Source organism: Tunturiibacter lichenicola, assembly GCF_051013355.1.
Lineage (GTDB): Bacteria > Acidobacteriota > Terriglobia > Terriglobales > Acidobacteriaceae > Edaphobacter > Edaphobacter lichenicola_F.
The window spans coordinates 3,398,421-3,456,091 of the sequence record NZ_CP132944.1; the positions used below are offsets into that span (position 1 = coordinate 3,398,421).

Below are 57,671 nucleotides of genomic sequence, written 5' to 3' on the forward strand. Positions count from 1 at the left end.
CGCCCCAAGCAAGAGTTGTAGGAACACCTGGGTTCAGTTTCTCCAGCAGTAGGAGTGTATGGATCCACACGTCACCTTCGGGATGGAACTGCGGTGGCTGCTCCACGCCCTTCATCCGCAGGGCTTCCGGCAACACGTACGCCAGGAGCCCCGAAGCATCGAGCAACTCCATCGCTCTGCGCGCATGTCCTTCGGTCAGCATCAGGGTAAGTTCATCGCGAATCCGCTCACTGCTTACCTGGCCGATCTCCGAGGCAGCTGCTTGAATTGCAGTCATCGTCCGTGGCTCGATCTCGAACTCAAGCCGAGCCGCAAACCGCACCGCTCGGAGCATTCGCAGCTTGTCTTCCTCGAATCGCAGTGAGGGGTCTCCGATTGCCCGCACGATCCCCAACTTCAAATCGTCGCGGCCACCAACATAATCTAGCGTTGCAGCTTCGGCATCTGCGGTCTCTTCAAGGACCACGGGATCAAGCAACATCCCATTGATCGAGAAGTCGCGACGCAGCACGTCTTCTCGCGGATCAATCGAAAAGCGTACGGCATCCGGTCTTCGACCATCGCTGTATGCGCCGTCATGGCGGAACGTCGCGACTTCAGTGGCGATCTCTGCACCGTCCGCACCAATCGAGCAAACCAGTACTACACCAAAATGCGCTCCTACCGAGTAGGTCTTCGCAAACATCCCCATCACGACGTCGGGCGTCGCACTTGTCGCTACGTCGAAGTCCTTAGCCTCCACTCCCAGAAGCAGATCGCGCACGCACCCACCGGCAAAGTAAGCCTTGTGCCCTGCGCGACTCAGTGCTAACACGATCTCTCGCGCTGCTGAGTACCTCGGCTTGTCCTTCCGTTGGTTCATCGTCGTCTCCCCTATGATAGAGAGATGCGTGAAAGCAGCGAAACTGGCTCCAGCCGAGGGTTGATTCTCGGCATCGAAAGCTCCTGCGACGAGACTGCGGCCGCGGTTGTCCGTTCAGGCACTACTGCGCTTTCGAACGTCGTTGCTTCGCAGATGTCCCTGCACGCCAATTACGGTGGCGTCGTTCCGGAACTGGCCTCCCGCGAACACCTGCGGAACATCGTTCCGGTGGTTCGTGAGGCTATGCAGCGTGCGAATGTAACCTTTGCGGATCTCGACGCTGTCGCCGTAACCGAAGGCCCCGGTCTTGCCGGTGCGTTGCTCGTGGGCATCACCTATGCGAAGGCCCTCACCTTTGGCCTCGACAAGCCACTCATCAGCGTCAACCACCTCGAAGGCCACATTCACGCTGTACTGATGGAGGCGCGCGAGCGTTCGGACGTTCCTGTGGAACTACCTTTGCTCGCCCTCGTGGTCTCAGGCGGCCACACCCACCTGTATCTCGCGCAGCAGCAAGGAGCCGGCGCCACTTGGACCTATCGCAACGTTGGTCGTACGGTCGACGATGCGGCTGGTGAAGCCTATGACAAGGTTGCCAAGCTCCTTGGTCTCGGCTACCCCGGTGGTCCGTGGATTGACGCGCTTGCGCCCCACGGCAACCCTCGTGCCGTACCCTTTACGTTTGGCGAGATCAAACACCGCGCCCCTCGCGAAGGCGTCACGAATAAGAAGGCGCCAACCAACACAGAAGGTCCGCGCTTTGACTTCTCTTTTAGTGGTATAAAGACGGCCGTTCTCCGCTACGTCGAGACGCATCACCTTCGCGAAGATATCGAAGTTCGCCGCGCTGCTCTGGCCGCTAACCCCTTAATTACGCCGAAAGACGAAACGGTCGTCAAGCTTTGTGACCAGCAGACCCTCGACCTCATTGCCTCTTTCCAGTACGCGGTGGTCGGCAATCTCCTGCGCCAGACCTTTGCCGCCGCCGAATCACTCGGCGCACGCAGCATCGTCGTCTCCGGCGGAGTCGCCGCTAATAGCGAACTCCGAAGCCGCCTTCAGGCGGAAGCCGACCGCCGTGGCGTCCCCATTGCCTTTCCTTCGCTGGCTCTGTCGACCGACAACGCCGCCATGATCGCTGCAGCGGCGTGGCCGAAGCTGCTGGCCCAGAACTTCGCCACGGAGGGCCTCGGCGCCACCCCCCAACTCCGTCTTGGCCAGCCCTGAACCCGGCCCCAACAAAGGACTTACATATATCAGCTAAAATCATCAAGGAATATCTAAAGTGAGAGCAGTCTGCACCGCGCCACGCGCCCGGCTGCGGCAGGACAGAGAGCACGTGGCAACGATCGAACTCTTCAACACACTGGGCGGAAAGATCGAAGCCCTCGCCCCCGTCGGTGGACCTGCCCTGCGAATGTATTGTTGCGGCCCTACAGTCTATGACTACGGCCACATCGGAAACTTCCGCACCTTCCTCCACGTCGACGTTCTGCGCCGAGTCGTCCGCCAGCAAGGAATTCCCGTTGAACACGTGATGAATATCACCGACGTCGACGACAAGATCATCCGCAACGCCGCAGCCGCTGGTGTCCCAATCGCCCAGTACACGGAGAAGTTCGAGCGCGCCTTCTTTGAGGACCTCGACGCCTTGGGTATCGAACGCCCCGAGTACATCTCCCACGCTACCGCCTGCATTCCAGACATGGTCGATCTCATCGAAAAGCTCGCCGCGAAAGATATCGCCTATCAGGCTGAGGATGGTAGCTGGTACTTCCGCATTGCCCGCTTTCCCGAGTACGGCAAGCTCTCGAAAAAAGACTTCGACGGCATCGAAGACGGCGCTCGCGTCGACATTGATGAGTACGAAAAAGACGCGGCCCGCGACTTCGCCCTCTGGAAGGCGGTAAAACCGGGTGAGCAGTCCTGGGACACCGCCCTCGGCACCGGTCGCCCCGGCTGGCATATTGAGTGCTCCGCCATGGCTACAAAGTTTCTCGGCGAAGACATCGACCTTCATGCCGGTGGGGAAGATCTGATGTTCCCTCACCATGAGAATGAGATTGCCCAGTCGGAATCAGCCTCGGGCAAACCTTTTGTTCGCCACTGGATGCACGTCCGCTTCCTGCTCGTCGAAGGCAAGAAGATGTCCAAGTCGGAGGGCAACTTCTACACGCTTCGCGACCTGCTGCTCAAAGGCTACCGGGCTTCGGCTATTCGTTTTCTGTTGATCTCTGTGCCCTACCGGCACCAGATGAACTTCACCTTCGACAGCCTGGTCGAGTCGACCAACGCCATTGATCGCCTGCGCACCTTTCATCAGCGGATGTTGAAGGGCGGCTTCGCCGACGGCCTCGATCCAGACATCGCCGCAGCAACTGCTAAGGCGGAGAACGACTATACCGCCGCGCTCGCCAATGATCTCAATACTGCTGAGGCTCGCGCTGCCATCTTCGACCTGGTTCGTGCCGCCAACTCTGCGGCTGACGCAGGAACTCTTCGTGCAGACAACGTTGCAGAGATTCTGAAGGTGCTCGCGCTCTTTGACGGCGTCTTCGCCGTGCTTGAAGACAAAGACGCTGCGATCACCCGCGCCGCGCTCGTCTGGGCCGAGGCTGAAGGCCGCATCGACGAAGCTGACCCCTCGCTCGTCGCCACCTTATCTTTCTCTGACACTGACATCGACGCCCTGGTCGCCGAACGCACCCAGGCCAAAAAGAGCCGCAACTTCGCCCGTGCCGATGCGATTCGCAACGACCTTCTTGCCAAAGGCATCCTAATTGAGGACTCCAAAGATGGCGTCCGCTGGAAGAGAAAGTAGCGCGCCGGGAGCGCGAACACCATGGCCTTATCCTTTTCCACTCGCATCTTTGCAACAGCAATTCTGGCTGCAGCTTTGCCGGTAGCGGCCATTGCGCAAACTCCCGCGCCGAACACCACAGAGTGGGAGAACGAAGGTCTCGCTCTGCGCCTCTTCTACCCGTCCGATCTGGTGAAGGCCGACCCGGAGAAGGTTATGCACAATGGCCGCCTTACTCTCTTGGGCGTCTCAGGCGCGCCCGACCCCAAGCTTGCAGAGGCGACTCGCTGCCTTCGCCCTCGACTTGTCCTTGACCTCTCGCAGTCGGGCCAGGCGCAAACCAGCAAAACACAGCCGACCGCTGACGGTGGCACACAAGTCACCATCACGCCCGCGGTCACCGCGACGATCCTGCTCGCCGAACTGGACATTGATTGCATGAACTCCGAACACCCAAACACCAGCACCACGCTGTTGCCGGACATGGCTGAACTCGTGAACAAAGTTCCCGGCATGAAGTCCATCGTTCAGCCTGCCTGGTACAACGTGGGTTGGCAGAAGGTGCACATGGCCGCCGCTCAAGGCCAGCCCTCAAACTCCGACCCGGCAAGCGCGCAACCCGCCATGCCGCAAACGCTTTACACGATGGGCCTTTCTACCAACTGGAACAACCACCTTCTGGTCTGGTACTTTTCTTCGAACAATATCGATACGTTGAACCGCATCACCAAAACAACGGTGCGCTTTGGCCGGGCTCAGGCCGCTCCGCTCTATCCGAATCCCATGGGCACCGCTGCTCCGTAACAGAAGTATTCGAAACTCTTCATCTCACAGCTGAGGCATATGAACAAAGATCTGCTCCCCATCGAAGCCATCGTCGAAAAGCTCAATCTGCCCGAAAAATATGTGGAACGTCTCGGCCGCTACGGCGCCAAGCTCTCACTCGACCTGCTGAACGACGCTGCCTTTCCACCTCGCGGCAAATTCATCCTCGTCACCGCGACTACCCCAACCGTCTCTGGAGAGGGCAAGACTGTCACCTCGATCGGTTTGGTGCAGGGGCTCGAAAAGATCGGCAAGAAGGCCATCATCACCTCTCGCGAGCCGTCGCTCGGACCGGTCTTTGGTATGAAGGGGGGAGCCGCCGGCGGTGGCCGTTCTCAGGTTGAGCCTGCGGAGAAGATAAACCTCCACTTCCACGGAGACTTCCATGCCATCACCTCGGCTCACAACCTCCTCGCCGCGTTAATTGACTCACATCTCTTCCACGGCAATGAATTGGATCTCGATCCCCACGCCATCACCTGGCCACGCGCGCTCGATATGAACGACCGTGCTCTGCGCCACATCGTTGTCTCTGCAGGCGGCAAGCGTGACGGAGCGAATCGTCACACCGGCTTTCTTATCACTGCAGCCTCAGAGATCATGGCCATCATGACGCTGGCTGCAAGCAGGGAAGACCTTCGCCTACGCCTCGGCCGCATCGTCATCGGGGCAACGCGCTCTGGCAAGCCTGTTCTTGCGAAGGATCTCAATGCAACCGGCCCCATGTTGGCACTGCTCTCCGAGGCCATCCAGCCCAACCTCGTCCAGACCACCGAAGGCACGCCTGCGCTCGTCCATTGCGGTCCCTTCGCCAACATCGCACACGGCACCAGCTCTGTCCTCTCGCAGCAGATGGGCCTTCGTCTGGCCGACTACGTCGTCAACGAGACCGGCTTCGCCTCCGACCTCGGTTTTGAAAAGTACATGGACATTGTGATGCCGTCCTCTGGCATCAAACCATCGGCAGCCGTGCTCGTCACAACGGTGCAATCTGTTCGTAACCAGGGCGGTGGCGATCTCGAAGCTGGCTTCGCCAATCTGAAAAAGCACATTGCCATCGTCCGCGGTTTCAATCTCCCCGCGATCGTTGCGATCAACCGCTTCCCCAAAGACACCGACGAAGAGTTGCAGTTCCTCGAAAGATACTGCGAGGCGCAGGGTGCAGCCTTTGCCTTATCGGAGGCATTCAGCAAAGGTGGCGCGGGTGCAACCGCACTCGCCGAAAAGGTAGTGAGCGTCATCGCCGCGAATCCGAATGTTGCGCCTACCAGTACCTATGCACCACAGGGTTCGCCTCTCGAAAAAATTACGGCCGTCGCGCAGAAGATTTACGGAGCGGCCAAGGTCGAACTCACACCACAGGCCGAGGAGAAGCTCGCTCGATTTACGGAATGGGGTTACGGCGAACTACTTGTCTGCATTGCCAAGACGCAGTATTCGTTAACCGATGATCCCAAGGTGATGGGCGCTCCCACCGGCTGGACGCTTCACATCACCGACGTCGTTCTCTCCGCGGGCGCGGGCTTTCTCGTCGTAATCTCAGGCAGCATGATGCTGATGCCCGGCCTCCCCAAGGTCTCTCGCGCCATGAGTATCGACGTCGACGCAGCAGGCGAGATCACCGGCATGTCCTAACCTCTGAGATTCTTGGAGCATCGGGTCGGGCGAGTACTTTCTGCGGGCATTAACATCCCCTCATCTTCGCCCTGTTGCTCATGGCCCTCCGGTTGCACTCCTCCTTATATGAGGAGTGCACCACGATGGCAGCTGTAGGCGAACGGCCATGACCCGAGTAAAAACCCCCTTCACACGAGACGCCCTGGCAAAGTGCGGGGCAGCCATTGGAGAGTACAGCTACGGCGTACCGGTTCTTCGCTGGTGGGGCGAAGCCGTTGGACTTCGAATCGGAAACTACTGCTCCTTCGCGGATCGGGTGGAGATCTTTCTTGGCGGTAATCATCGCCCCGACTTTGTCACCACCTATCCTTTCGCCTCCTTCACGGATTGGCCGGAGGTCCCCGGAGTGCGCATCGTACCCGAGACGAGAGGTGATGTCGTGATCGGCAATGATGTATGGGTTGGTTCCGGTGCCGTGATTCTTTCGGGAATCACCATTGGGGATGGCGCGATCATTGGAGCCCGGGCTGTTGTCTCTCGCAACGTCCCGCCCTACAGCGTTGTTGTTGGGAATCCAGCGAGAGTCGTGAGAAAGCGTTTCACTGACGACGTAATTCAACAGTTGTTGCGAATCCGCTGGTGGGACTGGTCTCGACAGCGGATTGAACAGAATCTACCCTTGCTTCTTTCAAGCGATTTGAGTAAATTCCTCGCGGGCGCTGCCGAAGAATAGCGCTTCACTTCACCCAGTTCGGCCCGATGAACTCCCGCAGCCTCTCCGGTGTCGCCCATGGCGCGGCGCCGGCAAATCGCTTTACCCACGCGGAATTCTCACCAATCTTTACGCGATCAGGCGTGAACTCCGGCGACAGCGTGTTCACCATCAATGCGTAGTTCGCGCCCTCACGCAGCCGTAGTGCCTTCCAACAACCACCCGGCACCGATACCACGGGGCGCTCACCAGCGGCGTAGTTGAATCCCAAGGTTACCTCCTCCGCTCGTCCATCCGGATGAAAGATGAAGTAGTCCACCGGCCCACCCTCCACCAGAATGTGCGTATCGTCCGACGCCAGCCAATGCAGATAGTTGATTGGCCGTTCCCGGGTCAGCATGTAGTAGTTCTGGCTCTGTACCGCCAGCATCTTGCCGTTGACGTTGATCTTCTGCGCCGACACTCCGATGATCCCGAGATACCCAGACTCTTTCGGTAACACCGTCAGCTTCAGCGTGCGGATTATCTCTTTCGCCCGAGCATCTGTTGCCGCTGGAGTCGCAGCCTGCACCACACTCATTGCCATTACGCACATTCCGGCAAGCCAAAAGCGTCTCATGCCCGCCAGACTAGCAGATGGCTCGCGACTAACTAAGCCTCTTGCCCCAGCTTAAGCTGCTCATCCACCACCGTCGGTTTTTCATTCTTCATCTTGGAGCCGGTCACAAGAAACACTGCGATCAAAATTGACCCCATCCCGACGTATTCGACCGCGACAAAGTGCTCCTTCAAGAAGATCGCCCCGAGGATAACCGCAATCACCGGATTTACATACGCATAGGTTGCTACCTTCGACACAGCAACGTTATCGAGCAGATAGATATATGCGCTATATGTCAGGATTGATCCGAAGGTCACTAGATAGAGCGTCGAGGCCCATGCCTGCAGTCCCCAGTGACCACCGTGGTATCCCTTGGTCACAACCATCAGGAATACGTTGAAGACCCCGCCAAACAGCATCTCCCAACCTGCCACAGCGAAGCCGTTGAGTCGAAACGTCGACCGCCGCGAGAAGATGGAAGCACTCGTCCAGCACAGCGTTCCGCACAGCGTCACTCCCGCTGCGATGATCTGTCGCGAGTCCCCGTGCAAACCTTCGCGCAGACCCGGCCAAAGTAAAAACACGAGCCCGGCAAATCCTACGCAGACGCCGATCCACCCACGTACCGCCAAGCCTTCGCCATTGGGCAGAACCATCTCGATCAACGCAGCATAGAGTGGAATCGATGCCACCAGCAGCGACGCCAGTCCCGTCGGAATATATTGCTCTGCCCAGAGCACCGAAGTGTTCCCACAGCCAATCATCAGCACGCCGATGATGACGAGACGCACTAACTCCTGTCGGTTCGGCCACATCTTCATCCGCAGCACGGAGGAGGCGCCCAACATCAACACACCCGCCAGCAAAAATCGAGCACTCCCCAGTACGAACGGCGGCAGCACCTCGACGCCAAATCGCATCGCAAGATAGGTCGATCCCCAGAACAGATAAACGCAGGCGAAGGCCAGCAGAATTCGCGTGCGCTTGGATGAGGAATTGGCAGGCATTCCTAATGGTATCGCGGCTCTGGTGCTGGCTGGCGCCGCCGCCCGCAAGCCTGTCCCGGTGCTACGATAAGGAGATGATGTTCCGTTCTGCTGCCTTATTTTCTCTTCTCCTCGTCTCTGCGGCGGCTCTCCCGCAATCCGCCGACTCATCGCAAGCTCCGGCAAATCCCAATGCGCCAAAGAGCTTTCACGACGCATTGCTGAACGTCACCTACTTCTATCCTGGTCGCTTCGTCGCCGACCCCGCGGTCTCCTCTGAAAGTACTTCCACCGCTGCGGACGGGAAACCTAAGTGTGCCCACTCGACTTTCTTCGCCAACTCGAACGCCCCCACTGGCACCTCCTCCTTCGTCCTCTCCACAATCGACGGCACCTGCCCCAACGTTCTACGTGGCGCCACTCAGCTAGGGCCTTTCATTCGAGAGCAGATCATCCGCCAGCTCAAGCAGTACGGCGAGCCGACTGTCACGCAGGAGGCTACCAAATACACCATCGACGGCCACCCCGCTGCAATCGTCCTCGCATCGGTGCCCATGCCCGTGACGCCGACCAACAAGCTCCCCACGACTACCTACGCCGCCAAGGCCTGCGTTCTCGGTAATATTCCCGTCAAGCCCCGCAAAAAGTCCGATACCGTCGAGCCCACCCGCCACGTCCTCTGCTACGACTTCACCACGCCGCACAGTGACCTGCTCACGCTCATGTTCGCCTTCAGCATGCAGTTCGACAACGACTCTCCTCAGCCGATTGTCCCCGGCACCGTCATTCGGTGATCGTTTGTGGATTGAGTGGCTGATTCAGTTTTAGGGGGTGGTGATGCGTCCTGAGATAGAGCCAGTCCTGTCCACCGACCCAGGCATCCTCGAAGAGCTCAAGCGCCGCGAACCAATCTTTCATCGCCCCGAGTTCGGCACCACGCGAACAGATTTCGATGGAATGATGCACCCCGACTTCTGGGAGATCGGAGCCTCTGGCCGCCGCTATTCCAGAGAATATGTTCTGAACGAACTGGAAAATCGTCATCAGCATCCCCAGAACGACATATGGGAGACGAGCGAGTTCCACTGCCGTCTTCTGGCACCCGACCTGTACCTGCTCACCTACACGTTGATTCAAGACAAGATACGTAAAACCCGCCGCTCCACCATCTGGCAACACACGCATTTGGGCTGGAAGATCGTGTTTCATCAAGGAATTGACGTAAAAGACGAGTGATTATCGTTACCACGGTGGGGTATACTCGGCGGCATGCGCAGAGGCTCGATGAAACAGTCTGTCGACCTAATTCGGACGCACAGAATTACCGGTTCAGTGTGCCGCTCCAAGCGTCACCAGATGCCGCGTCGGCACCCTCGCGTCCTGCCTGGCCTGACGCGACCTAGTCTCACGCGACCTAGTCTCTTCGCCGGCGACTAACGCTCCACCCCCTAGCCGGCGAAGTCCTCGCCACCAGCGCAAACCGTTCTCTCTGCAACCACAGAGCGTCCCCGGACCTTATCTGGAACGGACCGGACACGAACGGCGAGACCAAACGCACCGCTGCCCAAGGAGAGATTCGTATGACAACACTGACTGAAAAGACCCTCGAAGACCTGAAGCAAAACTCCGCTCAGGGCGTCACTCATTCCGCTGGCGAAGCCATTCGCTCGAAGCACTATAGCGAGTTTGGCCCCAAGCTAAAGACCGCCCTTCCCGGCCCCAAGGCTCAGAAGATCGTCGCCGACGACGACCGTCTCATCTCCCCCAGCTACACACGCAGCTATCCCATGGTGGCCAAATCCGGCCGTGGCATTCGCGTTACCGACGTCGACGGCAACGAGTTCCTCGACTTCGCCGCCGGCATCGCCGTCAACTCGACCGGTCACTGTCATCCTGAAGTCGTGAAGGCCATTCAAGATCAGGCCGCCGAGCTCATCCACATGTCCGGCACCGACTTCTACTACGAAAACATGACCACCTTCGCCGAGCGCCTGTCCGCCATTGCGCCCATGCCCGGCCCGCACAAGTTCTACTATGGCAACTCCGGCGCCGAGGCCGTCGAGTGCGCCATGAAGCTCGCCCGCTATCACACTGGCCGCCAGAACATCATCAGCTTCTTCGGAGCTTTCCATGGCCGCACCATGGGCGCGCTCTCCCTCACCGGCTCCAAGCCACAACAGAAACGCCGCTTTGCCCCCTTCGTTCCTGGCGTTCATCACATCCGCTATCCCTACGCGTACCGTGGCTGTCCGAACGGAACGCCGGAAGAGCAAGAGGCCTTCGCCCTTGAATGCGCCCGTTACATCGAAGACCGCCTCTTCAAGACCATCCTTCCCCCCGAAGAGGTTGCAGCGATCATCCTCGAACCCATCCAGGGCGAAGGCGGCTACGTCGTAGCTCCCGATAACTTCCTCCAGGAGATCCGCCGCATCTGCGATCGCCACGGCATCCTCCTCATCGCCGACGAGGTCCAGTCTGGCGCCGCACGAACAGGGAAGTGGTGGGCGATCGAACACTCCGGCGTCCAGCCTGACATCGTCTGCATCGCCAAAGGCATCGCGAGCGGCATGCCTCTCGGCATCTGCATGGCCAAGGCCGACATTATGAATTGGGTTCCCGGCTCTCACGCGAGCACCTTCGGCGGCAATCCAATCTGCATCGCCGCTGCACTCGCCACCGTGGACATCCTCGAGCGCGAAGGCCTCAAGAATGCCGCGACGGTCGGCGAAAAGATGCTCGAACGCCTCCGCACCTGGGTTGCGAAGCATCCCACTGTCGGCGATGTTCGCGGACGCGGCCTGATGATCGGCATCGAACTGGTTAAAGACAAGCAGTCTCGCACACCTGTCGGCCCGATGCGTGACAAAGTCGTAGACCTTGCCTTCGAGCGCGGCCTCCTCATCCTCGGCTGCGGCGAAACCAGCATCCGGCTCTGCCCACCGCTCATCGTCAACCAGCACGAGGCCGAGATCGCCCTCGACATCCTCGAAGAGTGCATCACGCTCGCCGCAAAGTAGTTGCAGGCAGACAAAGAGGGCCTCGACTCATAAGGTCGAGGCCTTTTTGCATTTGGCAACGGAACTTGCCCTCACTCATCTGCATCCAATACAAGCCTATGCACGTCATCGGGTCTGACTCACAGTTTGCTTTTGGGCTTCAACGAAGGTATCGGCCAGCACCTTCGTCCCAATAGAGTCGGATACCATCTTCTGGCTTGACGGCAGCTGTGTCCTTGGGGCGGTATAACAGGTTTATGCAAGAAACCGCAGCGAACGAATGGTGGTAAGTTCTTGATATGACATCGCGTCATCAGACAAAAAACGCTCCGTCAGGAACAGTCGCATCCAGACTACTTGCGATAGCCGTTGCGATGACATCGTATCTATCGGTTGCACTGGGCCAAAAAGCTCCGACCACGGCGAATCAGCCTTGGCTTCCCGACCATCACACATTGGAGCGTCACTCTACTGCAGTTCCTGTGCATGAAGCGGCGCTCAATGACGACCACGTCTACAGCCTGGGCGAATTAATCGACATTGCTGAGTCGAACAGTCCTGCGACACAAGCGGCGTGGAACCGAGCCAAGCTGACTGCCGCTTCCGTTGGAATCGCGAAGAGCGAACTGTATCCGACAATCATTGCGATAGCCGGTGGCAGAACGTATGTCAACGCACAGCTCTACAGCAATACCTGGGCTGTACAGGACATAGGCTACTTTGATGCCGCTGTTCATCTGGCCTACACTCTCGTGGACTTCGGTGCACGTCGCACAGAAATTACGGCGGCTCAAGCGCGACTCGTCGCTGCTAACCTTTCCTTCAACAACGAGCATCTGGTCCTTATCCAACGAGTCAGTCAATCGTACTTCGGTTTACTCGAAGCGAAGGGACTGCGGGAAGCGGCTGAGGTCTCCCTCAACGACGCCAAGACGTCAGAGGCCGCGGCTCAGGAACGACGTAATAACGGACTCGCTACAGTGCCAGAGGTGCTGGAGGCTAAGGCCGCGACCGCAAAAGCAAACTACCAATTGCAGAGTGCGCTTGGGGCTGAGCAAGTGGAAATCGGAGATCTAGCCACGGCAATCACCGCCAGTCCACTGAAGCCGCTGAAGGTAGAAGCGCTGGATCAGTTGAGAATTCCAGACAAACTGGATCAATCCGTGCAACAAGCAGTCAACACGGCGTTCACGGTTCGGCCCGACCTGCAGGCCGACGAAGCGCACGTGAGTACCGCGCATGCTGAGGTCAAGCATGCTACCTCGGCCTACTACCCATCGCTCACCTTTGAAGGTTCGAAAGGCTGGCTTCGTGCCTTCGGAGAGCAACAAGGCTCGCCCGGCTTCTATGCCCAGGCCCCCGTCTATGACGCCACGCTCGAGCTGAAGTGGACGGTATTTGACGGGCTCCTCCGCGAGAATCGGATCAGGGAGGCGAAGGCAGAAGAGAAAGTAGCGACAGAGGAAGTTCGCGACCGTCAGGACGAAATTACAAATCAAGTCTGGACCACCTACTCGAATGCAACAACAGCCCTGCAACAAAGGCAGGCTGCGACGGCTTTATTGACTGCTTCTCAAGAGTCCTATTCCGCGGTGTTGGAATCATACAAAGACGGCGTCCGAAATTTCCTCGATGTGGTGGCGGCAGAAGATGCCTTGGCACAGGCCCGCGCTATCGACGTTACGGCTCGCACTCAAGTGCTCAGGACGTTCACTGATCTTGACTTCCGAACAGGAGATCTCCTGGCAAATCATCCGAAAGGCCACAATCCATGACCCCGAGTCACCAGTTTCTTTGGCGCTGTACGAACAAACGTCAGAGCTGGATAAGCTTTGCAATCACTCCGCTTTTGCTGGCAACTGCCGGATGCTCCGGATCTCCAGAGTTCAACATCCTGGGATCGTACTTCCCGTCATGGCTTGTATGTCTCGCGATTGCGATTGCTTTGACGTTTTTGGCTCACGTGTATGCCACAAAGAAAAAGCTTACGGAGCAACTTTGGCCGCTACCGATTGTTTATCCGGCACTTCTTTGTCTTTTAAGTTGCACACTCTGGCTGATCTTGTTCCGGTAGAGAGGAAAAAAACACTTTGCAGACAATAACAAACTCACAATCGGCGATATCACGCAAAGGATCAATCATCAGCGTATGCATCGTCGCAGGTGCCATTGTTTCGGCAGGTTTGGTAGTTCGCGAGGTGGTGTTGTATCCGCGCACGGATGATGCGGAGGTGACAGCAAACTTCATCGGCATTGCTCCGGTGGTTGAAGGCCCGGTCATGCAGTTGCCGATTCATGATAACGAACTCATCCAAAAAGGCGCACTGCTCTACAAAATCGATGATCGACCTTACCTCTATGCCTTGCAGAGCGCACTCGCCGCCCAGGCGGCGCTGGAGGGCGAGATTGAAAATGAATCCCGCCGAATTTCCTCCCAGGTCAACGGAGTCGATGTAGCGCATGCGGGCGAGCAGAACGCACTGGCGAACGAGACGAGAGCGACTGACGAAATCGAGATTGCTAAAGCGGCGGTTGCGCGATCGGAAGCCGCACTAAAACAGGCGCAGGCGGACGAAAATTACGCTACAGCGAACTTTCATCGCATCCAGCCTCTTCTGGCAAAGGGCTTCGTTACCGAGGATGATGTTCATAAAGCTCGCTCCACATCTGACGCGAAGGCTGCTGCAGTAGAGCAGGCGCAGTCTCAATTACTATTGGCGAAAGCGAGTTTGCTCTCTGCTTCGGCTCAACAACAGCAATCCGTTGCACAGATGTCATTGAGTCAGGCCCAGGTCAAAGAGTCCGCCCACTCTGTTCTGGTTCTGGCACCCTTGCTTGCGCAGCGTGCGAGCCGCGCTTCCGCAGTTCGGCTGGCTCAATACAACTATGAACAATGCAGCGTGCTGGCGCCATTCGATGCTCGCATTACAAACCTCACGATATCCGAAGGCCAATACGCTAAGGTGGGCGAGCGGCTGTTCACCCTGATCGACAATAGAAATTGGTGGGTGCTCGCGAACTTCAGAGAGACGCAAATCGACCATGTTCAACCGGGAACGCCCGTAGACGTCTTTCTTATGTCCGATAGAACTAAAAAATATCGCGGCGTCGTCGAAAGTGCGAGCTTTGGCGTGACTCCCGATCCAGATGTTGTGGGAAAGCTTTCAGAAGGTCTGCCGGAGGTGCAGCGCACGCTCAATTGGGTGCGTCTGGCGTCGCGATACCCGGTACGTATCAAGATCATCGATCCGCCGCCAGCGACATTTCGTGTGGGTCAGGTCGCAGTCGTCGTGATGCGATCACCCCATCGTGAGGGTTGAGGTCAGTCATGACAATATACGGGGAGTACAAGCCACCGGTCTGGAACCCCGTTGAGATGCTGCGCGCGGAACTGGCATGGTATCCCGGGCGGGCTGCGTTGGTGGGAAGAATCGTACTCGCGTGCACGAGTGTCATGTTGCTGGCGTTTATCTTTCGAATTCCCGGTGCGGCACTGGGCGCCGGCTTCCCGATATTGATCTCGCGGGAAAGCCCCAAGGCGACCAAGGTATCTGCGTTTCAGATCGCCCTGTCGTGCTCCATCGCAACTACGGCAATCATTCTCGGGGGAGTGCTGACGAGTGGCTCTGCATTCCTCCATGTGTTGTGGGTGATCGCAGTTCTCTTCGCTGCATTTTTTACAATCAGTTGTTTGAACTTTATCAATCCGGCTCTTACCGCGAGCGTTCTGATTGCGGTCGCGATTCAACTATGGGACCTTCCCATCCGTACTGAAGTTCGCGTTGAACGAACGCTCTACACGCTGTTAGCGATTCTGATTGCGTGCGTAGTCACAGTGCTGATTGAGACCGTCTTCGCGAAAAAGCAATCGCCGGACGCAATTCTGGAAGGAATAAATCACCGCCTAGGATTGATAGAGACACTTCTGAGTCAAGCGCAAGCGGAAGAGTTTCCTCCTCCGGCGTTGACGATGCAACTCAGCCGTTCCGCCGCCAAAAGTGTGGACGATTTGTCGGAGCTACTCGCGCACTCTCGCTACGAACCGAGCTATCACGATCTGCTTGCCACGGTGATCGCTCTCACTAGACAACTGGTGGAACTCGGGTCCAATCTCGCCGAATCTACGCGAATCTTGTCCTTGGATGACCAGGAGCGCTGCATGGCAATTGCGCGCAATCTGTCTTCTATTCGCAACTGTCTCTTATGCAAGAGCCTTGCGGATTGGACCGATCTGCCACCGGCAACACGCAACGCGAATCCAGTATTGGTAGAAATTGAACGCACGATGCACCTGATCGCTCAGAGTTTTTCTGATGAGGATCTTCCGATCTATCAGCTCTTACCTGCAGCGATTCCAACGCGGTCGATAGGTATATTCGTTGTTGATGCTCTTCGCCAAAACGAGCATTATAAATTTGCGATCCGGGGCACTCTCTCTGCTCTACTTTGCTACGTGTTCTATATGAGCACGGGCTGGACCGGTCTGGGCGCATCGATCATAACGTGTACTCTTACGGCTCGGCGATTCACCGGTGCGAGCCGCCATCGACAAAGTCTCCGTTTTGCCGGGTTCATCCTGGGCGCTGGTGTCATTGGGTTAGGGACTGAGGCGTTGATTCTTCCTGGAGTAGACAGTCTCGTGCAGTACGCGATTCTCTTCGCGTCGGTTGTTGCGCTGGGGTCATGGATAGCGACCTCCGGTCCGCGGATTGCCTACGCCGGGTTTCAAATTGTGCTGGCCTACAATCTGGTTAACCTCAACAGGTTCACGATCAATACCTCCCTCGTGCCCTCTCGCGATGCGATTCTGGGGATCATACTAGGCGTTGTGGCGATGTGGCTCGTGTTCGATCATCTCTGGGCAGAGAACTCCAGTTCCTCTGTCCGGGCGTTGCTCCTGGGCACGCTTCGGAGCTTGGCGGACTTCAAGACAACCCCTACGGAAACTCCTCTCCAAGCCAATCAACGACTGGCCGCGACAAGTTCCAACATTAATCGTGACTTCGACAAACTGCGGGATCTGGCTGATATGTACGCTTTTGAGTCTTTTCCCAAAAAGCCGTACGAAAGCCTTGTGAACCGGAGCATTCGGACGCTCTCGCCGGAATTGCGCGCCTTCCTCTTCGTGAAGACTGGGCTCCTACAGCACAGAAACCTGGCAGCGGCGGAACCGGATGTGCTTGTTCGCGAAGTAGAAGAGCAAGCTTCCAGCGTGCTTCGTGGGTTGGCGAATGCGATCGAGGGGGAAACGGCTGAACAACTCTCCGCGTGGGATTTGCATGCTGTAGAACTCCGTGCCAGAGTGCAGATTGAAGAAGAGAAGTCGAGAGACGAGAAGGATCGACAGAAGCACATCGAAATGCGGTTGTGTGGATCACTGTTGAGCCTGGCGTCTTATCTCGAATGGCGAACTCGATTGAATTTAGAGCTGGAAGCTGCAGATCAGGATGTGGTTGGAAACTGGCCTATTGGGACAATCGTCAAGACGGGCGTCGACTGATGACGCTCCCCGATTGCCTAAGATCCTGGCCGTTCGCCTAACTCCTTTGGATTCTCGACGATCGCGGTCAATCTGCTGGAAAGTGTCACGCTCTTCGGGTGTCCCGAAAATTAATCATTCATAATGATTGCGATAGACGAAACCATCGATGAGCCGAAATGATCCAAGACCCGAGGAAAGATCGTGGTGCTCTTTCGAAAAAAGAATTCGACTATGAATACTCGTCCAGAAACACACGCCACTCAGCTTAAGACAGAGAGTTTTGCCTCTTCGAGCGGTGGGATCGTATCAAGGAGGCTCCATGAGTACAGCTTCTGATCTTCGCGACACAAAACTCCCACTGAACCACGGGGCCGGACTTATGCCCGCACTCGGATTCGGAACTTTAATCCCGGATCCAGCCGTGACGTTAAGTGCTACCGCGGACGCGCTCGCGGCTGGATTTCGACACTTCGATTGTGCGGAGCGATATAGGAACGAGCCCGAGGTGGGCGAGGCGTTGCAGGCAGGAATTACCGGCGGGATTAAACGGGAAGACATCTTTGTCACTACAAAGTTGTGGAACTCAAATCATCGGCCCGAGCGCGTCGAACCGGCTTTCCTGGCCAGCCTTGAAAGACTCAGGATCGACTATCTGGATCTCTATCTCATTCACACTCCATTCGCATTTCAACCCGGCGACGAGCAGGACCCGCGGGATCAAAACGGCAACGTCCTCTACGACCGCGGCGTAACTCTGCTCGACACATGGAGAGCGCTGGAGAGTCTTGTGGACCATGGCAAATGCCGGGCCATCGGACTGTCCGACATCACCCTGGACGCACTTTTGTCCATCTATGAATCGGCGAGAATCAAACCAGCCGTGGTCCAGGTAGAATCTCATCCCCATCTTCCGGAGACGGAGCTGTTGGAGTTCTGCAAGGAGAAGGGCATCATCTTGTTAGCCTTTGCACCATTGGGTCACGGAGCGAGACCGGGGCCACTCGAAGATCCCGTCATCGTAAAGATCGCCGCACAAACTGGCATGACACCTGCGCAGGTACTGCTGGCATGGGCAGTGCAGCGCGGGACCGCTTTACTAACCACTCCCAAAAGTGCGGCTCGCGCAAAGGAGAACTTCAACATCTCCGCCCTTCCGGAAGATGCGTTCAACGAGATCAACCGCATTGAGACCAGACAGAGGCTCAATACCGTAGTAACGACCGGCGTCCCGGGTTTTATCCCACGAGGTGAATCAGCATGACAGCCAACCTGCATTCGGAGTCATCAAGCCAAGAGGCGACGATACGTGAAGCCCTCAATACGCATTGGCAGGCGTCAGCCGCCGGTAATGCAGACGCAGAGCATGACATCTACGACGACGCTGCTATCTGTGACTATCCACAATCAGGCGAGCGCATTCTGGGCCGCGCCAATCTTCAGGCTTTGCGTAGTCATCATCCCGGCCATCCGTCAGGCTTCAAAGTAAAGCGGATTCTTGGCAATGCTGAACTCTGGATTACGGAATACTCAATCACCTACGAGGAGCGGACATCCTATACGGTGAGCATTATGGAGTTCCGTAACAACAAGGTCGTGCACGAAACCCAGTATTTTGCAGATTCCTTCGAGGCGCCGGCTTGGCGACGCCAATGGGTTCAGCTCAACGCTTGACACCACGCTCAGACAGCGCTCAGACAAAAGACCTATTTCATGTGTTTCTCGCGATTATCGTCCCGAGTCAACATGTGCGCCCGTGTTCACCCACTGGCCTTCTCTCTTTTGAAATACCTCGGTCGAGCGGCAGTTGAGTGACTCCCGCTTGCCCCCGCTCTCCATCGTGATCCGCACTATGGAGTAAAGGACGGCCACATCTCCGAACTCCTGAATCTCGGTCCTGGGAAAATTCAAAGATACGAGCTTGCCTTGATGCTCTGCGAAACCCTGTGCTCCAGCCAGGAACTCTGCTTTGTCCTGCCAGTGTTCCTCCCCTGGGTTGATCGTGAGGAAGTCTTCGCCGATCAACCTTGTCAATTGGGTTCGATCGTTGTTGAAATAGCTGTCCCACACGAGCCTGCGAACAGTGAGCAACTCCTTGCGCTCGCTCTCGGTCGGCTTTGTGTGCGTTTGTGCGGAGACGGTGAATGGGAGCAGTCCTGACGCCAGGACCGCGACCGCGCAGAAAAGGGCCTTCGTGAGTTTCAAAATGATCATCTCCTATCGGATTGCGCCTACTTTTGCGCCATCTCGAGGTCGATGGTGATCTTCACTTCGTCGCTGACCATCGCGTTCGGATATTTGCTGCCAAAGTTGAAGTCGGTCCGCTTGATCGTAGTGGTGGCCTCGATGCCACTGACCAATCCGCCCTCCATCCCCTTTTGCGGTGCCGCAGGTCCCGTCACGTCCAGCACGACGGATTTGGTGACGCCTGCAAGGGTGAGATCGCCGATGACCTTCAGACCGGTGCCGGAGGGTGCCACTGAGGTCGATTTGAAGGTCAATGTGGGGAACTTTCCGACGTTGAAGAAGTCTCCGCCCTTCAGGTATTGGTCGCGGTAGTCGCTACCTGTATTGATAGTGGCCGGAATCAGAACGGCATTCACGCTGTCCTTCGAAGGATCTTTCGCATCCCAGGTGATAGTGCCTGTCACCTTGCTGATTCCGCCACGAATGTTAGTCATAGAGAGGTGGCGAGCCTCAAACGTAGCCTGGGTATGCATCGGATCTATACTCCAGGTGTTGCTCTCGCCGGCTGCCGAAAGCGCCGAGGCGACGAAGAGAGCGAACATTATTACTAAGAGCTTTTTCTTCATAAGAATCCTCAATCCGAAACTAGAAGTCGACATTTTTGAACCCAAACTCCTGTTCCAGTAATCAACAGTAGATGGTTAACCGACGACTGTCTGTTTCTAGTGACATAAACCAACAGATGTTTGCTATCCAACGGATGATTCTTTTCTTGTGTTGATGAAGAAAGATCGAATGAGAGCACCTCAATGACCGAGTCCGACTCAAAGAACCTCGACCCCCGTATCAAGAGAACCCGGCTTTTGTTGCAGGAAGCGCTGATCCGACTGCTTCAAAAGAAGAACTTCGATGAGATCTCTGTCCAGGATCTGACGGAAGAGGCGACTCTGAACCGCGGCACGTTTTATGCCCACTACGACGATAAGTACGCCCTGCTCGAGTGCATGACCGCTAGCCGCTTCCTCGGTCTGCTTGAAGAGCGCGGCGTCAGCTTTGATGGGACCTGCGGTTCGGCTCTCCGCGCAATCCTGCTCGGTATTTGCGATTACCTGGCCGCAGCAACGGGTGATCCCGCCAGGGAGGGCCGTCCCATGGACCCTCATATGGAGTCCGCCATCATCGCAGTTGTGCAGAAGATGTCTCTGGATGGATTAAAGCAACAAGAGCCGTGGCTCGGTCCGGTCTCTCGGGAGATGGTCGCAACCATTGTGAGCTGGGCTCTCTACGGAGCCGCAAAGGAGTGGGTGTTGAGAACGGACCGTCGTCCTGCCGAAGAGATCGTGGACGACGTTGTTGGGCTGCTTACGCCGCTCGTCCACCCTGTCAATCAATCTGTTTCTGAGCCCATAACAATCTCCTGAGCAACCATGCTTGGGTATTTTGAGGATTTTGAAATGCAAATTGATATCGATAGTCACAGTACCGTGGTCCCCGCTCCTTACATCAACGCCAATGGCGCCGCAATTCCAGCGTTGGGCTATGGCACCTACGGTATGCACGGGACAGGTCTGGTCAGGATGATACAGGCAGCCTTGAAGACGGGATTTCGTCACATCGACACCGCGCAGGTCTATGGCAACGAAGCTGAGGTTGGCGAAGGCGTGGCGCTGTCCGGCATTCCCCGAAGCGAAGTCTTTATCACGACGAAGGTCTGGGTCGCAAATTATCCCCCTTCCAGATTTGCGCTATCTGTCGATGAAAGCCGCCGCTCACTTCGCACCAGCTACATCGACCTGCTTCTCCTGCATTGGCCGACCGACGCGGTTCCATTAGCCGATCAGATAGGCGCCCTGAATGCGGTGGTCCAGTCCGGCAAAGTCCGGCACATCGGGGTGAGCAACTTCAACAAAGCCTTGTTGCAGCAGGCGGTGCAGTTGTCAGAGACTCCATTGGTTACAAATCAGTTCGAGTATCACCCCTACCTGAGTCAATCCGCCATTGTCGCCGCCACACGCAGCGCAGGAATGGCGGTTACGGCATACTGCGGGATGGCCGTTGGCAGGGTCTTCTCCGATCCGACGTTGAAGGAGATCGCCTCGCGCTACGAAAAGGCAATCTCCCAGGTCGTCCTTCGTTGGCTGGTGCAGCAGGACGGAGTGGTCGCTCTGTCGCGAACCACCAATGAAAATCGCCTGGCAGATAACCTGGCGGTCTTCGATTTTGAACTCGCGTCCAAAGACATGGCCGCGATACACAACCTTGCACAACCAAACGGCCGGATAGTGAGTCCTCCCGGGCTTTCACCTCGATGGGACTAAGTCGTTTCCTCATGCTGTGCCACGTTTTCCGCCCCGCTCTGAACTCAAACATTGACCCGATTCTTCAGCCCATGCTAGCGTCAGAGTATGGCGTCTCCCCTGCTTCATTGTTGTCGCTGCGACCAGCCTCTCCTCGGGTGAGCCGCGACATCTTCGGATTCTGAAACGCCCCTCCAAAGCTCATCCAAAACCCTGCATCTTTTGCCCCTGTATCCGTCAAGCCGGCATCCGTGCGCGGGCCTGTTTACGGCGGCTCAGCTTTGGAGAGATATCCCATGCAACTCGCAACAGAGGAAGGACTCGTACGTGAAACCAGCAGCGTACTCATATCAGCGAAGAGCGAATCCGGCGCGATCTTGAGAACACCTGAGGAACTTACCGACATCGTCCTTTCGTTCGCGTCGTCGGAGGGATGGATGGATCGCGTGCGCCTGCGCACCGGACACCGTTGGTATGAGCGTCTGTTCCAAGGTCCGGACTATGACATTTGGGCAATCAGCTGGCTGCCCGGGCAATCCACCGGCTTCCACGACCACGGCGAGTCCTCGGGAGCCTTCGTCGTAGCCACCGGTATCCTTGAGGAGCATCGTCCCGGTGAGCAGACCCTTGTGATCCATCCGGGCAAGCCGCGCGCATTCGGTCCCGACTACGCACATGATGTCCGTAATGCCTCCGTCGCGCCGGCCGTCAGCATTCATGCATATTCTCCTCCACTCACCGATATGAACGAGTATGAACTGGATGGGAATCAACTCGTACCGCGCGAACGCGCGTCTGAGCGAGCTGAGACGCTTCGTCAGGAGTGGCACGTGCAGAGAGGTAAACCTGCAAACCAGACTGGTGCCTTGAGCATTGAACAAGTGCTTGCTGCGGCACGCGCCCGACTGCGGCGGCTATCTCCGGATGAGGCCAATGAGTCGGCGGCCAAAGCAGAGGCGGTACTCGTCGACATTCGTCCTGAGGCCCAGCGCACGATCGAGGGCAGTATTCCTGGCGCTTTGATTGTCGAGCGTAACGTACTCGAGTGGCGGTTCGACCCAGCCTCCAGCACGCGGCTGCCGGTCGCAACCGATCATGATCTCCAGGTAATCGTGTTCTGTTCCGAAGGCTACACCTCAAGCCTCGCGGCAGCCGCTCTGCAGGATCTCGGACTATGGCGCGCGACGGACATAGTCGGTGGATTTCATGCATGGCGCGCAACGGGGCTGCCGATCGAACCGCCAAGCAACGCTTTCAAGGACCGGTCCAGCTGATGAGCTGGCGCTGCGACCAAATGCCATCAATCCACAGAAAACGAATGTCACTAAGTTGTTGATTTATTGGTGGACCTGATCGGGATCGAACCGATGACCTCTTCCATGCCATTCAACTAAACATCAATAGAATGAGAGATGTGCAGTGGAATCGACGGGAACGATAAGGCACGTAGGGAGCACTTCTTAAGAAAGAGATGTGCCCTCAAGTGTGCCCGCGTTCGCGTAAGGTTGAAACCGTCAGCGGACGATGACCATCGAAATAGCGGGTGAACCTGAAACGCTGTTCTAGATGCACTCGTCCGGCTGGCACCGTAAGAGCGCAGACGCAAGCACTAAGAAAAAATGGACCCGAATCATGAAGAAGGCCGATATCGAACACACTTCTATATCCACACCTGCGAAGACTTCGCTCATCTCGGAGTGGAGTGTTGGATTTCAGCTTGCATTTGAATCTAGGTCCATCCATAATTAGCCGCCGTTATTTTCCTTACCCGTTGGCTTGACCGCACAGTCCGCCGCTTTTTGATCAGCTCTTGATGCCTCCAGTGCAATGGACTGTCAGCAGGCAGGAGTTCGACAGAAGGGTTTGCCTTTCTGGTTACGCAAGGCTTGCCGAGGAGCTTTCGACGAGCAAGAGAATCATCGTGACGTTCTGTCGCTTCGATTCAATGCCTGCATTGAGATCGCCGCATATGGGAACGCCAGATTAGGATATTGGGCCCTAAGCACCGAACGATTCGCTGAAGGGGGTACGGTATGTGGCCCAGACTCTTATTGCTCTTCTTGTGCTGCAGTCTAAATTTGGGGGCGCAGTCCGTACGCCAGGCAGTCGGAGTAAATGGTGGTCCTACGGTTACATTCCCAGCGACGGTTGCCGGGAATCTGAACATTGTTATCGCCTTTCCTGGCCATTACACCACGGTATCCAATCTCAGTGTTACGGATTCAAAGGGTCAGGCGTATAAGCTTGATGGGACTTGCGGCACTCCTGATTCAGGCGCGTATGCTTGTGTCTTCTATGTATGCAGTGGAGTCGGTGGAGTTACCAGCGCTATCGTAAACGGGACCGATGGTATTCAGGCTGTAGATTTTCTTGAGGGAGTAGGAACGATCTCCTCAAATTGCGCCGGAGCCGTAAGCACTGCGGCGGCCACAACTGCTCCCAGCCTGATCAGTCTCACTCCAGACCAGCCAAATGAATTAGCTGTTGCGGGCTTTGCGTGCGCTGGAGAGGGGCTTTCGGTTAATGGCAATGTCACCTATGGTCACCAACTAGACTACGGCGGAAACCCTGCAGCGGCAGCCATAACAACTTCGATGGCAACGATAACAGCGGAGACGGATTCCGGAAATTCAAAGTGCAATGCAACCAGTAAAAGTGGTTGGAATGGGGTTTTTGCGTCATTCCGTACACAGCAGCCGTCGAGTGGGGGGTGTCCAACGTTCGCGGCCGTACCGTCTATCGCTGGTTGTTCCTACAACCAGAACTTGGGTTCGCAAGCCGTTGGATCGACGAGTTCGTCACAGGTTTTGAGCGCAAGCATTGCAGCAGGGACGACTGTGGGCAGTATCGGAGTTCTTAGCACCGGTATTACTGGCAAGGATTTCGCCAACGCGGCGGGGAGTACTTGTACGGCATCAACCTATTCTGCGGCTACAAACTGTGTGGTGAACCTTAGCTTCGTGCCACAGGCGACAGGGCTCAGGCGTGGCGCGGTGGTCTTTTATTCGGGCACTAACAATACGGGCACGGTGCTCGCTATGATCCCCATATACGGGATTGGAACCGGCGCACAGGTGGCCTATCGCTTAGGTGGTACGCAGACCAACGTGGGCAGCGGATATTCCAGTCCTGATGGGGTAGCAGTAGATGTGGCCGCCAATGTGTTTGTTGCTGACGCAATCGCCCAGTTGATAGACAAAGTAACCCCAACAGGTACGCAGTCGACGATCGGCGGTGGATTTAGCAAGCCTGCCGGTGTGGCGGTGGATGGCGCCGGCAACGTCTACGTCGCCGACTCAAATGCACCTGCGGTATACCAGATAGCCCAGGGTGGCACGCAGGCAAAGGTGGGCAGCGGTTTTGTAGAGCCCGTGAGCGTAGCGGTGGACGGGGCGGGCAATGTGTACGTTGCTGACCCCGGCCTTCCAGCTATCTACGAGATAACGCCGAGTGGAAGCCAAACCAAGATGGGCAGCGGTTTTATCCAGCCCTCCAGTGTCGCTGTGGATGGAGCGGGTAACGTCTACGTCGCCGATCCAGGCGTTCCAGCTGTTTATAAAATTACTTCCGGTGGAACACAGACTACTGTTGGAAGTGGATTCAGCAAGCCCTCAGAAGTGGCCGTCGATGCTGCGGGCAGTGTCTACGTCTTCGATCAAAACGACAGCACGGTATACGAGGTAACTACCGGCGGCACACAGAGTAGCGTTATTATAGGGTTTGGCAATCAGGCCGGCTTTGCAATGGATGGCTCCGGCAATCTGTACGTCGCCGATACGGGCAATGCCAGGGTGGTAAAGATAGACCGCGCCGATGCGCCATCCTTGAGCTTCACCACTACTCAAGTGGGTTCTACGAGTTCGGACAGCCCGAAAACAGTGCAGGTTCAGAACATCGGCAACCAGGCGCTGACGTTTTCAGCCCTCACCTACCCCATGGACTTTCCCGAGGCGACAGGCGACAGCAATGCCTGCGCCAGCACAACCGCCCTGACGCCGGGGGGGCAGTGCGATCTGCCGATCTACTTCACACCCAAGTCCGCCGCGAATTTGAGCGAAGATGTGACGGTCACCGACAATGCGCTGAATATTGCTGGGGCGATTCAGACGATCGCCGTCGGCGGCATTGGCACGTCAGGTGGTACGACCCAAGCGATCACCTTCACGCCACCTTTATCGCCTGTGATTTACGGAGTGGGTCCCATAGCTCTGTCGGCAGCGGGCGGAGCCTCAGGCAATCCTGTCGTCTTCAGCATTCTCTCCGGCCCTGGAAGCGTTAGCGGCAATACGCTGACCATCACCAGCGCAGGAGTAGTTGTGATCGCCGCCAACCAGGCAGGGAATTCAACCTACTCGCCGGCGCCTCAGGTGACTCAGAGTGTCGTCGTGAACCAAGTGGTACAGACAATCACCTTCACGCCACCTCCATCACCGGTGACGTTTGGATCGACGATACAGTCGACGCCTGTCTTTACGTTAGTGCAGAAGTGTCATCCCACGTCGAACACCACAAATACCTGTACCTTCCCGAACAATGTGACACCAGGGAACCTGGTCATCGGCGGGGCCATTATCGACAACACAATCGCGTCGACGGGCGTCAAAGACGGAGCCGGACACGCCTTTACCCTCACGCCAAATTCACCATGCACGGGTGGGCCGGTCACCAGTCATGCATGGCTCTTCTACCTGCTTTCGTCCCCGGGAGGAGCTAGTACCAACACCGTGCTGTTCATGGACACCAATGCTGACTATGTGGACGAACTGTGGGCATATGAGTTCTCTGTGTCAGGCGGAACACCGGCATTCGATACCGATACCAATGGCTGCGGTATATCTAGCAGCAACGCTGACCCAGTTGCCACGCTGACGCTCGCGGGCTCCAACGAGCTTGCTTATTTTGCTTCTTATATTACGGGCGGAGGCGCAACAGGTGTTGGATCGCCCTGGACCCTAGGCTCACTCACACAACTTCACAATGCTGATGGCTACGATACGAATGCCTCATCCTCAATCACAACAGCGATAACTCCTCCAGGGCATGGGTGGGGAATCTTGATGGCAATGGCTGTCAAAGCAATCCCCGCTGGAGCGATCACGTTGTCAGCAACAGGCGGAGCCTCGGGTAATTCCGTTGTCTTCAGCGTGGTCTCTGGCCCGGGGTCCATTAGTGGCAGTGTACTGACCATCACAGGCGCCGGTACGATCGTGATCGCCGCGAACGAAGCGGGCAATGCCAACTATGCGCCAGCACCGCAGGTGACGCAGAGCGTTGTAGTCAACCCGGCATCTCAGACGATCAACTTTACTCCACCAGCATCGCCGGTGACCTACGGAGTCTCGCCGTTTACGTTGTCAGCAACGGGTGGAGCTTCTGGTAACCCCATCGTCTTTAACGTGGTCTCTGGTCCGGGAAGCACCAGTGACAACATACTGACCATTACAGGCACGGGGACAGTTGTTGTGGCAGCGAACCAGGCAGGCAATGCGAACTACGCGGCAGCGCCGCAGGTGACGCAAAGTATCGTCGTCAATCAGCCTTCACAAACGATCAACTTTACCGCGCCCGCATCGCCGGTGACTTACGGAGTTGCACCGATCACGCTCAGCGCAACCGGTGGAGGCTCGGGCAATCCAGTGGTCTTCAGCATCGTCTCCGGTCTAGGAAGCATAAACGGCAACGCACTGACCGTCACAGGAGTGGGGACAGTCGTCGTGGCTGCCAACCAGGCAGGCAATGCAAACTACACGGCAGCGCCGCAGGTGACGCAAAGCATCGTCGTTAACCAGGCTTCACAAACTATCAACTTCACCGCACTCGCATCGCCAGTGACTTACGGAGTCGCACCGATCACGCTGTCGGCTACCGGAGGAGGATCAGGCGATCCTATCGTCTTCAGCGTGGTCTCTGGTCCGGCAAGCACCAGTGGCAACATACTGACCGTCACAGGCACGGGGACAGTTGTTGTGGCAGCGAACCAGGCAGGCAATGCAAACTACACGGCAGCGCCGCAGGTAACGCAGAGCGTCGCAGTCAACCAGGCCTCACAAACTATCAACTTCACCGCGCCTGCATCACCGGTGACTTACGGAGTTGCACCGATCACGCTCAGCGCAACCGCTGGAGGCTCGGGCAATCCAGTGGTCTTCAGCATCGTCTCCGGTCCGGGAAGCATAAACGGCACCGCACTGACCATCACAGGCGTGGGGACAGTCGTCGTGGCTGCCAACCAGGCAGGCAATGCAAACTACACGGCAGCGCCGCAAGTGACGCAAAGTGTCGTCGTAACATCGAACTCTCCACCACCGGTCCCGAATCTCGTGGTAACGACGGCGCTCGATGATGCTGGGACAGCATCGAACTGCAGTCCACAAAGCGCCCCAGGCAAAGGCACGGATGCGTCCTGCAGCCTGCGAGATGCCTTGCTCTATGCCACCAACTCGGTATCAACGAACATCAGTTTCGACTCGACCGTGTTTTCGGTGAACAACACTCTGGCTCAGAACAGCATAACGTTGAGCAACGGCGGTCTAAACATACCGTCGAATACGAGGATCATCGGTAGTGGTTCAGGTTTGGCCAGCCCGGTCACAGTAAGCGGCGCTAACTCATATACTGTATTCACCGTTGGCGCCGGTGCAACAGGCGGAAGCCTCACCGGATTGACCATAGCGAACGGCAACTCCCCCTCGGGCGGAGGAGCTATTAACAATCAGGGCGCTCTGGCAGTGAGCTCCTGCACACTCTCAGGCAATAACACAACTGGCAACGGTGGAGGCGTCACTAACAGCGGCACACTAATGTTAACTGACAGCACCTTGTCGGGCAATAACGCTGGAGGCAGTGGCGGCGCCATCTGGAACCAGGGCGCACTAACGGTGAGCAGCAGCACAATCTCCGCCAACAATGCCAGCGCCAGCGCCGGCGGCATCGAAAATTCTGGTGGTACGGTCAACTTGGCGAACACCATTGTGTCTGGCAACACCGCGCAGACCGCAGCCGATTTCGATGGGGCTGCCTACATCGACAACGGCGGCAATCAGGTAAGCGTGAGCGACATTGTTCTGGCACCGTTGGCCAACTACGGCGGTCTCACACAGACGTTGCTACCGCTGCCAGGTAGTCCTGCCATCTGCGCGGGAACAGCAGCGAATGCAAGCGGTCTGAGCGCGGATCAGCGCGGCTTCACGCGCAGCACGACTTACGGCACTACTGCCTGCGTGGATGCCGGAGCCGTCGAGACCAATTATGCATTGTCCTTTACAACCCAGCCGCCTTCTACCGCGACTGCGGGAGTGACACTGTCGCCTGCACCCGCAGTGCAGCTGACTGAGAGCGGCTCCGGCGTGGCCGCTGCGGACAGCTTAGTTTCGATTTCCGGTAGCCCGGTGACCTTGACCGGAACAACCAGCGTAAATCTGACTTCGGGGTTGGCTGCTTTCGGCAATCTCATCGTGCCTTCTGGCACCTCCAGCGAGGTATTGACTGCAACGCTCGCTCTGAATTCGTCGCTGAGTCTAAGTCAGATGGCAGCCAGCAGTTCCATCTCTCTACTATCAACGCAGAACATCACTTTCACGCCCGTATCATCGCTGGTGACTTACGGAGTCGCGCCGATTACGTTGTTAGCAACGGGCGGAGCTTCTGGTAATCCCGTGGTCTTCAGCGTGGTCTCCGGCCCAGGAAGCACCAGTGGCAATACTCTAACCATCACGGGCATTGGCACGGTCGTTGTGGCTGCCAACCAGGCAGGCAATACCAATTACTCAGCAGCGCCGCAGGTGACGCAAAGCATCACCGTTAATCCGGCATCTCAGGCCATCAGCTTTACGCCGCCTTTGTCCCCCGTGTTGAACGGAGTTGCACCGATCACTCTGTCGGCCACCGGAGGAGGATCAGGCAATCCCGTGGTCTTCAGTGTCCTATCTGGCCCTGGAACCATCAGCGGCAATACTCTAACCATCACGGGCATTGGCACGGTCGTTGTAGCGGTCAATCAGACGGGCAATGCAAACTACACGGCAGCGCCGCAGGTAACGCAGAGCGTCGTAGTCAACCAGGCCTCACAAACTATCAACTTCACCGCGCCTGCATCGCCGGTGACTTACGGAGTTGCACCGATCACCCTGTCGGCCACCGGAGGAGGATCAGGCAATCCCGTGGTCTTCAGTGTCCTATCTGGCCCTGGAACCATCAGCGGCAATACTCTAACCATCACGGGCATTGGCACGGTCGTTGTAGCGGTCAATCAGACGGGCAATGCAAACTACACGGCAGCGCCGCAGGTAACGCAGAGCGTCGTAGTCAACCAGGCCTCACAAACTATCACCTTCACCGCGCCTGCATCGCCGGTGACTTACGGAGCCGCGCCGATCACGTTGTCAGCAACGGGCGGAGCTTCTGGTAATCCCGTAGTCTTCAGCGTGGTCTCCGGCCCAGGAAGCACCAGTGGCAACACGTTGACCATCACAGGCGCTGGGACAGTCGTTGTGGCTGCCAACCAGACGAGCAATGCAAACTACACGGCGGCGCCGCAGGTCACGCGAAGTATCGTCGTCAACCAGGCTTCACAAACTATCACCTTCACCGCGCCCGCATCGCCGGTGACCTACGGAGTTGCACCGATCACGCTGTTGGCCACCGGAGGAGGATCAGGCAATCCCATCGTCTTCAGTGTCTTGTCTGGCCCTGGAACCATCAGCGGGAACACTTTGAACATCACGGGCATTGGCACAGTCGTTGTGGCAGTCAATCAGGCAGGCAATGCCAATTACTCGGCAGCCACGCAAGTGACGCAAAGTGTCTTGGTCAACTCAACCTCTTTGCAGCCTGTTTTCACTTTGGTGCAAAAGTGCCATCCCAAGTCGAATACCACGAATACTTGCACATTTGCCAACGCCGTAACACCTGGAGACTTAGTCATCGGCGCCGCTGTCATCGATAACACAGTTGCGTCGACTGGAGTGAAAGATGGAGCCGGAAATGTCTTTACGCTCTCCCCCCACTCCCCGTGTACTGGCGGATCGGTCACCAGTCATGCGTGGCTCTTTTATTTGCTCTCCTCTCCAGGGGGAGTGAAGACCAACACTGTGGTGTTCTCAGACACCAATGCGGACTATGTAGATGAAGTCTGGGCGTATGAGTTCTCTGTATCAGGCGGGACACCGGCGTTCGACACCGATACCAACGGATGTGGCGCCACAACAACCAACACTAATCCTGTCGCTACGCTTACGCTCGCAGGCGCGAATGAACTTGCCTATTTCGCTTCCTATGTGGGGGGACAAGCAAAAGGCGTCGGGTCACCTTGGACAGTCGGTACAGCAACCACGCTCGGTGACGTCGATGGATATGACACAAACGCCTCATCGTCAATCACAACCTCAATAACACCTACCGGGCAGGGCTGGGGGATCGTGATGGCAATGGCTTTTAAAGTTGTTCCGCACTAGACGCTAACAGTAGCACAGCAACCGCACGTCGAACCAACCTATCGATTTTGTGTGAATTTATTGGTGGACCTGATCGGGATCGAACCGATGACCTCTTCCATGCCATGGAACGACCAAAAACCTAAGTTGTTGACGGATAAGCAGTTATTGGTCGGCTGAGTCGGCAAAACCGGCCCAGTTTGCTACCAATGCTACCAATTTGCTACCAAAATTTAACCGAGCGGACTTGGGCTGAACCCGTGGGGGAGCAGCCCAAAACTCTTCCAGTACGTCCTTGGCAGTTGTGCGGCAAGTGCCGCACAGCTGCCGGGATCGTCTTTACGAACTCTAAAGCGCAAATCCAGTATGACGGGCAGGTTCGAACTTAGCCACAAACGTGCGTTCAAGACGCACGTTTTTGAGTTTATATGAACTTTACATGATGTTTGCAGATGGATGATTATGTGCATCATGGATGCACAAAGATCATCTCGGCTAAACCACCTCTTGCTTTCTTTGCCAGAAGGATTTCTGGCAGACAGCAGGTGGCTGCAGGCACAGGGGGTCTCTCGTTCGTCTACGCAGGCGGGATGTCCGCAAGAGAAATCATGGTCGCAATTTCGACCGAATCGATGGATCGTGGTCAGGCCTATAGCCTCCACCGAAACTGATCAACGCGCGATGCCAAAGCTACTGTCCTCTCAAACCCCCTGGCCCACGCGCGGTGTCGAACACACCGGCAGGATATCCCTGCCCTTGACAACGCTTTCTTCCTTATCGAGGGGCACCCGGCAAATTCGCTTGTCCTGTGAAGTGGGGACATCTATTCTGGAAAATCTATCGTCATGGAAATGAGTGACACAGGCCAATGGATATCGAAATCAACCCGCCTGATCCCGACGGCCCTGAAGAGGGCATTATTGGTAAGCAAGATGTGATCCAGCACGTCAAAATTGTTGAGAAGGCCGATAACGTCCTTAGAGATCCGGACGGGACGTCGGAACAGCAAATGAACGACGGGTTGGACTAGGCGTTTTGGGGTGCAAGCAAGCCGCCTTTGCGCCGATGGCTTACCGAGATGGATCGCCATTTTTGTCCATCAGCCACTCTCCAACACCACTTTCCGCCAAAGTGCGGCGTATGGATGGGGTCTCTGCTGTCGGGAAATTAGGTTGCGTGGCGATTCAGTTTGGGGTGTGTTCCTTTGCCGAACCATTTGCCGGTGACCACCCAGATTTCATAGAAGTAAAGCCATTGCGAGATCCAAGGCATTATCGTGTCTGCAATTAGTAGATTTGAGTTCCAATCTCTTGGCTCATGAACGCAGATATCCTTTTGCCCGTCATCGTACGTGTGGGGAAGATGTTCCTGCCCCGTGGCGAGCGTCAGGATTGGATGGGTTATCTCAATCTTGGGTCGGAAGCCTTGGGCGTACATGATTCGCAACTCGTAGGTAGCGCTCATGTCCGAAGGTTGCCACGGGCCTCTCCATACAACTTGCCGTTGCCGCTTGACGGATGCATGTATCTGCGGATACTTGGTCATCGCGAAGACTTGCTGGGCAAGCGTCAGCTCTTGTTTTTTATTTTTGAGCTTCTTCGCCATGATTTGTGTTGGGTCTCATCTGAGTCACTGCAGTCGCAGCAGATGTGATGACGCCCGATGGGCGTATGCCGAGCGAACGATTTTCCCGCAGATTCTGAGCTCGCGTTGCGCGTTTCTCCAAGATCTTTGGGAGCAAATCCTCGCCGAACAGCTCTTTGAAGGCCCGCTTGGGATCTTCATCATTTGTGCAAACTTCCCGCCAGCGTGCCGCAAAGTTGCTGATGCCATGAACGAAATGATCGTAGGCTTCATCCCTGTTGTCCCAACGTTCGCTGAAATCTTCGTCAGGGTGAACAGGATTGATCACAGAGAGGCGTACCGACTGTGCATGAGCTTGCTCAATACGCTCTACAATTCCTTCCAATACGTTGAGAAGGGCGACGGAAGTGGAGTCCTCGCCTCTGTAGATTTCGGCCGCAAGGGTTGTGAGCACTACCGAGATAGGCGGAAAGTCACTTTCAGCGTAGAACAGGTCACGCCACCGTTTCAGCAGCTGCACTACGAGCTGAAGCACTTCCTTCTCTTCCGTCGCCTCCAGACCGGGTAGTGGTTGCTGCATGGCCCTGTCTTGGGCAAATTTATACATTCGGTATTGGCTGCGTTTCTGGAACCATGATGCGAAGCCTAATGGATTGCTGGCTTTCCAGCATTTCTGAGCGTGGTCTGGCACTTGGATACAGGTTATGCATGCCGCGTGATCCCGGCATGCGGGCAGTATGTCCATGTAGAAATCGTCGGCGTATGTGAGTCGCACGCAACGGTTCTTGCGGTCCACCATATCCCGATACCGGGTGCTGGATTTGAAGAAGGTATAGAGCCGATTCAGCAGCTCCATGGGGTTTTGCGGGCGGTAAGGGACGGATAATTGGCACACGAAGTCGAGATCGAACGGGCCATCAAGGGGGTGAACGGTGGTGCCGAGCCGCATAGAGCCCTGCGGATAAATTTCTGGGTCTTCTTCGGCAAACGGGCTATTGGCCGCGCAGAGGAGGGTGCCGATCGTTTTGTAGCGTTCTTCGGCTAGCGCGTACTTGGCTGGCGATATCTGGAGTTCCTCGCAAATCTCAAATAATAGGTCGTCAAATCCTGTACGTCTCGCTGAATCATGGAAAACGTGAGTCTCAATTGCTAACATAATCTAACTCTCCCAATAGTGATACTATTCGCTTATCGTTCGCCTGTGTCAAGGGTATCTGATTGATAAGGGAGATTTTTTAGATGTCGACAAGCTACATCCCAGTATCTACCCAAGTGCGCCTGTGGGGGAAGGCGGGTGGGCGTTGCCAGTACGAGGGTTGCAACGACAGACTTTGGCTTGATGCGCTCACGCAGGCCGAATTCAACTCTGCGTACATAGCTCACATAGTCGCGGACAGCGTTGATGGTCCACGCGGCGACGCCGTTCTCTCTCCTCTCCTTGGCAGTCAGTTATCGAACTTGATGATCCTTTGCGATAAGCATCACCGTCTGATTGACAAGATTCAAGTCGCTGAGCATCCGGTAGAGCGACTTCATCAAATGAAGCGTAAGCACGAGGATAGGGTAGAGCTCGTGTGTTCGCTGACGGAAGAAAAGCAAAGCCACGTATTGCTGTACGGCGCCAACATTGGCAGTCAGAGCGCGCCGGTGTCCATGGCAAAGGCAGTTCCGGCGATGTTGCCGGACTGGTATCCCGCCGAATCGCGTCCAGTGGAAATCGGCCTGCACAACAGCATGCTCACAGATCGGAACGAAGAATACTGGCGTGTCGAAGAAGCCAATCTGAGGGCACAGTTCTCGCAGCACGTGCGCCCTTTGTTGGTGAATGGGTCGATCAAACATCTGTCGATCTTTGCGATGGCTCCTCAGCCGCTCCTCATAGCCCTCGGCGCACTGATCTCCGACATCCAAGCAGCTGAAGTGTATCAACTGCATCGTGAGCCGCCCGACTGGAAATGGCGCGATGCTAGCGAGCTGCCTGAATTTAAGGTTTCGGAGCCAGACGATAAGACGGGCTCCCCGGCTCTCGTTTTTTCGTTGAGCGCAAACGTCAACGAATCACGCGTGCTGACGGTTCTCCCCGATGCCTCTATTTGGCATGTCGCTATTGATCAGCCTTCAAACGACTTCCTGAAGTCGAGACAGCAGACCTCTGACTTTAGGGTCTTGATGCGTTTCTTGATGAACCGAATCAAGGCAGCCCACGAGCAAGATACCTTATTGCATGTTTTTCCCGCGATGCCACTTGCGCTTGCGGTGGAGTTTGGTCGGATTCGCATGCCGAAGGCTGATCTGCCTTTATGTATCTACGATCAAACCGGAGAGATGGGCTTTCAACGGGCACTCAACGTCGGTTTCCCTTCAATTGCGTCAGCTGAATAAGAACTCCTTGGTGCGGAGTTCTTTGACTTGGTCGAGGAGTTTGGCGGCTTTTTCGAATCCGATTTTTTTGGTCGCTTCGCGCATGTCGGATTCGAGCTTGGTGATGTAGCCGTCCAAGTCGGCCTGGTTGGCGAAGTCGAGGGTGGCGGTGTCGGCTTCTTCGGTGAGGTCGGCGTAGTCGGCTTTGAGGATGGCGGCTAGTGAGTCGTTGATAGAGCGGATGACGGTTTGCGGCGTGATGCCATGCTCTTCGTTGTAGGCGACTTGTTTTTCGCGGCGTCTGTCGGTTTCGTCGATGGCGCGGCGCATGCTGTCGGTCATTTTGTCGGCGTAGAGGATGGCGCGGCCTTCGAGGTGGCCGGCGGAGCGGCCGATGGTTTGGATGAGTGAGCCCTGGCTGCGGAGGAAGCCTTCCTTGTCGGCATCCAATATTGCAACAAGCAACACCTCTGGTAAATCCAGGCCTTCGCGGAGGAGGTTGATGCCGATGAGGACGTCGTACTCGCCCTTGCGGAGGTCGCGGAGGAGGCGGATGCGCTCGAGGGTTTCGATTTCGGAGTGCATGTAGCGGCAGCGGACGCCGACTTCGGTGTAGTAGTTGGCGAGGTCCTCGGCCATGCGCTTGGTGAGGGTGGTGACGAGGACACGTTGGTTGTTGGCGGCGCGGTCGCGAATCTCGGCGAGGAGGTCGTCGATCTGGCCTTTGACGGGGCGGATTTCTACTTGCGGGTCGATGAGGCCGGTGGGACGGATGACTTGCTCGACGACGACTCCGGCGGACTTGGTGAGTTCGTATCAGTGAATTGGGTGGCGGAATTGATTGCAGCCAGCACCTCCCCTTGTAGGGCATCCTGGAAACGTGCATCGACCTGAAGTCACCAATCCAGAAGAAACCCGGCGGATCAGGTGACACTTGCCGACTTATCGAAAAGTTGCACAATCCGCCTGTTCAAACGGTCGGGTGTCCGCTAGCAGGTAACGGCTACACTGCCGATGGGAAGAGTGCTGCCAACAGTGCTTGGTCTAATTGGTCTTGCCACCATGATCGTTTCTATCTCAAAGGCGGCACAACGTGCGTTGACCTCAGATGCAATCTCGTGTGCTGCTAAAATGCACCGCACCTCCTCAAGTGGGCGCTCAAAATAATAGGCCAGCATTGCGCGGTATTTCATACACTGCAGCGCCCCCGCCAAATGGTTTCGATCGCATTCCACCTCAACTTCGACGGCGACGAACTTTTTGTCTTTGTCGCGCAGAACGACGTCAATGCGATCCCCCGTACAATTAAAGGGAAATTCAACTTTATATAGACTCAAGCCGTCTTCGCCCAAGACCGCAGATGGATCAGCAGCGATTCGCTCCTTCAAGTCTCGGTGCACGTCACCTTCCCCGCCTGGGCCACCGAATTGTCCTCCACGGATATTGCTCTCAACGCGGATTCGATCCTCCCGATCGGCGAATTCTTCGTACATTTCGCGTAAGGCTGTGAACTCCCCGGCGGTCAATTGCTTCACACCCGAATGATTGTCTCCGAACCCGTGAAGGTTCCAATTCGCGCTGTAGCCGATGAGAGGGAGAAACTCTTCCCGCGGGATGAATGCTCCAGAGTTAACAGGTTCGGTGAGAGCCCGATAGCGCCACCACATTACCTTGCCATTATCGTAAAGATCCTCAACGCTATCTGGCGGTTCGATCGCGCGTTCGATAACGCGAACAAGCGCTACGAGGCCGGCCTTTCCTTGAGCCTTTGGCAGCGTATACCTGCTTCCGTCCGGATTGTGACCCAATGGCAATGGGCCCGATTTCGACTCGTATATGAAGACCAGATCCCCAGGAGCCAACTGCTTAATGACATTCCATTGCCCGTTCTTAACCCAAACATCCGCGTAGGGTTCACTATTCGGTGTACTTTGCGGGCGCGGCCAATGGGTTGTAAGCCAATAGTTCATTGCTCCGTCCGATCCCCATCAAATATGGAACTGTTGCTTTTGGATAACAATATCACTCCCCTGAAGCTGCTCTGGATACTCTGTCTGAACCTGAATCTCGATACGAAAGCTGCACGCTGGTTCAAGCGGCTGCAGGAATCGTACGCAAACCAAGGCATCACCGTGGCTGACCCCTTCGACGCGATGGAACTGGCCCGGGAACTCATGTTTCGACGCACGATCCGGAATCACTTTTTACCGAATTTGATGCTTGATGTGCAGGAACTCAGGTCCCTAGTCAAGGCGGCGGCCAGTGGGATGGATTCTATTGAGGACGCGGACCTCGAAAAGCTGGCAACAGATAACGTGGAAGAATAGTTAGATCGCCTCCGGGAGCGAGACCCGCGCTTTACCTATGAAGTGACCCGTCGATGACTGACGGACGCAAGATCATTAGGGCGTACGCACGAGACCATGAAGCTCTCCGACAAGACCCGGTTGGGTCGCTTTCAGTTCAACGAGACAGGCGGGCAGAAGTTTCTGGACTTCATTCGGACGGGCAAGGAACAGATCTGGGACCATGAGGAAATCCGCGCCTTCAAGAGCACGGTCCCTCTCCTTTCCCAAATTAAGTTGGTTCCCGGATCGCTCGCGATGAGCGTTCGATCCATGCCGGATGATCGCATCATCCCGCTCAAGCTGATGTTCTCCAAAGGAGACAGCCAGGCGACGCTCGACTATGTGGAGTTTCGTAAAATGCGATCCGGTGCGGAAGAAGTCGAGATCATTTCGGCGAGCACGCAACCGTTGGGAATCACGCTTGTGCTGCCGTTGAACACCGCCTCTGAAGTAACGGCAACGATCTCTACGAACCTGCCGGGACAGAATATCCGGGAGGTCGCGAAGGCGTGCGGCGCATTGAAGCTCTTGCAGGCCGGATGCACGCTTGAGCTCACGTCTCTCAAACTGAACGGCCATTTATGTACGCTCTCAGTCGATCCGTTGCCGCTTTCCTTCAAGCCGGGATTCTTCAGGTTCGTCGAAGATCTGGCGTCCATCGCAACGAGGTTCAACGTCAACTTCCCCATGCCCGCCACGTTGAAGCTACCTCGTGACGAAGAAGAAACCTTCATGATCTTGAGAGCCTTCGCCCTGAACGAGCCGCTGGAGCTTAACCGATTTACACCAACACTTATCGAGTCCCCGGAGAATGCAACGGTCGTGCCACAACAGTTCCGCGACGAGATCGTTTTTCACCTGGACCATCAGAACTCGACCGCGACGCTCTTCGGAACTCCCATTCGACTCGGCCCAACGAGGATTCAGATCGATCGTGCGAAAATCATCCAGCTGTCCGCCACCATGAAGAAATTCACCAAGGTCAAGATGGGAACGGCGGTACCGATTCCGTTACGTCCGCTGATGCCAGTGCGCTTTGAGCTTATGGATCGTGCGGCTCTGTTGCCGCCCAACTCGGTAAGAGCCCTTAAGTCCGGCTTTTGACGAACCGCCTCTTTGCGACTGCAGCTACGGCTTTACACTCAAGAACTTTGCCATCAAGTTCTGTTCTATTGTGATGGGCGATTTTCGTTCAACTTCGATTGCAATAGCCCCGCGCGTCACGCTAGACTCGGTGCGGCAATGAGGGGATGGTCCTGGGACAGGGAACCGACGTCGGGAGGCGGGAGCTGAGGGCGTCCACTTTGGATGTCCATTCGGGTTGCGGAATATTGTTGGCACTGTAGAAAATCTGCAGGCGCGTGCGAGTGCACTCGGACTGTCGCAGACCAGCGTAGACGGCGGCATTGCCGCCGAAGAAGGCTTGCGCCGCGCTCAAGTCCGGGCCGTACGATGAGGATTTGTCGATTTCGTCGAACAGAGCCAGGAAGTTCTTGAGGTAGGGTTTGTCGCCACCGCTTTCCATGAGCAGACTCCAGTCGGTGGCGAAGAGGAAGCGTGACTTGAGGATGGGATTCGCGGGATATCCGCGCTTGACCATGGTGTCGAAGCGACCGCGCGCAGAGTGCAGGATGCCGTCTTGAAATGCAGCGTCGCCGAAGACGGACGCATACTTGTTCATGAGCGAGACGAAGCCCTGAGATTCGGCGGGAACGTCGAGATCGTCGATTTGGCCGGGAGGGTCAAAGCGATTGCTGAGGCCGCCGAGATGGCCGAAGTTAACCTGGAGGTCTTTGTATTGCTGGAGAGCGAGGCCCCAGAAGTCGTAGCCGGCAAGGGCTTCGTATTGTCTGCAGACTCCATTCGTGGCGTTGGTGTGGGCCATGATAGGCACACGATGTTCAATACACCATTGATAGAGCCGGTCCAGTTCCTGATCGAGACGAATGCCAAGGCGCTGCGGAGGGTTGCCATCGTTGTAGGAGATAGGTCCTTCATAGAGCCACTTGGGGAAGGCCGAGTCGTTCCAGAAGCTGGGTGACCCGAGCAACGGGTTCGATTTGAAGAAATCCGGGCAGAGGTTGGATGAGTCGCAAACGGCATCGAGAAACTTATTGCCGTAGGGAGCGAAGCCCATGGGCGGATAGAGCTTAACGCCTATGAAACCCTTGTTCTGGATGGCATCTTGCACGAAATCGAGCGGATCCCAGTCGGCGAGTGGTTTGCCGGAGCGATGTGCGACGGCGCGGAGCGGACAGAAGGGAACAATGCCATGCACGCGACCTCCGGAGAGCACGGTGATGCGCTGCATGATTTCGACCTGGGTTTTTAGGTCGGTTTCCGGAGGCTTACCCCCCGCAAGCCACCAGTCATAATCGACGAGACTGGCGAACATGAGATCGACACCGCGACGCGCGGGAGGACAGAATGTGTTGAGGTAATCCTGTGCGCACACGCTGCGTGCACAACAGTATTCATAAATCATGCCGAGGACGCCAAAGAGGTTGTAGCGGTGAGAGCCTCCGTCGATGCACTTGTCTAGTTGAGGAGCGGGTGTATTATTTCCAGCTTTCGCTTCAAGCGGCTCAGGCGATGAGCCCTCAAGCGCCTTCTCGTAGACCTTTTGCTTCTCGGCGTCGTGAAATTTGCGTAGAGCATTACCGAGCTTGTCGTGAATTTTTGTCACCGTCTGCTGGCGCCATTGCTTCAGTTGACCTTGAAGATATTGCGAAGCCGCATCTGGACCTGACCGGACGACTTGGTTGTTGTATTCGTTAATAAGTTCATCGAGTTTTTTGAGCTCGTCCGAGCCCTTGACGCCGGCATCTCCTATGAGCTGGGCAATGGCTTCGGCTTCATCTGCTTTGACGCCGAAGACGTTTGTGAGAAAAGGAATGATGGGTAGATCGGTGCCGTTAAAGATATGGCAGTGGACGTCGATCGTGAGCGGGCGCAATGCCGGCGTGGGAGGGCGAAGAAGGTATGCGTGGCGGCATCCCGTGAGAGCGAAATCTGCAGCGGCTAGCGCAGCACCGGTCAGAAGATTACGACGTGAGAAACCACTGAGCAGCTCAGCCATGGTTTGATCCGTGTGAAAAGTAGGGATGGAGACCCGGCCATGCTTGCATAGCAAGTACATGGTGTCAATCAATCTCTTTACGGATTTATAGGTGTCCGCGACGATAGCAAGGGTTGCTCAATCATTGAGTGTTATGCTGCTCGGTTCAAAGGTTCAAAGGTTCAAAATGGACGAGAACAGAAATCGACAAAGGAGGAGATAAGCAGCGTACGTTCTCGCATATTTATGGTTGTCGGAAAATCGTGTTGGCTGACAATGAGCCAACCCATGCTCAACGCCTTCGCAGACGCCCACAAATCACCTGCGGAATTCAAACATTCCGCACCGCAAATTTCACGGCATCGCACAGACGTTGATAGAGATTTCACTTTACAATTGCGGGAAACGAGGGCAACGTCTCACCCCGATTGAAAAGTCATCAGTCCAGCCTCTAACGGTGACCAAAAGGAAAACAAAATGGCATTCAAGGACGATTTCGCAAACTGCATGAAGCCATATCTGATCCCGGACGGGGTCATAACCAACGCTATGGATCTCGCTGCCCGGCTCAAACCTATCACTACAGCGTTCCGCGCGGCAGGTGGGGCAGAGGGTCTTCAGTTGCGAGCCCTGCTGGCAACGGCCGCCCTCGGTATCGACGCGGCGGCACTGGCTGCTGCCGGCGGGGAGGTAGCCGGGGTACTCGCGACCGCGTACATTGCGATGTACGCCGCCTGTGCCGTTTCCGCCGCCGGCGTCTCGATCTGGGATGCCATCGCCGCCTGCAACGATGCAGACGTAGCGCAGGCATTCACAATCGCAGCCAACAATGCAGGCGTGAACCCAGTGGTCGTTGCAAATAATGATTAATGCGTACAAATGATAGTATCCGGACGCAAAATCTCATATCCGATAACAAGCCGATGGGGGCATGGATTGGGCGCGGCACTTCAACATCCCGACGTCCGGGTTAATTTGCACACAGCAGACATGAATGATTCGGTAAATATCCTCAACCACTACCTCCGCCTGCTGGTTCAAACCTGTAGCGTGAGTCGGCAGTGATCGAGCATCGTGAGGCCGGATGCATCGTGGGGGATTCTTTTCTAGAACAGAAACCTACATATGCGAACAAGTTTAGGAGCGTCAACCCTCGTCAGCCAAACCCGGGCCATGCCTTGATTTTGTAAAGGCAGCGTAGCGTCATACGCCGAAAAGATCGACAGTTACGACGTCTCCTGCACTTCCAATGAATGGTCCGCCGTTCTTCACTCTGGCCCCATCATTCGCGGCCGTTGTGACGGTCGTTATGCTGAATCTTCCGTTCAGATCTTCTTGTACGTTCGATGGCACCGATAGGCCCGGGTGAATCATGCCAAGGTTCGTGACGCCTCCGGGTGCCTGAACATTCGCGTCGGTCACCGTCACATAGACGTCAGTCCCTGCCTCGCCGTTTTGCACGGATATTGCAATCATTGAAGCCCTCTGGTTACGCAGTTGCATCAAGCGACGAACAAATCTTTGACTGGCCAGATTGGAATCTACGCGAGACCCAAAGAATGTATCAGACCCATCCAGATTAGTGAAAGACAAATCCGACCTAACGCGGAAACGCAATGTTTTTGACCATCGAGAGGTTTCTGCAGACGTGGTCGAGTGAGGAATTATTAGTTAAATTGCAGTTTCTGATTGACAGGGCTCAGTGGTTTCTTTAGCTTTCGGAAATCGACGATAGGCATATCTTGTTGTAGCTCTTCGAACCCCCTTCAAACGAAGAGCAGGCCCGCCATCCTCTGTTCATCGATTTGCCCTTACATCTGAGCCCCATAAGCTTTTCAGGTGACACACATGGATCTTGACCCAGGCGCGATTGAGCGATATCTCGATAAAGTTAAGCGTAAGGCCACAGCAGTTGAGATGAGCCGTCGGCGATTCTTGCAAGGTTCGGTGGCTCTTTCGAGTTTGCCATCGCGGTTATCGTACTTCAGTGACCGTACTCGGTTCGTTTTCCGGAATGGAACTGCCGTATTTTTGCTTGATGATGTGCCTCGCTGGGTGATAGATCCAGAGCGCTTCTCTGGCTCTGCGGCGCTCGAACTGATGCGTCATTCAACAACCGAAATACAGTTCCGTCTCAGCGGCGCCCGATTTCCAGGTACGGCGTATGGGCTTGAGATGCGTTTCCATGCGAACCGTAGCATCGGCACCTGGCTTTGCCACATTCAGGTTGAGGGGCTGGGTTCAGTCTCAGCGGTAGATCTTGTTTTGTGGCTATCCGGAGAACCTATTCGTTTTGACCTTACTGAATCAGTCAATGTTTTTCCGGCTCAATCTTCCTTTAGGCTGCGAGCCCGGCGGGGTCTTGTAACTCTGGACAATTCCTGGAATCTTTGTTTCAACGCAAGTTCAGTCTATTTACCCGGAACGAAATCCGGCCTGGCGGCTGCTCGTGTAACTCTAAAACCCGCGCCATCTGGCTATCATTCAACGCTGCTGGAGACGTCAGGGAAAGCTTCGCTGATTACCGTCGAGCGTGGCCAAAATTCGTGGGGAATGGACTTCTTCGATCTTTTGCACCGTAATGACTGTGCTCTCGAAGGCCCGAGAGATGTGTTCGCTTCGGCTGAATTGGAGACATTCGAATCCCAAGGCGCTTCGACGCATTCGGCCGTATTCATACCGCAAGACTACGGCACGCACCGGCTAATCCCTCCGGGACTTTTGAAGGACACTTCTGGCCGCCCTTTCTCGATGTCGCTTCATCAGCCAGCTTACGCTCTCCTAGCAAAGACCGACGGCGAGATACAAGCTGTCTTTTCCTCTTCGCTCACCTCGCGGCACGTTGCCGTGACGCCTTCATATTCCTTAGTTTTTGACGAAGCCATTCACTTCGAAGGTGCTCCGACGGGCCATGGCGATCCTGACAAGATTGAGTTCGGGCTGACACGGGTGGTATTTGAGCAACACTACGAAGACGAGGACACACTTTTCGATTTTTTCGTGCCAAAGGGTGGCGATCTTGACCTATGGCATTTTGGCGCACACCCCTTTTTTCTAGAGTCCTGGGTCCGCTCTCTCTGGCACTTTCTCTTTCACCGCAAGAGCACGATTCCTCTCGACGGAATCGTGCTACGGGTTACGCGGCCGAGAGATTTTCTTTCGTTACACTTCACATTCTGCAACGTGGCCATTTCGGTGCGTGACGGAAAACCATGGCTGGTTGCTAACTCCGCGAGCGCCAAGCCAGTCCTCATCGCCCACTTCTACCCACAACACATCCAAGAAGAAACCTTCGAGGAGAACAGTTCAGGGGGTACCGATGACACGAATCCACCGACAACACCGGTGGACGCGACGGTCTCTGGTCCCACTCGGCTCGCCTTCAATCTCTCCATAGACGTCAAAGGTGAGCCCCTCACCGTTGCGAATCTGTTGGCGTGGAAGACGGGGGCTTTACGTCGCCACGACGATATTTCTAACCTATCTGCGGCTCAACAAGCCGATCGTCTGCATAATACCGTCTTCGAAGTGCCTTATCGTTTCTTTATGGACACCGTGGAAGCCAGTACGGAACTGTCCTACCAGCGCTGTCTGGAAAAAACTGACGATACTACCCCAGAACTCTGGCATGTCAGCCTCGTCGGCCAGTCCGTCAAAGTAATAAGCGCAGTTCGTTTTGGGGATCAGCCAGGCAATGTCACCATCACCTTTCAAGACGCGCAGCCAGGATGGAAGGCTCAAGACACATTCGCGGTGCTCGAACCTCAGGAGTTCTCTGGCACCTTCGTTCTGACCGAGGTGGCAGCAGATAACAAGATCGTCCGGTATACCCAGAAGTTACCGGATCTTTCACGTTCGAATTTTACGATGTCGCTGGCTAACCGTTTTGTGGCATATTCGGCGGCGGATTACGCTCCCCCGATTAAGCCGGGTGGCGTGAGTTTCGGCAACTCCACCTACACAATCCAATTCACCGCCGCGGTCACGTTCAAATCGGGAGACGTCATCAATATCACACCTCCTGACAGCGTAGACGTATGTGCTGTAACGCCTGGCCCTTCAACGTTTACCATAGCTTCGGCCGCCGGCAACACTATCACCTTCGCTTCAGCGCCAAACCCGTTAGTAACCGATACGGCTCTGGTATCACTTCTCACAGCCACTGCAATCGCCAGCGTTGTGATCGACGCGGATGGGGCGACCGCGCATATCACGACCGACATCCCGCACGGCCTGCGCGGGAACGATTCGACCTACATCACTGCCACCAATTTGCCGCTGGACAATCAGTTCTTCCCCATTCAGAGCATAGAGAGCGCTCACACGTTTAAAGTAAAATCTGCGACGCCGCTCGTCCCGGGCAGTTTATTGAACACAGGTCGCATCGTGGTGAGCAGAAGATATCCGATCACCTCCGACGATCGGCGCCAAGTTATCGATCTCTCGTCCCTGCAACCCCTTGCGATGGAGCAGCTTATTCTCTCAGCACTCGGCGGATGGGCGAGCATGGAAGGCAACTTCAACCCCAATCCAGCCAAGCAACAGGACGTAAAGCGCTTCATTTACCGATTTGAGCAGAGGCGTGACTACTACGTCGAGGTCGACTACGCCGGCTATCTATGGCCCTTCGCCCATCGTGCCATTCGCGTTAAGATTACGCAAAGGCTCTTTTATTCTTCTCAGAACTCAGTAACGCCTACCGCAAACGTCTGCTACCTGCGCACGCGCTTCTTCGTGGTGGTCAAGCAGAAGACGCGAAGCTTCATCGCCGCGCCACTCAAAGGACTTCAATTACCTTTCATTCGCGTCGATGTCCTAACTGACTCCACCCCGGCACTGTACGCGGCGAGCCCTACACCTGCTGGGGTCGACCCAACGGATATTGCCTGCAGCACCTGGTTTTGGCCTTCGCTCGGCCCCAATCAACCCGTTCTCTTCAAGCTTCGCGGCTACGACTCGGCGAACCCACCGAACACCGTCGACTTTTCGGCGCCGCTCATCTGGGTAACGCTTGAGATTGGAACCAACGGGCCGAATCCCACAACACTGGCTGTTCAGAATGGATACGCCACACGAACGTTCATCGACGGCAAGACCCCACGAAACAGGATTTCATTCGGCGGCGCACCGCTGCATTTTGCAGACTCGAAGTCTCCCGGAGACACCGAGCTCCACGTCACGTCGATCGATTTCTCTGCCTTGTTACTGGATAAAACGAAACCAACGGATCCACTTTATGACGCCCAAGATCCGTCAGTCTACACAGTTCCTGGCGACATAGATCCGGTACCCGCTGGAATACCGGCGACGCCGCCAGTCATCTTCCGTCCAATCCTAGCCCAAGCTGCAGTCGATGTGCCGGCAGTGAACGTGTTCAGTGGCAAGGCGGCTTCCGACCTACCGGGAGCGTCTAACGGAAAACCCGTCACTGTCTCCTACAATTCCCAATACCTCAAGACCGCGTTTAATCAGGTCCCGGCTCCTTCGGTGACAGATCCCAATAAGAAAGTAAATCCGAATCCCACGGAGATCTTTGTTGATGTAATTGACGCCGCCAGCCTGCAATTTCCCGGAGCGAAGGGTGGGGGTATGGCGTTGCCTACCGCACCAATCACGGCCATCGCACGCCATACCGGCATCGTGGCCGATGGTGCGAACTCCACTTGGGATCCGACGACCGCCGCAAAGCCCCCCGCATTCAACCCCCTGAAATCGTTCGATCTGGGCAACGCGAAACTACTCGGGTGCATTCCTCTTTCCGAAGCCGTTGCATTCCTCGGCGATCTTGGAGCGAGCCTCAACTTAGTCCCCTCCTTGAATGTGCAAAAGATCTACACTGCCGTCTCCAGTGCGGCTGACGAAATCCAGCAGATCGAAGCAAAAGTTAGAGCGGCCGAAGACAAGCTGCACCAGTTTAACCTTGCGGTGCAACAGCAAGTCAATCAGAGCAGTAACACTCTCAAGACCGCCCTCACAACATGGGTTAATAAGGAGATCGGCGTCGTCTCGGCGGCTGACGCCAACATTAGCAACTTAGCAGAGATGTATAGCACTTATGCCCTGCAGCTGAAATCTACTATGACGGAGATGCAGAACAAAGCTGCCGCCACGCTAGCATCGCCGCCACCGAATAAAGTAATTCCAGCGGTCTTGCAGTCGGACATGGACGACCTTCGTGCTGCCGGCGACATTGATCTCACCACTAGTCTCATGGAAACTGTCTTGGGCCAACTGGTAGCGGCCGACGTTGCGCAACTTGCAGACCAGACCAGCATCACGATTTGCACTCTGGAGGACTTGCATAAGAGTCTAACGAAAGCAATCACGGTTGCGTTGCGTCCACTGGACCCGTCGAGGCTACCTACTCAACAGGTAGCCGCGGCTCTCGATGCTCTGCTTGACTGCTTCGATCCAACTTTAGGGCTCCCGTCACTTTCCAACATACGCGCCAAAGCTCTCGCGCTTCAGAAGCAGTTGAAGAATTTTCTGAATGTGATCACGTCGGCACCCGGACAGGTCAAATTCGATAAGCATCTCTTCGACGGCTACCTCGTTAAGCTGACGGCACAGCTGAAGCAAGAGGCGAATCAGTGCATTGCGGATATAAAGACTGTCGCGAAAAACGCCATTAGCGACCACAATGTCGCCTTCCTGGCACTTTATAAGGTGTTCAATCAGAGCTACTGCAATAACACGCTCCCTCCAACCCCTACCTACGCTGCTACCGTTGCTCAGGCGCAAGCTTACCTGAATGCCGCAACGACGCTCGCTACCGCCGAACTCAATGACCAAATCGATACAACGCTCGGCAATCTGGCCGGCCAGGTGTCATCGGCAGCCGATCCCGTCATTGGCTTTCTCAACGATAGCTTGGACTACATCAAAGGTCTCGAGGACCTGTGCAACGGTCTTCTTAATCTGCTCGAGACTCCAATCGCTGTCACGTCCACTTATACGCTGGCCAAGATTCCGATGCAGGATGCCCCAGCCTCTGACCCCATCTTTCTCGCTCATAGGATGCAGGACGGCCAGCCCGTTAAGTCCGTTCTCGAGATCGACGCGACTGTCTCCGCTAGCGCCACGCCAGTCAACCCTGCTGGAGCGACTGCGAATGCAAGCACCGCTCTTACGCTCAGCGACTTCTCGCTTCAACTCCTTCCTGGCGCTCCATTCATCACCGTTCAATTTCAAACATTCACCTTCACTGCTGGGACGGGCCAAGGCACGCACTCGCACTGCAAACTCGACAATGCCACCCCTGTGATCCTCGGCGGCGCGCTGGAATTCGTAAATGGTATCGCAAGCGCTTTCGGGCCCATGGCTAGCGGCGGTTCAGGGCCCGTCATCCAGCTCTTTGGCTCAGGAATAGGCGTCGGATACAGTTTCGCGCTCCCTCAAATCGAAGGTGGCGGCTTCCAGATCACCGGCCTCGCATTTGAGGCACTGCTGCTGCTCTCATTCACTGGGGATCCACTGAAGCTTCGATTCTATCTAGCCACGCCGCAAAAGCACTTCCTGATGAGCGGGGGTATCTTCGGCGGAGGCGGCTTCTTCGGCCTCGAACTATCAACCGCTGGTGTCGATCTTGTCCAGGGCTGCATGGAATTTGGCGCGACCGCCGCATTGGATCTTGGTGTCGCCGACGGTGAAGTTCACATCTTAGGCGGCATCTACTTCGAGTTCGGAGATCAGCGTTGCTTGCTGACCGGATTTGTACGCGCCGGCGGGTCGCTAAATATTCTCGGCATCATCGAGATGTCGGTTGAGTTCTACATCGGGCTCACCTACTCAAAGGTGGATGGCCAAACGTCCGTCTATGGCACCTGCACCGTCACCGTGAGCATCTCCATTCTGTTCTTCAGCGCTGATGTTTCCATGACTATGCAGTGGCAATGGGCCGGCAGCCAAAGCAACGACACTGCCAGCATCGGTCCTGATCCCTCTTTGCCACTTTACGCGATGCTCGAGACAGGTGGTCCTAGCGGCGGCATCACTGATGATGCATCGTTCTATGGCCCCGACCCAGCCAAGCCCGCACCCGTCCCTAAAGTGAATCAGCGTCTCGTCGGCTGGGATGAACAGATGTGGGACGCTTATACCTCTGCCTTCATGAAGGAGTCGCCAACTCATGCCTAGCAGCCTCTGGACACTCATTCCGCGAGGAATCAAGAAGAAGAACAACCAGGATGTCCTCACGCTCGGTATCTATATCTCTCCGTTCCAGTTGGAGACGGATGCTGTACTCAAGCAGCCTCTCGACGGCACAAATGGCACTATCCTCTGGACGCAGTGGTACATGAATCGGCAGAGCGATCTATTGTCGGGTAAAAATCCTAACAACGCGATCAAACTCTCTATTAACGGCAATACCGATTCGGCAATAGCGCCCCTAGTGACTTTCGAGGCAACCCACCCCACGCAGCAGGAGCAAACAGACTGGAGGTCAACTTGGCAAAAGCTTCTATGCTATCAGCAGCCGGACTGGGAGGGTCAGACGTTCAGCGGATCGTTGCCCAACTCCCCATGCCCACCCAGCAAGACTTCCTCAGCATCGGTCGGCAACTCATCGGCCACTCTCATCGCAATGAATGAACCCATGTCCATCGGGTCGCACGGGCCCTTAGCGATCGATTACTTACCCGCCATCTTCACCATGGACGGAGCCGCGTTGCAGCCACCACCCGTCTCGAACAGCAACAACATATATCTTCAGGCGGCAAATGGCGAAACTAAGTCCACTACAAGCAGACTGCATCAGCTCGCAACTCCCGTAGGCCAAGTCAAGACCACTATGGCCGTCGTGGCAGCCTTGAAGGTTTATCATGCCGCGGTCGAAGCCCCCAATATCATGCCGATGGCTTCGGCCTTGCAGGCCCATGCTGCAAACACTTTGGACGAACTGGTTATCGTAAAGCCATTTGAGGCCAAGCCAAGCCCAGAAGCGCTTGCCTTTCAAGGCTGGCTCCGCACACAACTTGCCAGCACCGACCCCGCCGAACAGAACGTCGGACTGGTCGCTCAACGCAATCTTTACCGACTCGCCGACGACCCCTACCACCGATTAAATAGCGACGTGTTTGCCATCGTCCGCCAATTGGCGGAGGGCAACGGGCAAATCGACGATAATGACAAGAAAACACAATTCATCGAACACGCAATTTTTCACCGCCGGTGCCAACCGCCGGCGCTCGGAAAATCGAGCTTCGGTTCTGCAGCAGCCCCGACTGCTGGAGGAGGCCCGGCAGCCCACATGGCTGCTTGCTCATCTCCTACACTTCAGTCGTTTTATCGCACTCTGGCCCTTTTGGCACGATTTCCTGAGTGGCTCGAACGTTTTGGCTTCTCCTACACGGTCACAGTCATACTCCCCCCAGGCCAGATCCTGAAGTCCGTCGCGCTGCTGGGTCTTCCTCAATCATGCGGGGCTTGGCCCAATCCAGCCAGCGGCCTTACATGTTCCACGCAATGCACGGCGGACGGCTACGTAGCGTATATCCCACCTGATGATGATTCCACTACCTTCCAATACGACGGGAACCTGCTGCTTCTCGATCCGAACACATGCACGTTGGTGGAAAACGACGTCGACGGCGAAAGCCTACGTCTTTTGCAACATGCGAACTCTCTCTCTCTCTCTGCCGCAGCCGCAGCAAAAACTTTATCCATCCCCGACGACGCTGACCCACCCGATGCTCCGCCCACGGTCGACAGTGCTCTGCCCGCCCGTAGTATCGGCATCACCTTGCTACACTCCGACAGCCGAGACCATCAGGATACCTGCCTTGCGCGCCACGCAAGCAACAACACGGGACTTCGCAGTGATCCAAGCCAGCCATTGGGTCTCGTTGATCTGGTCCGCGGTTACGCCCCCGAAATTTCTTTCGCGAAGGACGTGTGGTATCCCCTCACGAAGCGGCAGGTCATATATAACGACGAGAAAACTGCGTGCCCGCAGCCTCACGCTCCCGTGTATCTCGAAGCTGCCGTGCACAACGACTCGCCTTCGGCCACTGGCAACGGCGGCTCGGTCTCTGACCTTCACATCCCGCAAGCTCTCTTCCGCTGGAACGGGTGGAGCCTTACCGTTCCCTCTCCCTTCACCGTCAATCAGGCCACATGCACAGGGCAGAGATCCGCGCCGGCATTTCCAATTTCCGCAAAATACATCGCAGAAAAAGGAAGCCTCGTTCGCTTGCGATTTGGAGCTAAATATTCCATGCGCGTGCGCCTCGTCGACCTTCTCGGCGAACCCATGGAGCCGAGTGTAGCTGACAATACCACTCTGGCGCTCCCCTACCTTCGTAACGATCCTGTTCCCCCTCCAATTCTCCTGCTGGAAGGCGAGATCGATGGAACGAAATGGCCCGGCGAATCGCTGACCACTCTCGTCAGGCGAGACGGTCAGATCGATCACCTTCCACGCCGGTCCCTTTGCCCGCCGGTTGCCAATCTAGATCTTCTTCTACAACACGGTGCGCTAGACGCACCTCCCGAAGATATCGCGTCGAAAAATGGCTTCCTCCACCTCGACACGATCGGCACCTTCGAGGATGTTTTCATAGATCCCCTCACAGGTGATTTTCCAACCCTTCCTATCAAATATGACGACGGCACAATCGACCGGGTCCCCGCTTATAAGCCGGCAGTTTCTCTTCCTTCGCGCACGTATCTGCCAGATCCGATGGCACTCCTGGTCCAACCGGAAGTGTTGGATCTCGCCACCGGTGCTGTCTATTCCAATTTTCCAGCTGAGGCCTTCTATGGCAATGAAGAACGCTGGCCCCACGCCCATCGCCTACGCGTCGAGATGGACAGCTCGACCGGCCATGAGCCCGCCTTGAGCTGGCGCACGGATGAAATCGATAAAGTTCGCACACTCATGGTTAGTGTGCCTAAGGGCTGGCAGATCAAGCTGAGGCTTAAATGCGTCCCGGGACGTGGGAAGGCTGAACTCTTCGTCGCGGGCCACAACCACGAAAAATTTGGCCAACGCCTGCTCGAAGACATTCGTGCTTCCTTCCGTGATGCCTCCCTGCCCGACACAGAGACGATCCACAAAACCCTTGGCGACGGCGGACTTCCCCAATACACTCCTTCACGCGAGCTCACCATCATTCACGCGGTACAGCGCCCACTCAGAGCTTCAACATTCGGCGTGTGCGACCAACCTTCACAGACATACGACAGTCCCGTTGCCACGTTCAACGCCACAGCCACAATCGGGGACAGACGATCGACTGGCAAGATTGAGTTCCTGGCATCTTGGGAGGATTTGACCGACGGCGATCCCACGCTTGGGGCCACGAATCGTCTTTCGAAGGCGCAAATCGCCGAGTACAACCTCAACTCCACCTTGTTCGATGCCAAGAATGTTTCGCGCACAAGCCAGCGATTCAAGGACATCAAACACTCGTTTCCCGACACACGCTGTCGCATCATTACCCTTTCGGCCAACTCGGTAAGCCGTTTCGGACATTACTATCTTCCGGCGATCGCAAAAAATGAAACCCAGCTCAGCATGCCAGATCCCACTCCGCAAAAAGTGACACTTCTCAGCACTTCGCGTCCAGCGGCCCCCCGTGTAATGAAGATCATTCCTCTACTTCCAGTTCGCTCAATCCGCGATCGTCACAATCATTCCCGTACCCACACGCGAGTTGGCGGTGCGTTCCGCGTCTACCTGGACAGATCTTGGTACAGCTCCGGCTTCGGCGAGATGCTCGGCCTCGTGCTCTGGGGTGAAGATCCAAAAATACCTGCCCCAAAGCCTAACTATACCTGTGCAGCAAACTTTGTTCCTGCCGCCTACCAGTCGTGGGACGCCGACCCCCTTCTTGAGCCTTTTGTCACCCGATGGGGAGCGGATCCTACCCGGTCGGCGAGTGTTGGGACTCTGGCTCCGCGCCTCAAAGACTTTGTCTCGCCGCCGAACGCTAACGGTGATGACACCACTGCCCCGACTCTGGTTCAGTGCGCTTTCCCTGCGGAGATGCTCGTCGGTCAAGACGATGTCCATCCTGAGAAAATCGACCCTACGCATGTCCGCTATATTTCTCTGGCCGCATACCCAGTGGCGTTCCAGAAACGCACCCAGCTCTGGTATGCCGACGTCCAAATCAAGAACCTTCCTGCCTACAACACCTTCATCCGTCTTGCGCTCACTCGCTATCAACCCACGTCTCTCGTTAATCGCGAATGTTCATCCATCGTTATCGCTGGCTTCGCCCAACTCCTCGATGGCCGTTCCCTTCTCCTCCAGCATCTTGGCTCAGGCATGATGCAGGTGCAGATCTATGCCGTTCCTAACTCTGCCACTTGCACGCAGCAGATCAATATTTACAAGCTGACACTTGAGTATCAAGACGACGGCAAATGGCTTCCTGCAAACTCTCAGCCTTCGCCCGTCGAGGCGTCGGCTGTTCTCACCGACGACCCAAACCCTCTGGTTGCGACATATTCCTTCTACCATCAACATCCCCTGAGAGCGACAAGGCTCATCATCGAAGAATATGAAACGTGGTTCGCCGATGACCCAGCGAACCGCGGTATCCGCACGACCAGGATGCTGCCTCGACCCCCTGACATCATTCACATCCCGCATTGGAGCCTAGACTGACGGGTGCAGTTGAAAAAGCTGAGGAAACGGGTGTACACCATTTTCAAGCTTGACGAGATCCAGAAGGCGCACCGGGAGTATGCCGGCAGCGAGCGTATGGGCTCCATCGTCATTAAAGTCAGCCCATAGCGTCTTGTCGGGAGATAACCTGCCCCCACAGGTGTCGGTTAGTACCGCGAAACGCGCATGTCGCCGGGAATGCTGGTGAGTTCACGCATAATCGCCGATGCACTCATCGACTGGCAACGGCTCGAGAAATCCCAGCTTCCCGAGTGGCGGGCGAATAACGGCAAACCGGAAATTGACCCACCACCGAACTCCTCCTTCACGTTGAGTGACGAAGGAGTCGATGTCTACTTTGTACGTCTGAGCGGCCTGCCAAAGCTGTCGAGATCAACGTAACCTGAACGGTATTGAAACGGGTATAGCTCACTCCTCGGTTCCTTCTATCGAGGCATCATCGGACTGTTTGGCTCGCGGTCGCTTCGGTGCCCTCCGCTTGGGAGTGATGCCGGCATCCTGTAGCTTGCGGCCAAGAACATCATCGGCCGCGAGCTGTGCCAGATCGTTCTCCAGTCGCAATACCTGGATGACGCGGGTGTATAGGTTTCCACGTCGAACCTTGGAGATTCAAATGAGTTTTCTAAGCCCGTCGGGTGGGCAGAAAAAGACGCTCTCGCATCTGCGAGAGTGACCTTCAGGGCGGGAAAGACGGGCCGGAAAAAAGAGGAGCCTGTCCCTTGTGGACAGGCTCCTCGCCGAAATTATGCAACCCGCTTTCGTTCTGGCTTTGTCACTGCTTCCGGCTTCTTCTCGCCTCTGGCTCTGTCCTTTGCGGTGAACTCCTGCTTGACCTTGAGGGCGATGGCATCGGTGTCCACCTTGTAAGCCTGGGCTGCGGCACGGAGAACCTTGCCGCCGTCCGCTTGCCTACTCGCTGAAAGCAGGATGACAGCTTCGACAATCAGCTTGCCGATTGCGTCCTCCTCTGCCTTACGGAGAAAGGCAGTTAGCAGCTTGGCTGCGGATTCGCCCTCCTTCGCCCTGATGCCCTGATTTCGAGCGACCATCTCGACCCGCTTCTCGTCGAGCAACGGGAGCATCTGTTCGGCAATGAAGAGAAGGTCGCGCTTCATCAAACGGACAGGCACGGCGGCGACGATGGTTTGCAGGACGCGCAACCCGGTGGCGTTCGCCAGTGCCTCTTCACGGCGGCGTTTGTCTTGCTCCGCTTTGAAGCTGGCATCCGCCTTCGATGGCTGCTTCTTGGGGTGATGGACGGCGCAATCGGGTTGAGTGCAAACCTTCCGTGCTTCTCCCTTGTCGAGGCCATCCGCGACGATGGCCTCGCTGGTGTACTTGCACGTCTTGAACTCCGGCCAATTCGCCTTCTCCGGGGTGTCGGGCTTCTCCGGCCTGATCTCGACATACTTGCTGCGCGTGACGATCTTGCTGCCTTCCTGCTGCTGTCCGTAGGCCGTGCTGATCTGCACTAGCTCCGGCTTCGCGGCAACCTGCTTCTGGACATGCGACTCTATCTTTACGGCGTAGCAGTTGGGGTCGGTGCATTGGGATTCGTTCTCTGCCCACTCTGCGAAGAGCAATTTGTTGTTTCCGGTTCGCTTCGGGCAATCGACGCAACTTCCGGCGGCGGGAACGAGTTGGGCATCGCGCTTGTTGAATGGTGCCAGCTTCAAGAGCAATAGGACGTTATGCTCTATCCAATGCTGAAGGTGCCGGACGGGGAGCAGGATGCGCTTGGCTTTGCCGCTGCCCCCGCCCCAATCCTCACGGAAGCAGTTGGCGAGTGCCTGCTCCTGCTGGGCTGGCTGGAGTTTGGCGAGTAGCAGGGCATGGCCGACGCCGATCTCCTCCCGGTAAAAGGCTTCGACCGCTGCGGGAACAAGCTCAGTCAGTCTCAATCGGGCTGCGACAAATGATGGATTTTTCCCAGTGCGTGCTGCGATTTGCTCGATGGAGTATTTCGGCTCCTCCAGATTGAGAAGAGCGCGGAAGCCGTTGGTCTCCTCCATCGGATGCACGTCGGAACGGATCAAATTTTCAACGAGCTGCGCCTCTAACGATTCAGCGTCGGTGAGGTTGACGATGCGGACGGGAACGGTCGCGGCCTCGGCCATCTGCGCGGCGCGGTAACGCCTAGCTCCGGCGACGATCTCGAACCCCTGCTCTGTGACGGGACGAACAAGCAAGGGCGAAAGCACTCCCTGAACGCGGATTGATTCGGCAAGCTCCTTAAGAGCGGCATCCTCAAAGACGCGGCGCGGGTTGGCGGTGGACTCGGACAGGACGTTGAGGGGAAGGTTGCGGTACTCGGTGGCGGTTTGGGTATTCATGGCTGCTCTCCTTGAGCGGTTGAACGTGCGAGGGCGTTGGAGCGGACAGCGTGAGGCCGTCCGCCTGTAGCGAGAGGGTTAGCTGGCTTCCGCCAGTTCCGGTTCGGCTTCTGCGGTAGTGGTTTCCGCTGCTGGGGTTTCAAGCGCGGAGAGGATGACAGCGGAGGTTTTCTGGATGACCTCAAGGCTCTCGGTGAGGAGTGCCGCGTTACCTGCGTAAAGGTGGATGTAGTCGGCTGAAGCTCGGCCAGTGTTCAGGCCGATGGTCTTCCCGACCACAAAGGCGATTGCCTCGGCCTCGGTTTCGCGCACTGTCTTGGTGGTGGCGATGCGCCGCTCGGCCTTGTGCAGGAGTTCGTGACTCGCCTCATGGACCAAAGTCGAAAATTCCTCTGCTGGCAACTGACCGGGCAGAATAGCGATCTTGCCTCCGTAGCTCATGCCCAACGCGGGAGCGATGCTCTCCTTGAACTCAAACTGGATGCCCTGGGCGAGGATGAAATCGAGCAACCGCTCCCGGTACTCGCCGACATTGCCCGTGACGCGCTCGGACAGTTCGGGAAGCTCCTTGCCTTCCGTCTGCGAGACATCGAAGACATAGGCCGAACGGAACCCGACCAACACGGCTTGATTCTGGGTGCGGATGTCCTTTTCGGCTTCGGCATCCTTCTTGCGCTTTACGCCGATGACCGGAGCGAGAATGCGGATGCCACGCTCTCCCTTTTTCACCTTGCGGCCAAGCTGGTTCCACGCATACAGCCCGGCTACTTTTTGAGCATCTGGCTGTTGTCGGGCGATCTCCAAGATGTTCCCAAAGCTGTACTTGTGGAATCTTCCCATCGCCGTGAGGTAGGCGGTGAGGCCTTCGGAGTGCCCCTGCTCCAACTGCTCGATGAGGGCTTGGACGTTGGCCGCGATGGCTTCCTTCGCGGTCTGCTGCTTCTGTTGCTGCTGTTTGAGGTTTTGGGTAAACGGGGTGACAGTGGTTGCGGTGGTGATGGCTGCGGTGTTCATGGGTGTTTCCTCCTTGGCTGTTGCCGTTGCTTTTCATGCCATGCGTGGCATGTACCTACATGCCGAACGCCTCCTGGCGAAGGCGGGGCGGCAAGGCGCAAGGGAGGGGTATCGCCCACCCGAAGGGCGAGCAAAGCGAGTGATTTTTACGCAGGAAAAATTATGGGGATACCCTTGCGCCGCGCCAGGGCAGCGCCCTCAGGAGGTCTGGTTACCTTGCTGGGCGCGAAGCGCAAGAAATCGCATTCGTTATTGCTATTGCGCTTTAGGGTGGGCGTTGCGGGCGGGAAAGGTCCGCAGAGGGGTGCCGGAAGAGTAGCCGGTCTTTTCGCCGGCGCACTCTGGATGAAAAGGGGAAACCTCCCCTACAAAGGGAACGACGTTGAACTATGCCAAAGGGATGAGGCGCATGCGTAGCGAATGCCGTAGCGATGTAGCAAAGGCCAGTGGTATGTCTGACTATTTTTAGATCAAGGCGCAGTGTGGTTGCTTTTAGAAGGCTTAGGTTGCTTAAAATTCTTTTCTCTGGCCTGTTTCACCAGTCGTGCTCCGGTGATATTCGCTATCGTGTTGGGCTTCCAGATCTTTGCTCGTCGCGGTGCTATTTCTCTTTCATTGAGATACCGACATATTTTGGAGTACCCGATTCCATGTCCACCATCATGCAATCGAAGAATCAGATCAAGGGTGCCCTCCTCTCCCGCGATAGACCCATAGGGGCGGGCTCCACCGCATTTGCCGTTCGTTTCTATCTTGGATTTTCTAGCAGCCTGCAGCTTCGTCTGTGTAATTATCTTGTTCAAACTGAGCGTCAGTTGCATCGCTCGTTTCAGATCTTCCAGCTCAGGTGAGTCTGCTAACAAATCGGTTTTCCGCGCGGAGAGAACAACGACTTCATGAAGAGCCAACTGTGCCAGGATAATTTGCTGATCTATTGAGCGCTTTGATAGAGCGTCCAGACTTGCCACAAGCACTGCCTTCACCCTATGCACAACAATCTTCAGCAGGACATCTTGAAGCGCAGGTTGTTTGAGCGGATCTTGGCCCTGTTGCCCGTCTGGGTCGACATAAAAAAAATCAACGATCCTAATTTCCTTACGGTTTGCGTACTTCAGAACAATGCTCTTCTGCTTCGAAGCCTGGACGTCATCGATTCTGTCAGTGATGACTGCTAAGACCTCCACGCTCATAAAGAGGAGGATAGTAGGCATTTCTCACCAGTTTGCGCCAAAATGAATCATGATGTCGCGATAATGATGAAGAAAACGCTCTATTTCGTTTCAACTCCCCGGCGTGTGTCATTCTCTCTTAGCGGCAGATAGAAATCTCCGAGATTTATATAAGAAGTAGAGAGAGGAATGCATGGCATTACGAGATATGAGCAAGCAAAGAAGAGATTTCAAGAGCGCCGCAAAGACGCTCTATGCGCATGAATGCCGTATCCGGAATGCGTACGCGAGTGACCTCAAGCTGCAGCGACCGCATGAGAAGGTGCTTTCTAGAGAGACTCGATACACCTCTACTGCCATGCGTGCTGATCTGA

The 57,671-nt window shown here is 56.0% G+C and carries 40 protein-coding genes and 1 pseudogene (2 of these 41 cut by a window edge); 27 read left to right on the forward strand and 14 right to left on the reverse strand.

The window, feature by feature from the left end; genetic code table 11:
* On the reverse strand, positions 1-862 hold the 5' portion of the coding sequence (locus RBB82_RS14305; RefSeq protein WP_433971316.1) for a CCA tRNA nucleotidyltransferase. The gene continues 542 nt to the left of window position 1, outside the view; 862 of the gene's 1,404 nt are visible here — the first part of the coding sequence; it begins with the start codon at positions 860-862; its stop codon lies beyond the left edge, outside the window.
* A 24-nt stretch (positions 863-886) separates the two neighbouring features.
* Between RBB82_RS14305 and tsaD the strand changes: the two genes are divergently transcribed.
* The 5 genes from tsaD (at position 887) to RBB82_RS14330 (ending at position 6,837) form a co-directional block, all read left to right on the forward strand.
* Entirely contained in the window at positions 887-2,089 is a 1,203-nt protein-coding gene (gene tsaD / locus RBB82_RS14310) for a tRNA (adenosine(37)-N6)-threonylcarbamoyltransferase complex transferase subunit TsaD (protein ID WP_433971317.1), read from the forward strand.
* Between the two features lie 112 nt (positions 2,090-2,201).
* The gene (cysS, locus tag RBB82_RS14315; protein ID WP_433971318.1) at positions 2,202-3,683 is read left to right on the forward strand and encodes a cysteine--tRNA ligase; all 1,482 of its coding nucleotides are present in this window, start codon (positions 2,202-2,204) and stop codon (positions 3,681-3,683) included.
* 21 nt (positions 3,684-3,704) lie between these two features.
* Positions 3,705-4,466, forward strand: a complete 762-nt coding sequence (locus tag RBB82_RS14320; protein WP_433971319.1) for a hypothetical protein — start codon at positions 3,705-3,707, stop codon at positions 4,464-4,466.
* 39 nt (positions 4,467-4,505) lie between these two features.
* Positions 4,506-6,122, forward strand: a complete 1,617-nt coding sequence (locus RBB82_RS14325) for a formate--tetrahydrofolate ligase (protein ID WP_433971320.1) — start codon at positions 4,506-4,508, stop codon at positions 6,120-6,122.
* Positions 6,123-6,270: 148 nt separating this feature from the next.
* The gene (locus RBB82_RS14330) at positions 6,271-6,837 is read left to right on the forward strand and encodes a CatB-related O-acetyltransferase (RefSeq protein WP_433971321.1); all 567 of its coding nucleotides are present in this window, start codon (positions 6,271-6,273) and stop codon (positions 6,835-6,837) included.
* Positions 6,838-6,841: 4 nt separating this feature from the next.
* Here the strand turns inward: RBB82_RS14330 and RBB82_RS14335 are convergent, their stop codons facing one another.
* Positions 6,842-7,402 (reverse strand): cupin domain-containing protein, encoded by a 561-nt coding sequence (locus RBB82_RS14335; RefSeq protein WP_433971322.1) that lies wholly within the window; start codon positions 7,400-7,402, stop codon positions 6,842-6,844.
* Positions 7,403-7,467: 65 nt separating this feature from the next.
* Entirely contained in the window at positions 7,468-8,424 is a 957-nt protein-coding gene (locus RBB82_RS14340) for an EamA family transporter (protein ID WP_433971323.1), read from the reverse strand.
* A 74-nt stretch (positions 8,425-8,498) separates the two neighbouring features.
* Between RBB82_RS14340 and RBB82_RS14345 the strand changes: the two genes are divergently transcribed.
* The 9 genes from RBB82_RS14345 (at position 8,499) to RBB82_RS14385 (ending at position 18,552) form a co-directional block, all read left to right on the forward strand.
* Entirely contained in the window at positions 8,499-9,197 is a 699-nt protein-coding gene (locus RBB82_RS14345) for a hypothetical protein (RefSeq protein WP_433971324.1), read from the forward strand.
* A gap of 43 nt (positions 9,198-9,240) precedes the next feature.
* Positions 9,241-9,639, forward strand: a complete 399-nt coding sequence (locus tag RBB82_RS14350) for a DUF4440 domain-containing protein (RefSeq protein WP_433971325.1) — start codon at positions 9,241-9,243, stop codon at positions 9,637-9,639.
* Between the two features lie 344 nt (positions 9,640-9,983).
* Positions 9,984-11,420: an acetyl ornithine aminotransferase family protein gene (locus RBB82_RS14355; protein ID WP_433971326.1), complete on the forward strand. Its 1,437-nt coding sequence runs from the start codon at positions 9,984-9,986 to the stop codon at positions 11,418-11,420.
* 353 nt (positions 11,421-11,773) lie between these two features.
* Positions 11,774-13,174, forward strand: coding sequence for a TolC family protein (locus RBB82_RS14360; RefSeq protein WP_433971327.1), 1,401 nt, complete (start codon positions 11,774-11,776; stop codon positions 13,172-13,174).
* Positions 13,171-13,473: a YtcA family lipoprotein gene (locus tag RBB82_RS14365; RefSeq protein WP_433971328.1), complete on the forward strand. Its 303-nt coding sequence runs from the start codon at positions 13,171-13,173 to the stop codon at positions 13,471-13,473. The genes RBB82_RS14360 and RBB82_RS14365 overlap by 4 nt, the downstream gene beginning before the upstream one ends.
* Positions 13,474-13,489: 16 nt before the next feature.
* On the forward strand, positions 13,490-14,719 hold the full coding sequence (locus RBB82_RS14370) for an HlyD family efflux transporter periplasmic adaptor subunit (protein ID WP_433971329.1): 1,230 nt from the start codon (positions 13,490-13,492) through the stop codon (positions 14,717-14,719).
* A gap of 8 nt (positions 14,720-14,727) precedes the next feature.
* Entirely contained in the window at positions 14,728-16,899 is a 2,172-nt protein-coding gene (locus RBB82_RS14375) for a hypothetical protein (RefSeq protein ID WP_433971330.1), read from the forward strand.
* Between the two features lie 301 nt (positions 16,900-17,200).
* The gene (locus tag RBB82_RS14380) at positions 17,201-18,142 is read left to right on the forward strand and encodes an aldo/keto reductase (protein WP_433971331.1); all 942 of its coding nucleotides are present in this window, start codon (positions 17,201-17,203) and stop codon (positions 18,140-18,142) included.
* Entirely contained in the window at positions 18,139-18,552 is a 414-nt protein-coding gene (locus RBB82_RS14385; RefSeq protein ID WP_433971332.1) for a nuclear transport factor 2 family protein, read from the forward strand. Before RBB82_RS14380 ends, RBB82_RS14385 begins: the two co-directional genes overlap by 4 nt.
* Before the next feature lie 54 nt (positions 18,553-18,606).
* Here RBB82_RS14385 and RBB82_RS14390 read toward each other — a convergent pair whose 3' ends face one another.
* Together RBB82_RS14390 and RBB82_RS14395 are read right to left on the reverse strand one after the other, a co-directional pair.
* Entirely contained in the window at positions 18,607-19,083 is a 477-nt protein-coding gene (locus RBB82_RS14390) for a nuclear transport factor 2 family protein (RefSeq protein WP_433971333.1), read from the reverse strand.
* Positions 19,084-19,109: 26 nt separating this feature from the next.
* Positions 19,110-19,691 carry a YceI family protein gene (locus RBB82_RS14395; RefSeq protein ID WP_433971334.1) on the reverse strand — a complete coding sequence of 194 codons (582 nt, stop codon included), beginning with the start codon at positions 19,689-19,691 and terminating at the stop codon, positions 19,110-19,112.
* 183 nt (positions 19,692-19,874) lie between these two features.
* Between RBB82_RS14395 and RBB82_RS14400 the strand changes: the two genes are divergently transcribed.
* The 5 genes from RBB82_RS14400 to RBB82_RS14420 all read left to right on the forward strand — a co-directional run bounded on the left by RBB82_RS14400 (position 19,875) and on the right by RBB82_RS14420 (position 31,823).
* Positions 19,875-20,486: a TetR/AcrR family transcriptional regulator gene (locus tag RBB82_RS14400; RefSeq protein ID WP_433971335.1), complete on the forward strand. Its 612-nt coding sequence runs from the start codon at positions 19,875-19,877 to the stop codon at positions 20,484-20,486.
* A gap of 33 nt (positions 20,487-20,519) precedes the next feature.
* The gene (locus tag RBB82_RS14405; RefSeq protein ID WP_433971336.1) at positions 20,520-21,383 is read left to right on the forward strand and encodes an aldo/keto reductase; all 864 of its coding nucleotides are present in this window, start codon (positions 20,520-20,522) and stop codon (positions 21,381-21,383) included.
* Between the two features lie 275 nt (positions 21,384-21,658).
* Complete coding sequence (locus tag RBB82_RS14410; RefSeq protein ID WP_433971337.1) at positions 21,659-22,636, forward strand: rhodanese-like domain-containing protein; 978 nt, start codon at positions 21,659-21,661, stop codon at positions 22,634-22,636.
* A gap of 804 nt (positions 22,637-23,440) precedes the next feature.
* Positions 23,441-30,814 carry a choice-of-anchor Q domain-containing protein gene (locus RBB82_RS14415; RefSeq protein ID WP_433971338.1) on the forward strand — a complete coding sequence of 2,458 codons (7,374 nt, stop codon included), beginning with the start codon at positions 23,441-23,443 and terminating at the stop codon, positions 30,812-30,814.
* An 847-nt stretch (positions 30,815-31,661) separates the two neighbouring features.
* Complete coding sequence (locus RBB82_RS14420) at positions 31,662-31,823, forward strand: hypothetical protein (RefSeq protein WP_433971339.1); 162 nt, start codon at positions 31,662-31,664, stop codon at positions 31,821-31,823.
* A gap of 137 nt (positions 31,824-31,960) precedes the next feature.
* On the opposite strand, the gene RBB82_RS14425 is transcribed toward RBB82_RS14420, so the two are convergent.
* Together RBB82_RS14425 and RBB82_RS14430 are read right to left on the reverse strand one after the other, a co-directional pair.
* Complete coding sequence (locus tag RBB82_RS14425) at positions 31,961-32,398, reverse strand: hypothetical protein (RefSeq protein WP_433971340.1); 438 nt, start codon at positions 32,396-32,398, stop codon at positions 31,961-31,963.
* Positions 32,376-33,533 carry a nucleotidyltransferase domain-containing protein gene (locus RBB82_RS14430; RefSeq protein WP_433971341.1) on the reverse strand — a complete coding sequence of 386 codons (1,158 nt, stop codon included), beginning with the start codon at positions 33,531-33,533 and terminating at the stop codon, positions 32,376-32,378. Before RBB82_RS14430 ends, RBB82_RS14425 begins: the two co-directional genes overlap by 23 nt.
* Before the next feature lie 305 nt (positions 33,534-33,838).
* Here RBB82_RS14430 and RBB82_RS14435 point away from each other — a divergent pair, with 305 nt between their 5' ends.
* Complete coding sequence (locus RBB82_RS14435; RefSeq protein ID WP_433975387.1) at positions 33,839-34,759, forward strand: SAVED domain-containing protein; 921 nt, start codon at positions 33,839-33,841, stop codon at positions 34,757-34,759.
* On the opposite strand, the pseudogene RBB82_RS14440 reads toward RBB82_RS14435, so the two are convergent.
* Positions 34,748-35,554 (reverse strand): annotated as a pseudogene (locus tag RBB82_RS14440) (helicase-related protein); the annotation flags it as partial. The gene RBB82_RS14435 and the pseudogene RBB82_RS14440 overlap by 12 nt on opposite strands.
* 173 nt (positions 35,555-35,727) lie before the next feature.
* Positions 35,728-36,708 (reverse strand): hypothetical protein, encoded by a 981-nt coding sequence (locus RBB82_RS14445; protein WP_433971343.1) that lies wholly within the window; start codon positions 36,706-36,708, stop codon positions 35,728-35,730.
* A gap of 24 nt (positions 36,709-36,732) precedes the next feature.
* Here RBB82_RS14445 and RBB82_RS14450 point away from each other — a divergent pair, with 24 nt between their 5' ends.
* Positions 36,733-37,065 (forward strand): hypothetical protein, encoded by a 333-nt coding sequence (locus RBB82_RS14450; RefSeq protein WP_433971344.1) that lies wholly within the window; start codon positions 36,733-36,735, stop codon positions 37,063-37,065.
* 96 nt (positions 37,066-37,161) lie between these two features.
* A complete protein-coding gene (locus tag RBB82_RS14455) occupies positions 37,162-38,190 on the forward strand; it encodes a hypothetical protein (RefSeq protein ID WP_433971346.1) in 1,029 nt (342 codons plus the stop codon).
* A 121-nt stretch (positions 38,191-38,311) separates the two neighbouring features.
* On the opposite strand, the gene RBB82_RS14460 is transcribed toward RBB82_RS14455, so the two are convergent.
* Entirely contained in the window at positions 38,312-40,165 is a 1,854-nt protein-coding gene (locus tag RBB82_RS14460) for a hypothetical protein (RefSeq protein ID WP_433971347.1), read from the reverse strand.
* A 456-nt stretch (positions 40,166-40,621) separates the two neighbouring features.
* On the opposite strand from RBB82_RS14460, the gene RBB82_RS14465 reads away from it, so the two are divergent.
* Positions 40,622-41,014, forward strand: a complete 393-nt coding sequence (locus RBB82_RS14465) for a hypothetical protein (protein ID WP_433971349.1) — start codon at positions 40,622-40,624, stop codon at positions 41,012-41,014.
* A 333-nt stretch (positions 41,015-41,347) separates the two neighbouring features.
* Here the strand turns inward: RBB82_RS14465 and RBB82_RS14470 are convergent, their stop codons facing one another.
* The gene (locus tag RBB82_RS14470) at positions 41,348-41,620 is read right to left on the reverse strand and encodes a hypothetical protein (protein WP_433971350.1); all 273 of its coding nucleotides are present in this window, start codon (positions 41,618-41,620) and stop codon (positions 41,348-41,350) included.
* A 1,275-nt stretch (positions 41,621-42,895) separates the two neighbouring features.
* Between RBB82_RS14470 and RBB82_RS14475 the strand changes: the two genes are divergently transcribed.
* The 3 genes from RBB82_RS14475 to RBB82_RS14485 all read left to right on the forward strand — a co-directional run bounded on the left by RBB82_RS14475 (position 42,896) and on the right by RBB82_RS14485 (position 53,162).
* Positions 42,896-48,280 (forward strand): hypothetical protein, encoded by a 5,385-nt coding sequence (locus tag RBB82_RS14475; RefSeq protein WP_433971352.1) that lies wholly within the window; start codon positions 42,896-42,898, stop codon positions 48,278-48,280.
* The gene (locus tag RBB82_RS14480; RefSeq protein ID WP_433971353.1) at positions 48,273-52,760 is read left to right on the forward strand and encodes a hypothetical protein; all 4,488 of its coding nucleotides are present in this window, start codon (positions 48,273-48,275) and stop codon (positions 52,758-52,760) included. The genes RBB82_RS14475 and RBB82_RS14480 overlap by 8 nt, the downstream gene beginning before the upstream one ends.
* Before the next feature lie 204 nt (positions 52,761-52,964).
* Positions 52,965-53,162, forward strand: coding sequence for a hypothetical protein (locus RBB82_RS14485; protein ID WP_433971354.1), 198 nt, complete (start codon positions 52,965-52,967; stop codon positions 53,160-53,162).
* 362 nt (positions 53,163-53,524) lie between these two features.
* Here the strand turns inward: RBB82_RS14485 and RBB82_RS14490 are convergent, their stop codons facing one another.
* The 3 genes from RBB82_RS14490 to RBB82_RS14500 all read right to left on the reverse strand — a co-directional run bounded on the left by RBB82_RS14490 (position 53,525) and on the right by RBB82_RS14500 (position 57,339).
* Complete coding sequence (locus RBB82_RS14490) at positions 53,525-55,114, reverse strand: ParB/RepB/Spo0J family partition protein (protein WP_433971355.1); 1,590 nt, start codon at positions 55,112-55,114, stop codon at positions 53,525-53,527.
* 78 nt (positions 55,115-55,192) lie between these two features.
* Positions 55,193-56,128, reverse strand: coding sequence for an ArdC family protein (locus tag RBB82_RS14495; protein WP_433971357.1), 936 nt, complete (start codon positions 56,126-56,128; stop codon positions 55,193-55,195).
* A 470-nt stretch (positions 56,129-56,598) separates the two neighbouring features.
* Positions 56,599-57,339 carry a recombinase family protein gene (locus tag RBB82_RS14500; RefSeq protein ID WP_433971358.1) on the reverse strand — a complete coding sequence of 247 codons (741 nt, stop codon included), beginning with the start codon at positions 57,337-57,339 and terminating at the stop codon, positions 56,599-56,601.
* 166 nt (positions 57,340-57,505) lie between these two features.
* On the opposite strand from RBB82_RS14500, the gene RBB82_RS14505 reads away from it, so the two are divergent.
* A protein-coding gene (locus RBB82_RS14505; protein WP_433971360.1) for a hypothetical protein crosses the window boundary here: on the forward strand, positions 57,506-57,671 show its 5' portion. Its footprint extends 335 nt past the window's final position; only the first 166 of its 501 coding nucleotides appear in the window; the start codon lies at positions 57,506-57,508; the stop codon falls past the right edge of the window.

Excerpts from the sequence above, each read along its gene's own strand:
- RBB82_RS14410 (WP_433971337.1), top strand. The coding sequence starts at position 21,659 with ATGCAACTCGCAACAGAGGAAGGACTCGTACGTGAAACCAGCAGCGTA.
- RBB82_RS14340 (WP_433971323.1), bottom strand. The coding sequence starts at position 8,424 with ATGCCTGCCAATTCCTCATCCAAGCGCACGCGAATTCTGCTGGCCTTC.
- RBB82_RS14350 (WP_433971325.1), top strand. The coding sequence starts at position 9,241 with ATGCGTCCTGAGATAGAGCCAGTCCTGTCCACCGACCCAGGCATCCTC.
- RBB82_RS14420 (WP_433971339.1), top strand. The coding sequence starts at position 31,662 with ATGGATATCGAAATCAACCCGCCTGATCCCGACGGCCCTGAAGAGGGC.
- RBB82_RS14470 (WP_433971350.1), bottom strand. The coding sequence starts at position 41,620 with ATGATTGCAATATCCGTGCAAAACGGCGAGGCAGGGACTGACGTCTAT.
- RBB82_RS14400 (WP_433971335.1), top strand. The coding sequence starts at position 19,875 with ATGACCGAGTCCGACTCAAAGAACCTCGACCCCCGTATCAAGAGAACC.
- RBB82_RS14405 (WP_433971336.1), top strand. The coding sequence starts at position 20,520 with ATGCAAATTGATATCGATAGTCACAGTACCGTGGTCCCCGCTCCTTAC.
- RBB82_RS14450 (WP_433971344.1), top strand. The coding sequence starts at position 36,733 with ATGGAACTGTTGCTTTTGGATAACAATATCACTCCCCTGAAGCTGCTC.
- RBB82_RS14325 (WP_433971320.1), top strand. The coding sequence starts at position 4,506 with ATGAACAAAGATCTGCTCCCCATCGAAGCCATCGTCGAAAAGCTCAAT.
- RBB82_RS14395 (WP_433971334.1), bottom strand. The coding sequence starts at position 19,691 with ATGAAGAAAAAGCTCTTAGTAATAATGTTCGCTCTCTTCGTCGCCTCG.
- RBB82_RS14500 (WP_433971358.1), bottom strand. The coding sequence starts at position 57,339 with ATGCCTACTATCCTCCTCTTTATGAGCGTGGAGGTCTTAGCAGTCATC.
- RBB82_RS14380 (WP_433971331.1), top strand. The coding sequence starts at position 17,201 with ATGAGTACAGCTTCTGATCTTCGCGACACAAAACTCCCACTGAACCAC.
- RBB82_RS14425 (WP_433971340.1), bottom strand. The coding sequence starts at position 32,398 with ATGGCGAAGAAGCTCAAAAATAAAAAACAAGAGCTGACGCTTGCCCAG.
- RBB82_RS14330 (WP_433971321.1), top strand. The coding sequence starts at position 6,271 with ATGACCCGAGTAAAAACCCCCTTCACACGAGACGCCCTGGCAAAGTGC.
- RBB82_RS14345 (WP_433971324.1), top strand. The coding sequence starts at position 8,499 with ATGATGTTCCGTTCTGCTGCCTTATTTTCTCTTCTCCTCGTCTCTGCG.
- RBB82_RS14475 (WP_433971352.1), top strand. The coding sequence starts at position 42,896 with ATGTCGCTTCATCAGCCAGCTTACGCTCTCCTAGCAAAGACCGACGGC.
- RBB82_RS14455 (WP_433971346.1), top strand. The coding sequence starts at position 37,162 with ATGAAGCTCTCCGACAAGACCCGGTTGGGTCGCTTTCAGTTCAACGAG.
- RBB82_RS14465 (WP_433971349.1), top strand. The coding sequence starts at position 40,622 with ATGGCATTCAAGGACGATTTCGCAAACTGCATGAAGCCATATCTGATC.
- RBB82_RS14435 (WP_433975387.1), top strand. The coding sequence starts at position 33,839 with ATGATCCTTTGCGATAAGCATCACCGTCTGATTGACAAGATTCAAGTC.
- RBB82_RS14365 (WP_433971328.1), top strand. The coding sequence starts at position 13,171 with ATGACCCCGAGTCACCAGTTTCTTTGGCGCTGTACGAACAAACGTCAG.
- RBB82_RS14320 (WP_433971319.1), top strand. The coding sequence starts at position 3,705 with ATGGCCTTATCCTTTTCCACTCGCATCTTTGCAACAGCAATTCTGGCT.
- RBB82_RS14460 (WP_433971347.1), bottom strand. The coding sequence starts at position 40,165 with ATGGCTGAGCTGCTCAGTGGTTTCTCACGTCGTAATCTTCTGACCGGT.
- RBB82_RS14335 (WP_433971322.1), bottom strand. The coding sequence starts at position 7,402 with ATGGCAATGAGTGTGGTGCAGGCTGCGACTCCAGCGGCAACAGATGCT.
- RBB82_RS14385 (WP_433971332.1), top strand. The coding sequence starts at position 18,139 with ATGACAGCCAACCTGCATTCGGAGTCATCAAGCCAAGAGGCGACGATA.
- tsaD (WP_433971317.1), top strand. The coding sequence starts at position 887 with ATGCGTGAAAGCAGCGAAACTGGCTCCAGCCGAGGGTTGATTCTCGGC.
- RBB82_RS14480 (WP_433971353.1), top strand. The coding sequence starts at position 48,273 with ATGCCTAGCAGCCTCTGGACACTCATTCCGCGAGGAATCAAGAAGAAG.
- RBB82_RS14490 (WP_433971355.1), bottom strand. The coding sequence starts at position 55,114 with ATGAATACCCAAACCGCCACCGAGTACCGCAACCTTCCCCTCAACGTC.
- RBB82_RS14355 (WP_433971326.1), top strand. The coding sequence starts at position 9,984 with ATGACAACACTGACTGAAAAGACCCTCGAAGACCTGAAGCAAAACTCC.
- RBB82_RS14495 (WP_433971357.1), bottom strand. The coding sequence starts at position 56,128 with ATGAACACCGCAGCCATCACCACCGCAACCACTGTCACCCCGTTTACC.
- RBB82_RS14375 (WP_433971330.1), top strand. The coding sequence starts at position 14,728 with ATGACAATATACGGGGAGTACAAGCCACCGGTCTGGAACCCCGTTGAG.
- RBB82_RS14360 (WP_433971327.1), top strand. The coding sequence starts at position 11,774 with ATGACATCGTATCTATCGGTTGCACTGGGCCAAAAAGCTCCGACCACG.
- RBB82_RS14430 (WP_433971341.1), bottom strand. The coding sequence starts at position 33,533 with ATGTTAGCAATTGAGACTCACGTTTTCCATGATTCAGCGAGACGTACA.
- RBB82_RS14445 (WP_433971343.1), bottom strand. The coding sequence starts at position 36,708 with ATGAACTATTGGCTTACAACCCATTGGCCGCGCCCGCAAAGTACACCG.